This window comes from Luteimicrobium subarcticum (genome assembly GCF_002798015.1).
Lineage (GTDB): Bacteria > Actinomycetota > Actinomycetes > Actinomycetales > Cellulomonadaceae > Luteimicrobium > Luteimicrobium subarcticum.
Window position 1 is genome coordinate 386605 of record NZ_PGTZ01000007.1, and the last position, 57671, is coordinate 444275.

Annotated in this window: 47 protein-coding genes and 1 tRNA gene (1 of these 48 running past the window's edge); 34 read left to right on the forward strand and 14 right to left on the reverse strand. The window is 73.0% G+C overall.

Annotated features, from left to right (window positions below; all coding sequences use genetic code 11):
- Nucleotides 1-151: 151 nt before the first annotated feature.
- Nucleotides 152-1579 (forward strand): glycoside hydrolase family 30 protein, encoded by a 1428-nt coding sequence (locus tag CLV34_RS06825; RefSeq protein ID WP_170044611.1) that lies wholly within the window; start codon nucleotides 152-154, stop codon nucleotides 1577-1579.
- Here CLV34_RS06825 and CLV34_RS06830 read toward each other — a convergent pair.
- Nucleotides 1557-2291 (reverse strand): TetR/AcrR family transcriptional regulator, encoded by a 735-nt coding sequence (locus tag CLV34_RS06830; RefSeq protein ID WP_100349517.1) that lies wholly within the window; start codon nucleotides 2289-2291, stop codon nucleotides 1557-1559. The two genes, CLV34_RS06825 and CLV34_RS06830, sit on opposite strands and share 23 nt — an antisense overlap.
- 263 nt (nucleotides 2292-2554) lie before the next feature.
- Between CLV34_RS06830 and CLV34_RS06835 the strand changes: the two genes are divergently transcribed.
- The 11 genes from CLV34_RS06835 (at nucleotide 2555) to CLV34_RS06885 (ending at nucleotide 18446) form a co-directional block, all read left to right on the forward strand.
- Nucleotides 2555-5155, forward strand: coding sequence for a beta-d-glucosidase (locus tag CLV34_RS06835; protein ID WP_100349518.1), 2601 nt, complete (start codon nucleotides 2555-2557; stop codon nucleotides 5153-5155).
- A 114-nt stretch (nucleotides 5156-5269) separates the two neighbouring features.
- Nucleotides 5270-6946, forward strand: coding sequence for an ABC transporter substrate-binding protein (locus CLV34_RS06840; protein ID WP_245859115.1), 1677 nt, complete (start codon nucleotides 5270-5272; stop codon nucleotides 6944-6946).
- Between the two features lie 173 nt (nucleotides 6947-7119).
- Nucleotides 7120-8250: an ABC transporter ATP-binding protein gene (locus CLV34_RS06845; RefSeq protein ID WP_100349520.1), complete on the forward strand. Its 1131-nt coding sequence runs from the start codon at nucleotides 7120-7122 to the stop codon at nucleotides 8248-8250.
- Nucleotides 8247-9227 (forward strand): ABC transporter permease, encoded by a 981-nt coding sequence (locus CLV34_RS06850; protein ID WP_100349521.1) that lies wholly within the window; start codon nucleotides 8247-8249, stop codon nucleotides 9225-9227. Before CLV34_RS06845 ends, CLV34_RS06850 begins: the two co-directional genes overlap by 4 nt.
- Nucleotides 9228-9229: 2 nt before the next feature.
- Nucleotides 9230-10369, forward strand: a complete 1140-nt coding sequence (locus CLV34_RS06855; protein WP_100349884.1) for an ABC transporter permease — start codon at nucleotides 9230-9232, stop codon at nucleotides 10367-10369.
- Nucleotides 10366-11463: an ABC transporter ATP-binding protein gene (locus CLV34_RS06860; protein ID WP_100349522.1), complete on the forward strand. Its 1098-nt coding sequence runs from the start codon at nucleotides 10366-10368 to the stop codon at nucleotides 11461-11463. Before CLV34_RS06855 ends, CLV34_RS06860 begins: the two co-directional genes overlap by 4 nt.
- A 164-nt stretch (nucleotides 11464-11627) precedes the next feature.
- The gene (locus CLV34_RS06865) at nucleotides 11628-12596 is read left to right on the forward strand and encodes a phosphatase PAP2 family protein (protein ID WP_245859069.1); all 969 of its coding nucleotides are present in this window, start codon (nucleotides 11628-11630) and stop codon (nucleotides 12594-12596) included.
- A gap of 54 nt (nucleotides 12597-12650) precedes the next feature.
- A complete protein-coding gene (gene topA / locus CLV34_RS06870) occupies nucleotides 12651-15443 on the forward strand; it encodes a type I DNA topoisomerase (protein ID WP_100349524.1) in 2793 nt (930 codons plus the stop codon).
- Between the two features lie 59 nt (nucleotides 15444-15502).
- Nucleotides 15503-16561 (forward strand): Gfo/Idh/MocA family protein, encoded by a 1059-nt coding sequence (locus tag CLV34_RS06875; RefSeq protein ID WP_100349525.1) that lies wholly within the window; start codon nucleotides 15503-15505, stop codon nucleotides 16559-16561.
- 38 nt (nucleotides 16562-16599) lie between these two features.
- Nucleotides 16600-17313, forward strand: a complete 714-nt coding sequence (gene tmk / locus CLV34_RS06880) for a dTMP kinase (RefSeq protein ID WP_100349526.1) — start codon at nucleotides 16600-16602, stop codon at nucleotides 17311-17313.
- A complete protein-coding gene (locus CLV34_RS06885; protein ID WP_100349527.1) occupies nucleotides 17310-18446 on the forward strand; it encodes a DNA polymerase III subunit delta' in 1137 nt (378 codons plus the stop codon). Before tmk ends, CLV34_RS06885 begins: the two co-directional genes overlap by 4 nt.
- An 8-nt stretch (nucleotides 18447-18454) precedes the next feature.
- Here CLV34_RS06885 and CLV34_RS06890 read toward each other — a convergent pair whose 3' ends face one another.
- Nucleotides 18455-19582: a YihY/virulence factor BrkB family protein gene (locus CLV34_RS06890; protein ID WP_100349528.1), complete on the reverse strand. Its 1128-nt coding sequence runs from the start codon at nucleotides 19580-19582 to the stop codon at nucleotides 18455-18457.
- A gap of 56 nt (nucleotides 19583-19638) precedes the next feature.
- Here CLV34_RS06890 and CLV34_RS06895 point away from each other — a divergent pair, with 56 nt between their 5' ends.
- The 3 genes from CLV34_RS06895 to CLV34_RS06905 all read left to right on the forward strand — a co-directional run bounded on the left by CLV34_RS06895 (nucleotide 19639) and on the right by CLV34_RS06905 (nucleotide 22852).
- On the forward strand, nucleotides 19639-21204 hold the full coding sequence (locus CLV34_RS06895) for an alpha/beta hydrolase (RefSeq protein ID WP_245859070.1): 1566 nt from the start codon (nucleotides 19639-19641) through the stop codon (nucleotides 21202-21204).
- A 102-nt stretch (nucleotides 21205-21306) separates the two neighbouring features.
- Nucleotides 21307-21379: transfer RNA gene (locus CLV34_RS06900), tRNA-Thr, on the forward strand.
- 225 nt (nucleotides 21380-21604) lie between these two features.
- A complete protein-coding gene (locus CLV34_RS06905) occupies nucleotides 21605-22852 on the forward strand; it encodes an ATP-binding protein (RefSeq protein WP_211289368.1) in 1248 nt (415 codons plus the stop codon).
- Between the two features lie 33 nt (nucleotides 22853-22885).
- Here the strand turns inward: CLV34_RS06905 and CLV34_RS06910 are convergent, their stop codons facing one another.
- Both CLV34_RS06910 and CLV34_RS06915 read right to left on the reverse strand, forming a co-directional pair.
- Nucleotides 22886-23356 carry an ATP-binding protein gene (locus tag CLV34_RS06910; protein WP_100349529.1) on the reverse strand — a complete coding sequence of 157 codons (471 nt, stop codon included), beginning with the start codon at nucleotides 23354-23356 and terminating at the stop codon, nucleotides 22886-22888.
- Between the two features lie 191 nt (nucleotides 23357-23547).
- Nucleotides 23548-24348: a nucleotidyltransferase domain-containing protein gene (locus CLV34_RS06915; RefSeq protein ID WP_100349530.1), complete on the reverse strand. Its 801-nt coding sequence runs from the start codon at nucleotides 24346-24348 to the stop codon at nucleotides 23548-23550.
- A gap of 81 nt (nucleotides 24349-24429) precedes the next feature.
- On the opposite strand from CLV34_RS06915, the gene CLV34_RS16705 reads away from it, so the two are divergent.
- From CLV34_RS16705 to CLV34_RS06930, 3 genes are all read left to right on the forward strand, one after another.
- A complete protein-coding gene (locus CLV34_RS16705; protein WP_211289369.1) occupies nucleotides 24430-25224 on the forward strand; it encodes a class I SAM-dependent methyltransferase in 795 nt (264 codons plus the stop codon).
- Nucleotides 25225-25369: 145 nt separating this feature from the next.
- On the forward strand, nucleotides 25370-26071 hold the full coding sequence (locus tag CLV34_RS06925; protein WP_157803739.1) for a peptidase inhibitor family I36 protein: 702 nt from the start codon (nucleotides 25370-25372) through the stop codon (nucleotides 26069-26071).
- Between the two features lie 384 nt (nucleotides 26072-26455).
- A complete protein-coding gene (locus tag CLV34_RS06930) occupies nucleotides 26456-26896 on the forward strand; it encodes an OsmC family peroxiredoxin (protein WP_100349532.1) in 441 nt (146 codons plus the stop codon).
- Nucleotides 26897-26945: 49 nt separating this feature from the next.
- On the opposite strand, the gene CLV34_RS06935 is transcribed toward CLV34_RS06930, so the two are convergent.
- Both CLV34_RS06935 and CLV34_RS06940 read right to left on the reverse strand, forming a co-directional pair.
- Entirely contained in the window at nucleotides 26946-27986 is a 1041-nt protein-coding gene (locus tag CLV34_RS06935; protein ID WP_100349533.1) for an NAD-dependent epimerase/dehydratase family protein, read from the reverse strand.
- A gap of 48 nt (nucleotides 27987-28034) precedes the next feature.
- Complete coding sequence (locus CLV34_RS06940; RefSeq protein ID WP_100349534.1) at nucleotides 28035-28607, reverse strand: GNAT family N-acetyltransferase; 573 nt, start codon at nucleotides 28605-28607, stop codon at nucleotides 28035-28037.
- 123 nt (nucleotides 28608-28730) lie between these two features.
- On the opposite strand from CLV34_RS06940, the gene CLV34_RS06945 reads away from it, so the two are divergent.
- The 10 genes from CLV34_RS06945 (at nucleotide 28731) to galT (ending at nucleotide 43411) form a co-directional block, all read left to right on the forward strand.
- Nucleotides 28731-31736 (forward strand): FAD-binding and (Fe-S)-binding domain-containing protein, encoded by a 3006-nt coding sequence (locus CLV34_RS06945; protein WP_425436196.1) that lies wholly within the window; start codon nucleotides 28731-28733, stop codon nucleotides 31734-31736.
- Between the two features lie 40 nt (nucleotides 31737-31776).
- The gene (locus tag CLV34_RS06950) at nucleotides 31777-32094 is read left to right on the forward strand and encodes a thiamine-binding protein (RefSeq protein ID WP_100349535.1); all 318 of its coding nucleotides are present in this window, start codon (nucleotides 31777-31779) and stop codon (nucleotides 32092-32094) included.
- Nucleotides 32095-32202: 108 nt separating this feature from the next.
- Entirely contained in the window at nucleotides 32203-33834 is a 1632-nt protein-coding gene (locus tag CLV34_RS06955; RefSeq protein WP_100349536.1) for a restriction system modified-DNA reader domain-containing protein, read from the forward strand.
- Nucleotides 33835-33944: 110 nt separating this feature from the next.
- Nucleotides 33945-36293, forward strand: a complete 2349-nt coding sequence (locus CLV34_RS06960) for a lysylphosphatidylglycerol synthase transmembrane domain-containing protein (RefSeq protein WP_100349537.1) — start codon at nucleotides 33945-33947, stop codon at nucleotides 36291-36293.
- Between the two features lie 117 nt (nucleotides 36294-36410).
- Nucleotides 36411-37205 (forward strand): DeoR/GlpR family DNA-binding transcription regulator, encoded by a 795-nt coding sequence (locus CLV34_RS06965; RefSeq protein WP_100349538.1) that lies wholly within the window; start codon nucleotides 36411-36413, stop codon nucleotides 37203-37205.
- Between the two features lie 272 nt (nucleotides 37206-37477).
- Nucleotides 37478-38566, forward strand: coding sequence for an ABC transporter substrate-binding protein (locus tag CLV34_RS06970; protein WP_211289370.1), 1089 nt, complete (start codon nucleotides 37478-37480; stop codon nucleotides 38564-38566).
- Between the two features lie 127 nt (nucleotides 38567-38693).
- Nucleotides 38694-40334 carry a sugar ABC transporter ATP-binding protein gene (locus CLV34_RS06975; RefSeq protein ID WP_245859071.1) on the forward strand — a complete coding sequence of 547 codons (1641 nt, stop codon included), beginning with the start codon at nucleotides 38694-38696 and terminating at the stop codon, nucleotides 40332-40334.
- Complete coding sequence (locus CLV34_RS06980) at nucleotides 40327-41307, forward strand: ABC transporter permease (RefSeq protein WP_100349540.1); 981 nt, start codon at nucleotides 40327-40329, stop codon at nucleotides 41305-41307. The genes CLV34_RS06975 and CLV34_RS06980 overlap by 8 nt, the downstream gene beginning before the upstream one ends.
- The gene (locus CLV34_RS06985) at nucleotides 41304-42314 is read left to right on the forward strand and encodes an ABC transporter permease (protein WP_100349541.1); all 1011 of its coding nucleotides are present in this window, start codon (nucleotides 41304-41306) and stop codon (nucleotides 42312-42314) included. Before CLV34_RS06980 ends, CLV34_RS06985 begins: the two co-directional genes overlap by 4 nt.
- On the forward strand, nucleotides 42311-43411 hold the full coding sequence (gene galT / locus CLV34_RS06990) for a galactose-1-phosphate uridylyltransferase (protein ID WP_100349542.1): 1101 nt from the start codon (nucleotides 42311-42313) through the stop codon (nucleotides 43409-43411). The genes CLV34_RS06985 and galT overlap by 4 nt, the downstream gene beginning before the upstream one ends.
- A 101-nt stretch (nucleotides 43412-43512) precedes the next feature.
- On the opposite strand, the gene CLV34_RS06995 is transcribed toward galT, so the two are convergent.
- The 7 genes from CLV34_RS06995 to CLV34_RS07025 all read right to left on the reverse strand — a co-directional run bounded on the left by CLV34_RS06995 (nucleotide 43513) and on the right by CLV34_RS07025 (nucleotide 50004).
- A complete protein-coding gene (locus CLV34_RS06995) occupies nucleotides 43513-44472 on the reverse strand; it encodes a zinc-binding dehydrogenase (protein ID WP_100349543.1) in 960 nt (319 codons plus the stop codon).
- A gap of 84 nt (nucleotides 44473-44556) precedes the next feature.
- Nucleotides 44557-44898: a type II toxin-antitoxin system PemK/MazF family toxin gene (locus tag CLV34_RS07000; protein WP_100349544.1), complete on the reverse strand. Its 342-nt coding sequence runs from the start codon at nucleotides 44896-44898 to the stop codon at nucleotides 44557-44559.
- Nucleotides 44895-45116: an antitoxin gene (locus CLV34_RS07005; RefSeq protein WP_100349545.1), complete on the reverse strand. Its 222-nt coding sequence runs from the start codon at nucleotides 45114-45116 to the stop codon at nucleotides 44895-44897. Before CLV34_RS07005 ends, CLV34_RS07000 begins: the two co-directional genes overlap by 4 nt.
- 54 nt (nucleotides 45117-45170) lie before the next feature.
- The gene (locus CLV34_RS07010) at nucleotides 45171-45893 is read right to left on the reverse strand and encodes a maleylpyruvate isomerase N-terminal domain-containing protein (RefSeq protein WP_245859072.1); all 723 of its coding nucleotides are present in this window, start codon (nucleotides 45891-45893) and stop codon (nucleotides 45171-45173) included.
- A gap of 67 nt (nucleotides 45894-45960) precedes the next feature.
- Complete coding sequence (metX, locus tag CLV34_RS07015; protein WP_425436198.1) at nucleotides 45961-47205, reverse strand: homoserine O-acetyltransferase MetX; 1245 nt, start codon at nucleotides 47203-47205, stop codon at nucleotides 45961-45963.
- 61 nt (nucleotides 47206-47266) lie between these two features.
- Nucleotides 47267-48649 (reverse strand): bifunctional o-acetylhomoserine/o-acetylserine sulfhydrylase, encoded by a 1383-nt coding sequence (locus CLV34_RS07020; RefSeq protein WP_100349547.1) that lies wholly within the window; start codon nucleotides 48647-48649, stop codon nucleotides 47267-47269.
- Nucleotides 48650-48942: 293 nt separating this feature from the next.
- A complete protein-coding gene (locus tag CLV34_RS07025) occupies nucleotides 48943-50004 on the reverse strand; it encodes a glutathione S-transferase family protein (RefSeq protein ID WP_100349548.1) in 1062 nt (353 codons plus the stop codon).
- Between the two features lie 135 nt (nucleotides 50005-50139).
- Between CLV34_RS07025 and CLV34_RS07030 the strand changes: the two genes are divergently transcribed.
- Nucleotides 50140-52173 carry a glucose PTS transporter subunit IIA gene (locus tag CLV34_RS07030; RefSeq protein ID WP_100349549.1) on the forward strand — a complete coding sequence of 678 codons (2034 nt, stop codon included), beginning with the start codon at nucleotides 50140-50142 and terminating at the stop codon, nucleotides 52171-52173.
- Between the two features lie 98 nt (nucleotides 52174-52271).
- Here CLV34_RS07030 and CLV34_RS07035 read toward each other — a convergent pair whose 3' ends face one another.
- Complete coding sequence (locus tag CLV34_RS07035) at nucleotides 52272-52793, reverse strand: inorganic diphosphatase (RefSeq protein ID WP_100349550.1); 522 nt, start codon at nucleotides 52791-52793, stop codon at nucleotides 52272-52274.
- A gap of 64 nt (nucleotides 52794-52857) precedes the next feature.
- Between CLV34_RS07035 and dacB the strand changes: the two genes are divergently transcribed.
- The 5 genes from dacB to ftsH form a co-directional block, all read left to right on the forward strand.
- Nucleotides 52858-54264 (forward strand): D-alanyl-D-alanine carboxypeptidase/D-alanyl-D-alanine endopeptidase, encoded by a 1407-nt coding sequence (dacB, locus tag CLV34_RS07040; protein ID WP_100349551.1) that lies wholly within the window; start codon nucleotides 52858-52860, stop codon nucleotides 54262-54264.
- 65 nt (nucleotides 54265-54329) lie between these two features.
- Nucleotides 54330-55397: a zinc-dependent metalloprotease gene (locus CLV34_RS07045; RefSeq protein WP_100349552.1), complete on the forward strand. Its 1068-nt coding sequence runs from the start codon at nucleotides 54330-54332 to the stop codon at nucleotides 55395-55397.
- A 7-nt stretch (nucleotides 55398-55404) separates the two neighbouring features.
- On the forward strand, nucleotides 55405-56487 hold the full coding sequence (gene tilS / locus CLV34_RS07050; RefSeq protein WP_100349553.1) for a tRNA lysidine(34) synthetase TilS: 1083 nt from the start codon (nucleotides 55405-55407) through the stop codon (nucleotides 56485-56487).
- 22 nt (nucleotides 56488-56509) lie between these two features.
- Entirely contained in the window at nucleotides 56510-57064 is a 555-nt protein-coding gene (gene hpt, locus CLV34_RS07055; protein ID WP_100349554.1) for a hypoxanthine phosphoribosyltransferase, read from the forward strand.
- Between the two features lie 108 nt (nucleotides 57065-57172).
- A protein-coding gene (ftsH, locus tag CLV34_RS07060) for an ATP-dependent zinc metalloprotease FtsH (RefSeq protein ID WP_100349555.1) crosses the window boundary here: on the forward strand, nucleotides 57173-57671 show its 5' end (the start). 1574 nt of this gene lie beyond the right edge of the window; only the first 499 of its 2073 coding nucleotides appear in the window; the start codon lies at nucleotides 57173-57175; its stop codon lies beyond the right edge, outside the window.

A 57671-nucleotide genomic window follows, 5' to 3' on the forward strand; every position in this document is an offset into this window, starting at 1 on the left:
GCGGGGGGGGGGGGGGGGGGGGGGGGGGGGGGGGGGGGGGGGGGGGGGGGGGGGGGGGGGGGGCGTCCGGCGCCGTCGCGCGATCGTGGGTCGCGTGGTTTCCTGGAGACAAGGACGTGGCAGGGGAGCTGCGATGCGTGCCAGGAGAACCGTGGCGCGGCGCTCCCGGTCGTTCCTGGCCTGCTGCGTCGTCGCCGCCGTCACACTCGGCGCGGCGGCAGGGTCCGCCGTGCCGACGGGTCCTGTGCGCCTGGAGGTGTGGCGGACCACGGGCGACCGGTCCGAGCTCTTCCACCGGTCCGCGGACGTCGCGTGGCACGCGTCGGCGGCGGCGCCGCAGGGGATGGTCGTCGAGGTCGACCCGACGCGCGTCTACCAGCCCGTCGACGGCTTCGGCGGGGCGATGACGGGCTCGTCCGCGTGGGTGCTGGACCACGACCTGTCGGCGAGCGCTCGCGACGCGCTCCTCACGTCGTTCTACGGCGCGTCGTCGGGGCTGGGCATGACGATGGTGCGCGTCCCGCTGGGCCCGAGCGACTTCAGCCCGGCCGGCCCGGGGACGTACGACGACACCCGGGGCTCGCTGGCGGACTTCTCGTTGGGCACCGACCTGACGACGACGGTGCCGCTGCTGCGCCGTGCGGCGCAGCTCAGCCCGTCGCTGAAGGTGGTGGGCTCGCCGTGGTCGGCACCGGCGTGGATGAAGACGTCGGGGTCGGTCGCCGGGGGCACGCTCGCCGGGTCGTCGTACGCGGTGTATGCGCAGTACCTCGTGAAGGCGGCGCAGGCGTGGGCGGCGCAGGGCCTGCCGCTGTACGCGATGACGGTCCAGAACGAGCCGCTGCTGGACACGCCCGCGTACCCGTCGATGACGCTCACGCCGGGGCAGGAGGCCGCGTTCGTCGGGTACTCGCTCGGGCCGCGGATGGCGGCGGCGGGGCTCGGGACGAAGATCGTGGTCTTCGACCACAACTGGGACACGCCGTCGTACCCGCTGGCGGTCCTGGCGGACCCGGCCGCGCGCCGGTACGCCGCGGGGACGGCGTTCCACTGCTATGGAGGTTCGCCCGCGCGGCAGACCGTGGTGCACGACGCGTACCCGGCCCTGCCGGTGTGGACGACGGAGTGCTCGGGCGGGACGTGGGGGGCGGGGTTCGCGGGCGACCTGGTCTGGGCGTCGGCGAACACGTTCGTCGGTTCGCTGCGGGCATGGTCGCGCGGGGTGCTGTGGTTCAACCTGGCGCTCGACACGTCGGGCGGCCCGACGAGCGGCGGGTGCTCGGGCTGCCGCGGCCTCGTCACGGTCGACCCGGCGACGGGCACGTGGACGAAGAACCCCGAGTACTACGTGATGGCGCACTTCGCGCGGTTCGTGCGTCCGGGCGCGCACCGGGTGGCGTCGTCGACGGCGTCCGGGCAGGTCGACACGGTCGCGTTCGTGAACACGGACGGCTCGACGGTGCTCGAGCTGGTGAACGAGGGCGGCGCCCCCCGGGCCGTGACGGTGCGCTACCGCGGGCGGGACGCGGTCGTCACGCTGCCGGCGCGGTCTCTGGTCACGCTCCGCTGGGCGGGGTGAGGGGACTCCCTGTCGGGTGGGAGCGCGTCGAGCCCGCGAGGGTCGCCGCGAGGATCGCCTCGATCGCGAAGGCGCTCGCGTCGGCGAGGTCCACCGCCTCGGGGTCGAGCAGCCACTGCGTCTGGAGGCCGTCCATGACGCCGATGATCGCGCTGGCCGCACGGGTGAGTGCGGCGTCGCCGAACTCGGGGTCCTGCGGGTCGGTCTCGGGGGCGCTGCCGCCCTCGCCGGTGTCGCGCTCCCGCACGACGGTGCGCAGCGCGTCGGAGATGTCGCCGCGGAGCGTGATGAAGCGTTCGCGGACCCAGTCGCTCGCGGGGTGGCCGTCGGTGACGGCCTCGGCGGTGAGGACGGTGTAGGTCTGGACGATGCCGCGGCGCTCGGAGTTCATCCGGGCGGTCTTGACGAGGTGGCGGAAGAGGTCGAGCCCGCCGGGGATGTGCTGGCCCTCGAGGTGCTCGACGTCGACGAGGTCGCGGTACTCGAGCACGGCCCACAGGAGGCGGTCCTTGGAGCCGAAGTGGTGGAGCACGCCGGCGTGCGTGATGCCGACCTGTTCGGCCACCTCGGCGAGCGACGCGTTGTGGTAGCCCTTCGATCCGAAGGTCCGCATGGCGGCGCGGAGGATCTCCTCGCGGCGTTCGGCGGTGCCGCGGCGGGGGCGTCGGACGCGGTCGGCGGCGGCCTCGGGGAGAGGGGCGCTGACCTGCATGGATGCGCTCCCACCTGCGGTTTCGCGCGAGGGCCTGCGGGTGGAGGCGGCTGCGCTCGACCCGACGTCGCTGTCGGAACTGGTCGTCATGGGCTTAACGATACTGTGACCTTGCGCCACTTACTAACAAGTCAGTAAGTGTGGTTGTATGGCGCTCGCCGGGAGGCCGAGGGAGACCTCGGTCACACCCGGCAGGCGCCCCGCCGTGACGATGCGGTGATCCATCCCGGGCGATGCACAGGACGTACTGACAGGAGCACGGCGTGTCACTGGAGACCACCGCGAGGCACCGCACCACCGCGGAGCTCGAGGCCCTCGCAGCCGAGCTGACGACCGAGGAGAAGGTCGCGCTCGTCGTGGGTGCCGGTCTGTGGACCACCACCGCGATCGACCGCATCGGTCTGCGTCCCGTCGTCATGTCGGACGGCCCCGCCGGGGTCCGTGGTACCGGGGACGTCCCCGGCGAGACGTCCGCGTCGTTCCCGGCCCCCTCCGCCGTCGCCGCCACCTGGGACCGCGCTCTCGTCGCACGGGCCGGCGCGCTCGTCGCCGCCGAGGCCCGCCGCCACGGCGTCGACATGGTCCTCGCCCCCCAGATCAACCTCCAGCGCACGCCCGTCGGCGGCCGCCACTTCGAGTGCTACTCCGAGGACCCGCTGCTCACCGGCGAGATCGCCCACGCCCTCGTCGGCGAGGTCCAGGAGCACGGCGTCGCGATGTGCATCAAGCACTACGTCGCCAACGACTCCGAGACCGAGCGCACCCGCTACCTCGCCCGGGTCGACGAGCGCACGCTCCGCGAGGTCTACCTCGCGCCGTTCGAGCTCCTCGTCGACAAGACCCAGGCCTGGAGCGCGATGGCCGCCTACTCGGGCATCGACGACGGCCGGGTCGCCGCCACCGCGACCGAGCACGCGCCGCTCGTCCAGGACGTCCTCAAGCGCGAGTGGGGCTTCGACGGCGTCGTCGTCAGCGACTGGCTCGCCACCAAGACCGTCGCCGGCGCCGTCCGCGGAGGACTCGACCTCCAGATGCCCGGCCCCGACGGCCCGTGGGGCGACGGCCTGCTCGCCGCGGTCCGCTCCGGCGAGGTCGCCGAGAGCGAGATCGACGACAAGGTCGTCCGGATCCTGCGCCTCGCGGAGCGTGTCGGCGCCCTCGGCGCGGACGGCGTCACGCCGCCCGCCCCCGAGCGGCCCGCCGTGCGGCCCGACGCCTCCGCGCTGCTGCGCGAGCTCGCCGCCCGCTCCGTCGTCATGCTCAAGGACGACGAGCAGCTCGTCCCGCTCGACCTCGAGGCCCTCGCCGCCGAGGCCCGGACGCCGCGCGTCGCGCTCCTCGGACCCGCCGCGGTCGACCCGTTCGTCCAGGGCGGCGGCTCGGGCTTCGTCAACCCCGACCACCTCGTCCTGCCCGTCCCGGCGATCCTCGAAGCCCTCGGCGACGGCGTCCGCGTGGACGTGCACCACGGTGCGCGGGCCCGCGTCAACCCGCCCGAGATCGACGTCGCCGAGCGGTGCACCGACCCCGAGACCGGCGCGCCCGGCGTCCGGGTCGAGCTGCTCGACGCGGGCGGCGCCGTGCTCGCCTCGACCGTCGACGCCGGCTGGTCCGGCTGGTACCCCCTCGTCGAGGACCCGCGCGCCATGGCGCTGCGGCTCGTCGCGGACGTCCGGCTCGACGAGCCCGGCGAGCACGAGCTCGGCGTCGGAACGGTGGGCCGCCACGAGATCCGCGTCGACGGCGCCCTCGTCGCGTCGTCCGACCACGTCGTCGCCGAGGAGATCGTGCTCTCGTCCGGGCACAACCACCCCACCGCGACCACGACCGTCGTGACCGTCGACGAGCCGCGGACCGTGCGCCTCGACGCCCGTCTCCAGGTCGTCCACCCCGTCGGGTACGACTCGTTCGTCCGCGGCGAGGTCGTCCACCGCCTCCCCGGCCCGTCGGCCGAGGCGGACCTCGCGGCCGCCGTCGGGCTCGCCGCCGACGCGGACGTCGCGATCGTCGTCGTCGGCACCACCGAGGAGGTCGAGTCCGAGGGCTACGACCGCCCCGACCTGGACCTGCCGGGCAACCAGGACGAGCTCGTCCGCCGCGTGCTCGCCGCCAACCCGCGCACGATCGTCGTCGTCAACGCCGGCGCGCCCGTGGTGCTGCCGTGGCTCGAGCAGGCCGGCACCGTGCTGTGGTCGTGGCTCGCGGGGCAGGAGTGCGGGGGCGCTCTGTCCGACGTCCTCACCGGCGTCACAGAACCTTCAGGCCGCCTCCCCTGGACGCTCCCGGCCCGTTACCAGGACGTGCCCGTTCCCTCGGCGATCCCCCAGGACGGGGTGGTGTCGTACGACGAAGGCGTCCACGTCGGGTACCGGCAGTGGGAGCGGGACGGGCTCGAGCCCGCCGCCCCCTTCGGCCACGGGCTCGGCTGGACCACCTGGGAGCACCGCTCCGCCGACGTCGCGTCCCGCGGGAACGACGGAGCGGACGGGATCGACCTCGACGTCGAGGTCGCGAACGTCGGCCCCCGGGACGGCCGCGAGGTCGTCCAGGTGTACGTCGAGCCCCCGGCCGGCGGCGGTCACGACCGTCCCGTGCGGTGGCTCGGCGGCTTCGAGGTCGTCGCGGTCGACGCGGGTGAGTCCGCGACCGTCCGCGTCCATGTCCCGCGGCGCGCGTTCGAGGTCTGGGACGTCGCCGCGCACCGCTGGTCCCTGCCCGCGGGCGACTACCGGCTCCGTGTCGGTCGGTCCGTCCGTGACCTACGCCTCGACGTCACCGTCCCGCTCGGCGAGCCGCTCGGCCCGCCGGACGGTCCCGCGGTGGCGCCGGAGTCCCTCACCGCCGGGGCCGCCCCGGCGGGGTGAGCACGCCCACCCTGCCCCGTCTACCTTCCTGATCCACCACTCACCTGTCTGGAACAACCCTCTCCCGTGTCCCGTCATCGGGACCACTCTGTGCAAGGAGGCACATCCGTGAAGATGCGGAAGATCGGCCCCGCCGTCGTCGGTGCGGCAGCCCTGGCCCTCGTCGTCGCCGGTTGCGGCGGCGGCGACGGCGACACGAAGTCCAACGACAAGGGCGGCAGCACCGGTGGCGTCGCCACGCAGCCGCTCGACATCGGTATGCCGAACGGTCCTGTGACCAACAACTCGAACCCGTTCCTCAACACCTCCGCGGGTGCGGCGCTCGGGTACCGGTTCGCCATCTACGAGCCCCTCATGCAGTACAACGACACCGCGCCGGCCGACCCGGCCGTGCCGTGGCTCGCGAAGAGCATCGACTGGAACGCCGACTACACCGAGGCGACGATCACGGCGCGTGACGGCGTGAAGTTCTCGGACGGCACGCCCATGACGGCCGAGGACATCGCCTACTCGATCCAGCTCCGGATCGACAACGCGGCGCTCAACAGCGAGGGCCTGCCCTACAAGAGCCTCACGCAGGACGGTGACAAGGTCGTCGTGACCTTCGAGGGCTCGCAGTTCGTCAACCAGGCCAAGGTCGACAGCCTGTTCGTCGTGCCGAAGCACCTCTGGGAGAAGATCAAGGACCCGACGACGGACCTCGTCCAGACCCCCGTCGGCACCGGCCCCTACGTCTTCAAGAGCTTCTCGGGCCAGACCATCACGCTCGACAAGAACACGAGCTACTGGGGTGGCGACGTCGCGGCCCCGTCGCTGCGGTACACCGCCTACAAGGGGAACGACCCGCAGATCACGGCCCTCCAGACCGGTGAGTCGCAGTGGTCCTGGGTGTTCATCGCGGACTACGAGAACGTGTACGTCAACAAGGACGCCGAGAACAACAAGGTCTACTCGCCGGCCGGCCTGGGCATCGACCAGCTCGTCATGAACAACGAGAAGGGCCCGTTCTCCGACATCGCCCTGCGCAAGGCCACCAACATGGTCCTGGACCGCGAGAAGGCGTCCACGATCGCCGAGTCCGGTCTGTTCCCGGCGCTCAAGAGCATCACGGGCTTCCCGACCCCCGCCGGCGAGTCGTTCATCGCCGACGCGTACAAGGGCCAGGAGTACAAGGTCGACGTCGACGGCGCCAAGAAGGTGCTCACCGACGCGGGCTACACGTACGACGGCGACAAGCTCATGAAGGACGGCAAGCAGGTCGCCGTGACCCTGCAGGACCCGACCGGCTGGAACGACTACATCACGTCGCTGCAGCTCATCGCGACGTCGCTCAAGTCGATCGGTGTCGACGCCAAGGTCGAGACCCCGACGGTCGACGCCTGGACGCAGAACCTCAACGTCGGTGACTTCGACGCGGCGCTGCGCTGGACCGACGGTGGCGCCACGCCGTACCAGATGTACTCGAGCATGTTCGACCCGAAGTACTACCAGCCCCTGGGCAAGACCGCGGCGAACGACCTCGGCCGGTACAACGACCCGGACGCGAAGAAGCAGTTCGAGAACTACATCAACGCGAAGGACGACGCGGGCCGTAAGACCGCCCTCGACGCCCTGCAGAAGCACTGGGTCGAGGACGTCCCCGCGATCGGTGTCGACGCTCGCCCGTCCGCGGCCGAGTACTCCACGAAGTACTACGAGGGCTGGCCGACGGCGGACGACGCCTACGCCGACCCGCAGCCGACCAACATCAACGTGTCGCTGGTGCTCACCAAGCTGAAGCCGGCGTCCTGAGCCGGGTGACGGTCCCGCCGGCCTCGGTGCGTCGGTCGGCGGGGCCGTCACCCTTACCGTCCTCGCGGACGACGGTGCGCCCGGTCCTTCGGGGCCGGGCGCACTCCCGGGCGGGAGCCCGGCCCCCCACGTCTCCCTGTCGGCCCCGGCCGGCATCGTTCCCCAGGTGATCCATGAGTGACGAGAAGAACCCTCCGCCGACGACCGCGCGCGGCGACGTCGTGCTCGAGGCCGTCGGCCTGACCAAGCACTTCCCGGTGCGTGGCCTGCGTTCCGGCGGCGCCGTGGTGCACGCCGTCGACGGCATCGACCTCGAGCTGCGCTCGGGCCAGGTCGTGGCGCTGGTCGGCGAGTCCGGCTCGGGCAAGTCGACGGTCGCACGACTGCTCGCGCGCCTCTACCCGCAGACGAGCGGCGACATCCTGCTGCACGGCAAGCCGGTCACGGCCCGCCGCGGCGGTGACTTCCGTCGGTACGCGCGTCGCGTCCAGATGATCTTCCAGGACCCGTTCGGGTCGCTGAACCCGGTGCACACGGTCCGGTACCACCTGACCCGTGCGCTGCGGATCCACCACAAGGGTCTGCGCGGGCAGGCGCTCGAGACGGCCCTGCGCGAGCTGCTCGAGCGCGTCCACCTGACGCCCGAGCGGTACATCGACAAGTTCCCGCACGAGCTGTCGGGCGGCCAGCGGCAGCGCATCGCGATCGCGCGTGCGCTCGCGGCCGACCCGGAGGTCCTGCTCGCGGACGAGCCGATCTCGATGCTCGACGTGTCGATCCGCGTCGGCATCCTCAACCTCCTGCAGGACCTGCGCGACCGCCTCGGCATCGCGATCCTGTACATCACGCACGACATCGCCTCGGCCCGCTACTTCGCGGACCGCACCCAGGTGATGTACGCCGGTCGTCCCGTCGAGGCGGGCGACAGCGAGTCGGTGACGCAGGAGCCTGCGCACCCCTACACGCAGCTGCTCGTCCGGTCCGCGCCGGACCCCGACGACCTGTCGGGCGCCGACCGCAACGCCGGCCGCGGCGAGCCGCCGAACATGGTGCGCCCGCCCGCCGGGTGCCGGTTCAACCCGCGCTGCCCGTTCGCGACCGACCTGTGCCGCGAGGTCGTCCCGCCGCTCCTGCCGATCTCGCCGCAGCGTTCGGTCGCCTGCTGGGGCTACGCCGCACAGGTCCCGGGAGGGCTCGAGACCGCTCCGGCGGGCGCTGTCCTCCCCGACCTGGGGAGCGACGCCGTCCCGGTCCAGCTCACCGAGACCGTCCACGCCGCACCGACCCAGGGGGTGACCCGGTGAAGTTCCTCTTCCGTCGCCTGTTCTTCTACGCGCTCACGGCGTGGGCCGCCGTGACCATCAACTTCTTCGTGCCGCGTGTCATGAAGGGTGACCCCGTCCAGTCGCTCATCAACCGCTACCAGGGCCAGATCGACCAGGACGCCGTCCACTCGCTGTACGTGCTCTTCGGCCTCGACAAGAAGCAGAGCCTCTGGCAGCAGTACGTCGAGTACTGGGGCCAGATCCTCCACGGGAACCTCGGCATCTCGTTCACGTTCTTCCCGACGCCGGTCTCCGACGTCATCCGGACGTCGCTGCCCTGGACCGTCGGGCTCGTCGGCATGGCGACCGTCATCGCGGTCGTCCTGGGCACGCTGTTCGGCACGTACCTCGGCTGGCGCCGCGGCACCTGGGCCGACTCGTTCCTGCCCGTCATGACGTTCTTCTCGTCGGTGCCGTACTTCTGGCTCGGCCTGCTGTTCATCGCGGTCCTGGCCGTGGCGTTCCCGGTCTTCCCGGCGAGCAACGCGTACACGCCGGGGCTCGAGGCGTCGTTCTCGTGGCCGTTCATCCAGTCGGTCGTGCAGCACGCGTTCCTGCCGGCCCTGACGATCGTGCTGTCGTCCGTCGCCGGCTGGATCCTCGGCATGCGCAACATGATGGTCACCGTCGGGTCCGAGGACTACGTGACGGTCGCGCAGGCCAAGGGCCTGCCGGAGCGGCGCGTCATGTACGGCTACGCGGCCCGCAACGCCGTCCTGCCCCAGGTGTCCAGCTTCGCGCTGTCGCTCGGCTTCGTGGTGTCGGGCTCGCTCGTCATGGAGCTCGTGTTCTCCTACCCGGGCATCGGTACCCAGCTCCTCGCCGCCATCGGCGCCAAGGACTACCCGCTGATGCAGGGCATCTTCCTCGTCATCACGCTGGCGGTGCTGCTCGCGAACATCCTCGCGGACGTCGTCTACGTGTTCCTCGACCCGCGCACCCGTCAGGAGGGGTGAAGATGTCCAATCTCCCCATCGATCCCGCTGCCGCCGCCCCGCTGGGCGACGAGCAGCTCCCCGTCCCCGAGGTCACCGAGGGGTCCCCCTCGGGCAAGGCGCCGCACCGCAAGAAGTTCGTCTTCGTGCGCAACGCCAAGTCGATCACCGGCCTCACGATCCTCGTGGTGTTCCTCGTCCTGGCCGTCATCGGCCCGTGGATCGCGCCGCACGACCCGAACGAGACCACGCTCGACCTGCTCGCCGGGCCGTCCGGGGCGCACTGGCTCGGCACGGACCACCTGGGCCGTGACGTGTTCTCCCAGCTCCTCGTCGGGACGCGCGCCGTCATGATCGTCGGTCTCGTCACCGGCATCGGTGCGACGCTCCTCGCGGTGCTCGTCGGGGTGACCGCGGGCTTCCTCGGCGGGGTCACCGACGAGATCCTGTCGGCCCTCGCGAACATCTTCCTGGTGCTCCCTGCGCTGCCGCTGATCATCATCATCGCCACGCAGATCGAGGGCATCAACAGCCTCGACATCGCGATCGTGCTCGCGCTGACGGGCTGGGCGTGGGGTGCGCGGGTGCTCCGTGCCCAGACCCTGTCGCTGCGCGGCCGCGACTTCATCGAGGCCGCCCGGGCGACCGGCGAGTCCACGGGCCGCATCGTCTGGTTCGAGACCCTCCCGAACCTCACGGCGATCATCGCGTCGAGCTTCGTCTCGACCGTGACGTTCGCGGTGCTGTCGCAGACCACCCTCGCGTTCATCGGCGTCACGCCGCTGGACGACTGGAGCTGGGGCACCGTCCTGTACTGGGCGCAGTCCAACCAGGCGCTGTCCCGTGGCGCGTGGTGGTGGTTCGTCCCCGCCGGCCTGCTCGTCGCGATCCTCGGCATGGCGCTCACGCTCGTGAACTTCGGCATCGACGAGTTCGTGAACCCGCGCCTGCGGCTCGCGGGCATGTCCGCCCGCCAGATGCGCCGCAGCGGCATCCGTCCGCGCATCGGCTTCACCGCGCGGGTCCGTGACCTGCCGCGCACGTACGACCACCCGACGCCCGTCGCCCGCGCGGCGACGACGTCCGGCAGCACCACCGGCTCCGGTGGTCCCAGCACCCCTGGGACGTCCGGCGCCGCCACCGTGAAGGAGACGGTCCGATGAGCCCCGCAGTCGACACGACCCCGGCGTCGTCGCCGCGCCCCGCCACCGCGCGGACCCGGGCGGAGGGGACGGGCGCGCGCCCCATCCTCGAGATCAAGGACCTCGCCGTCGACTACGGCTACGGCGAGAACCGCGTCAAGGCCCTCCGCGGCGTCAACCTCACGCTGCACGAGGGCGAGGTGCTCGGGCTCGCGGGCGAGTCGGGCTGCGGCAAGTCGACCCTCGTGTACGGGGCGACGCGCCTGCTCCCGCCGCCCGGTCTGATCAGCGCCGGCGAGGTCCTCTACCACCCGGCCGACGGCAGCGCCCCGATCGACCTGCTGCGCCAGTCCGACGCGGACCTCCGTGCCGGCCGGTGGCAGGACATCGCGGTCGTCTTCCAGGGCGCGATGAACTCGCTCAACCCGGTGCACCGGATCGGCCGCCAGCTCGAGGACGCCATCAAGGCGCACCGCCCGAAGTCGACCGGGAAGGAGCGCGAGGCACGCTCGCGCGAGCTCCTCGAGATGGTCGGCATCTCGGCCGAGCGCGTCCGCTCGTACCCGCACCAGCTCTCGGGCGGCATGCGGCAGCGCGTCATGATCGCCATGGCGCTCGCCCTCGAGCCGCGCGTCCTGATCATGGACGAGCCGACCACCGCGCTCGACGTCGTCATGCAGCGGCAGATCCTCGAGCAGGTCCAGGACCTGCGGGACCGCCTCGGGTTCGCCGTCATCTTCATCACGCACGACGTGTCGCTGCTGGTGGAGGTCGCGGACCGCATCGCGATCATGTACGCGGGCGAGATCGTGGAGGAGGCGTCGGCGTCCGACGTGTACCGCCGCCCCCGCCACCCGTACTCGTACGGTCTGCTGCACTCGTTCCCCCCGTTGCACGGCCCGCGCCGCGAGCTCCAGGGCATCCCGGGCTCGCCGCCCGACCTGCAGAACCTGCCGTCCGGCTGCCCGTTCCGGGTGCGCTGCAAGCACGTGATGCCGGAGTGCGCCGACGTGCACCCCGAGCTCGGCCGGACCGCGTTCGACGAGCCGCGGCGCGAGGTCGCCTGCCTGCTGCACGACGCGGGCCACCAGGTGCCCGAGGAGCTGTCGGTCTAACCGGCGTGCTGCGAGGCCCGGGCCGGCGGGACGCACCTTCGGGTGCGTCCCGCCGGCCCGGGCCTCGTGCCGTTCGCGTGCGGCTCCGGGACGGAAGCGTGAAGGGTTCGGCGGACCCGGCGGAACGGCGCCCCGCACGCCCGCGAGTGCCCTACGGTGGTCCGGTGAACGCGTCCCCGCCCGTGACGGCGCCCCCGCGCCCGCCCGTGCGGGACCGTCTCGTGCCGGACGGCGTGCGACGCGCCGTCGCGGTCGTGTGCGCCGTCCTCCTCGCCGTGTCCGTCTTCGTGCTGTGGTGGGCGTTCGTCGACACGATCCGCGGGCAGGGCGTGGACGAGCTCGCGCGCCGCGGTGCCACGTACGGCCAGGGCCAGCTCTGGCAGGTCGCGTCGCCCGTGCTCGACGTGGTGTCCGTCTCCTTCGTGGCCGTCGGCATCGCCACCGCGATGGCCGTCGCGCTGCTGCGTCGTCGGTGGGGGCTCGCTGTCCAGGTGGCGGTGCTGGTCGCCGGGGCGAACCTCACGACCGAGGTGCTCAAGCACGTCGTGCTCGACCGTCCGCACCTCCTCGCGGGGTGGACGGGGGAGAACGGGCTGCCGAGCGGTCACACGACGGTCGCCGCGTCCGTGTCCGCCGCGCTCGTCCTCGCGTCGTCGCGGCGCGTCCGCCCGTTCGTGGCGCTCGCCGGCGCCTGCTACACCGCGCTGACCGGCGTCTCCACCCTCGTCGGGCAGTGGCACCGGCCGAGCGACGTCGTCGCCGCGCTGTGCGTCGTCGGTGCCTGGAGCTGCGCCGTGTGCGCGGTGACACCGCGCTCGTCGCTCGACGTCGTCGAGCTGGACGGCACCGGCCGGGTGCCCCGCGCGGTCGGCTCGTACGTGACCGCCGTGGTCCTGCTGGGGGCCGCCGGGCTCGCCGGTGCGGTGGCGCTCGGCGCCCTGCACGACGTCCTCGAAGCGGTCGAGGACATGCTGGGGGCCCTGTGGGCGATCCGTCGCAGCGTCCAGGTGACTGCGTATATTGGTGGCGCGTTCGGCGTCGTCGCGACGACCTGCCTGGTCTTCACCGTCATCCTCGCCGTCCGCCAGCTGACCGCGGTCTCGCGGCGCACGTCGCGTCGCACCACGGGGTAGCGCTCACCGGCGCGGGCCGCACTGGCCCCCGCCGACTCAGGGAAGCAGGAACGCATGTCCAACGGTCGCAAGCTCGTCATCGTCGAGTCCCCGACGAAGGCCAAGAAGATCGCCGGGTATCTCGGCGACGACTTCGAGGTCGAGGCGAGCGTGGGCCACATCCGCGACCTGCCGCAGCCCTCCGAGCTGCCCGCGGACATGAAGAAGGGCCCGTTCGGCAAGTTCGCGGTCGACGTCGACGGCGGCTTCACCCCGTACTACGAGGTGTACCCGGACAAGAAGAAGAAGGTCGCGGAGCTCAAGCGCCTCCTCAAGACGGCCGACGAGCTCTACCTCGCGACCGACGAGGACCGCGAGGGCGAGGCCATCGCGTGGCACCTGCTCGAGGAGCTGCGCCCCAAGGTCCCCGTCAAGCGCATGGTGTTCCACGAGATCACGCCCGAGGCCATCCGCCGTGCGCTCGAGAACACGCGCGACCTGGACGAGAACCTCGTCGACGCGCAGGAGACCCGCCGCATCCTCGACCGCCTCTACGGCTACGAGGTGTCGCCGGTGCTGTGGCGCAAGATCCGCCAGGGCCTCTCGGCGGGCCGCGTGCAGTCCGTCGCGACCCGGCTCGTCGTGGAGCGCGAGCGCGAGCGCATGGCGTTCGTCCCGGCGTCCTACTGGGACGTCACGGGCCGGTTCGCGCCCGTCGAGGGCGCGGTCGACGCGGGTCAGGGCTTCTCGGCGCGGCTCGTGCAGCTCGGCGACTCCCGCGTCGCGACGGGCCGTGACTTCGACGACCGGGGCGGGATGGTCCCCGCTGCCGTGCGCGACGGTGTCGTCCAGCTCGACGAGGCGGCCGCGCAGGCCGTCGTGACCGGGCTCGCGGACGCCGACTTCGCCGTCCGCAGCCTCGACACGAAGCCGTACACGCGTCGGCCGGCCGCGCCGTTCACGACGTCGACGCTCCAGCAGGAGGCCGGGCGCAAGCTCCGCATGTCGTCGCGCCAGGCGATGCGCGTCGCGCAGGGCCTGTACGAGAACGGCTACATCACCTACATGCGGACCGACTCGCCGTCGCTGTCGGCCGAGGCCACGGACGCGGCACGGCGGCAGGCCGCCGAGCTGTACGGCGCGGAGTACGTCCCCGACGCACCCCGGTCGTACGTCTCCAAGGCGAAGGGCGCCCAGGAGGCCCACGAGGCGATCCGCCCTGCGGGCGACGCGTTCCGCACCCCCGCGCAGGTCGCGAAGGAGCTGCGCGGCGACGAGTTCCGCCTGTACGAGCTCATCTGGAAGCGCACGGTCGCGTCGCAGATGGCGGACGCGCGCGGCTCGACCGCGACGGTCCGGCTGGGCGCGCCGCTGCCCGACGGCCGCGACGCGCTGTTCACGGCGTCCGGCACGGTCATCACGTTCCGCGGGTTCCTCGCGGCGTACGAGGAGGGCTCGGACACCGACCGGTACGCCGAGGACGGCTCGCCCGCCGACGGCAGAGCACTCGGCGCGGGCGGCTCGACCGACGGGGACGCGAGCCGTCTGCCGCGGGTCGCCGAGGGCGACGCGCTCGACGGGTCCGACCTCGAGGCCGGCGGCCACTCGACGTCCGCGCCCCCGCGCTTCACGGAGGCCAGCCTCGTCAAGAAGCTCGAGGAGCTCGGCATCGGCCGGCCATCGACGTACGCGTCGACCATCTCGACCGTCCAGGACCGCGGCTACGTGACGACGCGCGGCCAGGCGCTCGTGCCGAGCTGGCTCGCGTTCGCGGTGACGCGACTGCTCGAGGAGCACTTCGACCGGCTCGTGGACTACCGGTTCACCGCCGAGATGGAGGAGGACCTCGACGAGATCGCCGCGGGCGAGCGCGACCGCGTCGAGTGGCTCAGCGAGTTCTACTTCGGGTCCGACGCGGGCACGCAGGCCGCGGACGCGGAGGCGGGCGGCCTGCGGGGGCTCGTCGAGAACCTCGGCGAGATCGACGCGCGCGGCATCAACTCGATCGACGTCGGCGAGGGCATCCAGGTGCGCATCGGGCGCTACGGCCCGTACGTCGAGGACAACGGGGTCGAGCTCGCGGAGGGTCAGACGCCGCCGCGCGCGTCGATCCCCGACGAGATCGCCCCGGACGAGATGACGGTCGCGAAGGCGCGCGAGCTGCTGGCCGCGGGCGCCGACGACGGCCGCGAGCTGGGCGTCGACCCCGAGTCCGGGTACACGATCATCGCGAAGGCGGGTCGCTACGGCCCGTACGTCACCGAGGTGCTGCCCGAGCCGCAGCTCGACGAGGGCCTGTCCGCGGCGGCGAAGAAGAAGGCGCTCGCGGCGCTCCCCAAGCCGCGCACCGGCTCGCTGCTCAAGTCCCAGGACCTCGCCACGGTGAGCCTGACGGAGGCTCTCGCGCTGCTGTCGCTGCCGCGCGTCGTGGGCACCGACCCGGAGTCGGACGCCGTCATCACGGCGCAGAACGGCCGCTACGGCCCGTACCTCAAGAAGGGCACGGACTCGCGGACCCTGCCGTCCGAGGAGTCGATCTTCACGGTCACGCTCGCCGAGGCGCTCGAGATCTACGCGCAGCCGAAGCGGGGTCGTGGCGCGACCACCGCGCCGCCGCTCAAGGAGCTCGGGGACGACCCCGTGTCGGGCAAGCCGATCGTCGTCAAGGACGGCCGGTTCGGCGCGTACGTCACCGACGGCACCACGAACGCGACGCTCCGCAAGGACGACGCGGTCGAGTCGATCACGGCCGAGCGCGCCCAGGAGCTGCTCGCGGAGAAGCGCGCGAAGGGGCCGGCCAAGAAGCCTGCGCGCCGCACGACGACGGCAAGGTCGACCACCAAGAAGGCGCCCGCCGCGAAGAAGTAGCGCGGGTCGCGCGCCGCCCGGCGCGGGTGCACCGGGCGGTGCGCGGATAGCCTGGGGGGATGAGCACCGACGACGTGGTCCTGACCGCCCAGGCGGCCGCCGACGAGGCAGGCATCGCCCCCGACCCGCGGAGCGCACCGCCCGTGCGCTGGGGGATCCTCGGGGCCGGCGGGATCTCGGGCTCGTTCGCGGAGGCGGTGCGCCGGTTCACGAACGGCACCGTGACGGCGGTGGGCTCGCGGCAGCGCACCAAGGCGGAGTCGTTCGCGTCCGCGCACGAGATCGCGCGCGCGCACGGCAGCTACGAGGACCTCGTCGAGGATCCGGACGTCGACGTCGTGTACGTCGGGACGCCGCACTCGCACCACCACGAGCACGCGCTGCTGGCGCTGTCGGCGGGCAAGCCGCTCCTGGTCGAGAAGGCGTTCACGCGCAACCACACCGAGGCGCTCGAGGTGTTCGACGCGGCCCGCTCGGCCGACCTGTTCGTCATGGAGGCCATGTGGACGCGGTTCCTCCCGCACGTGCTCGCGCTGCGGGAGGCGCTGGCCGCGGGTGAGATCGGTGAGGTCAAGACGTTCCTCGGGTCCTACGGCGCCCGGTTCCCGTTCGACCCGTCCCACCGGGCGTACGCGCCCGAGCTGGCCGGGGGAGCGCTGCTCGACATCGGCGTGTACCCGATCTCGTTCGCGCACGACCTGTTCGGCGCCCCGGGGAACGTGTCGGCCAACGGCACGCTCACCGAGACGGGCGTCGACGGGCAGGCCGTCGTGGCGCTCGACTTCGCGGACGGCGTGCACGCGGCCATCTCGACGACGCTGTGGGCGTGGACGCCGGAGAACATCACCGTGGGCGGCACGGACGGCTACGTGACCACCGACCGGTGGACGTACGGCGGAGGCGGCTTCACGGTGCACGCCCCGGACGGCGAGGTCCGCCGCCGCTACGAGGGTTTCCGCGGCGAGGGCAAGCAGTACCAGGCGGCCGAGGTCGCGCGCTGCCTCGACGCCGGGGTCACGCAGAGCGAGCGCATGTCGTGGCAGGACACGCTCGACGTGCTGCGCACCCTCGACGAGATCCGCCGCCAGGTCGGGGTCGTGTACCCGGGCGAGGAGTGACCCCGGGTCCGACGGACCCGGCGGCTAGGGTGTCGGGGGTGACCTCCACCGCGCCTTCCGACACGCCTCTCGACCCACCGCGCGGGGTCTTCGTGTCGTTCGAGGGCGGCGACGGCGTCGGCAAGTCCACCCAGGCCCGCCTGCTGGGTGCCTGGCTGGGCGACGTGCTGGGCCGCGAGGTCGTGCTGACGCGCGAGCCGGGCGGCACCGACCTCGGACGCGTCCTGCGCGATGCGGTCCTGCACGGCGACCACGTCGCGCCGCGCGCCGAGGCGCTCCTGTACGCGGCCGACCGGGCGCACCACGTCGCGACGCTGGTGCGGCCCGCGCTCGAGCGCGGGGCCGTCGTCATCACGGACCGCTACCTCGACTCGTCCGTCGCCTACCAGGGCGCCGGCCGCGAGCTCGCCGCCGACGAGGTCGAGCGGCTGTCCCTGTGGGCCACCAGCGGGCTGCTGCCCGACGTGACGGTGCTGCTCGACCTCGACCCCGCGGTCGCCTCCGAGCGCCTGGGCCGGCGGCCCGGGCAGACGCTCGACCGGCTCGAGTCCGCCGGCGACGCGTTCGCGCAGCGGGCCCGCGAGGCGTTCCTCGCCCGCGCGGCCGCGGAGCCGGAGCGGTGGGTCGTGGTCGACGCGTCCGCGACGGTCGAGGACGTGCAGAGCCAGGTGCGTGTCGACGTGGCGGCACGGCTGGGCCTCGGGGCCCTCGACGCGCACGGTTCCGGGGCGGCGGGCGGTGACGTCCGGTGACCGTGTGGGACGGCCTCGTCGGCCAGGACGCCGCCGTCGAGGTGCTGCGCGCCGCCGCCTCCGACCCGCAGCGCATGACCCACGCCTGGCTCCTCACCGGGCCGCCCGGGTCGGGACGGTCGAACGCTGCCCGGGCATTCGCCGCCGCGCTGCTGTGCCCGTACGGCGGGTGCGGCGAGTGCCACGAGTGCACGACGGCGCTCGCGGGGACGCACGCGGACGTCGAGGTCGTCGCGACGGAGGCCGCGGTCCTGCGTCGGCAGGACGTCGAGCCGCTCGTCCAGCTCGCGCAGCGCTCGCCGTCCGGCGGGCGCTGGCGCGTCATCGTGATCGAGGACGCCGACCGGCTCAACGAGACGTCCGGCAACGCGCTGCTCAAGGCGATCGAGGAGCCGCCGCCGCGCACCGTGTGGGTGCTGTGCGCGCCGAGCCCGCAGGACGTGCTGGTGACCATCCGGTCGCGGTCGCGCTCCGTGGTGCTCCGGGTGCCGCCGGTGGACGCCGTGGCCCGGCTGCTCGTCGAGCGTGACGGGGTCGACCCGGCGCTGGCCGAGGTCGTCGCGCACGCGTCGCAGTCGCACATCGGGCTCGCGCGGCGCCTGGCGCGCGACCCGGAGGCGCGCCGTCGCCGTCGCGAGACGCTCGACCTGGCCCGGCGCATCCGCGGGGTGCCCGACGCGGTGATCGCGGCCGGGCAGCTCGTCGAGGTCGCGCAGACGGAGGCGCGCGCCGCGACCGAGGAGCGTGACGCGAACGAGAAGGCGGCGCTGTACCGGGCGCTGGGCGCGGAGGAGGGCAAGCCGCTGCCGCCCGCGCTGCGCAGCCAGCTCAAGCAGCTCGAGGACGAGCAGAAGCGCCGGGCGACGCGCGCGCAGCGCGACGTGCTCGACCGGGCGATGACGGACCTGCTGTCGCTCTACCGGGACGTTCTCGTCGTGCAGCTCGGTGCGCAGGTCGACCTGGTCAACGTCGAGCTCCGCGAGGCCGTCGAGCGGCTCGCCGAGGACTCCACGCCCGAGCAGAACCTGCGCCGCATGGACGCGATCGGCGTCGCGCGCGAGCGGCTCGCCGCGAACGTCGCGCCTCTCCTCGCCGTCGAGGCGATGGCGGTCGCGCTGCGCCCGCAGGGCTGAGGCGAGCCTCAGCCCTTCCGGTCGTCGTGTCCGGTGACGGCGCCGGGGGCGGTGTCGGGCCCGGCGGGCGGCAGGGTGCCGTCCACGTCGTCCGCGTCGGTCGTCTCGCCGTTGCTCGCCCGCAGCGCACGTGCCTGCTCGATGTCCTTCGCACGCTTCTCGGCGGCCTTGTCGCTCGCCTTCGTGTCGCGCAGGGGGAGCTGCACCTGCTCCTCGGCGGCGACACCCGCCTGCAGCTCGCGGCCGCGTTCGAGCTCGGCGTCGAGCTCGGCACCCAGCAGCAGGACCATGCAGAGCAGGTAGACCCACAGCAGCAGGATGAACAGGCCCGCGAGCGTGCCGTAGGTGGCGTTGTAGCTGGACGCGTTGGCGACGTAGAAGCCGAACAGGAGCGTCGCGATCGCGCCCACGACGAGGGTGAGGACCGCGCCCGCGCTCAGCCACCGGAACTTCGGCTGCTTGATGTTCGGGGTGCCCCAGTAGAGCAGCCCGATCAGCACGATCACGAGGATCACGACGACGGGCCACTTCACGATGTTCCACACGGTGACCGTGGTCGACGACAGCCCGATGAGCTCGCCGACCTGGTGCGCGAGCGACCCCGAGAGGACCATCGCCCCGATGATCAGCACCACGAGCACGAACACGATCGCCGTGATGAGCAGCATCCAGGGGCGCAGCTTCCACACGGGCCGACCCTCGGGCACGCCGTAGATCTTGTTCATCGCGCGGGAGAACGCGCCGACGAACCCGGATGCCGACCACAGCGCCAGCACGAGCCCGATGACGAGCGCCCAGCCCGACCCGGTGCTGCCCGCGATCGGCCGGATGAACGACTCGACCTGGTCGAGGGTCTGCGGCGGCGCGAAGTCCTTGAGGGTGTCGAGGGTGTCGCTGATCGCCTTCTCCGGGTCTCCGACGAAGCCGAGGAGCGACACGAGCGCGACGGTCGCCGGTGCGGCGGCGAGCAGCGCGTTGAAGGTCAGCGCCGCCGCGAGGTCCTGGCAGCCGTCTGCCTGGAACTCGCGCAGCGTGCGCTTGGCCACGTAGATCCACGACTTCGACGTCAGCTCGCGGGTCGACGTCGACCCCTGGGCGTCCTCCGTGCCGTGGCTGTCCGTCGTCGAGGGTGCCATCCGTCCAGTCTGGGACGACTCGCGGACCCTCGCGCGCCGACGGGTACGGTTGCCCGGTGACCCTCGGCCTCGCCCCGTCCACCGTGCTCTCCCGCCGCTCTCCCCGCCTGCTCGCCGTCGTCGGCGCGCTCGTCGTCGCACTGCTCGCCGGCTGCGGCCTCGGAGGGGCGGACGACGACGGCGGGACGTCGTCGTCGACGCTGTCGCCCAGCCAGCTGGCCGCCCCGCAGGGCTTCGAGACGTACTACACGCAGACGGTCACGTGGAAGAAGTGCGGCGACGGGTTCGTGTGCGGCACGTTCCGTGCGCCCGTGTCGTGGCAGGACGCGTCGTCGGGCTCGATCTCGCTCGCCGCCAAGGTGCACCGGGCGACCGGGACGCGCATCGGCTCGCTGCTCATCAACCCGGGCGGCCCGGGCGGGTCGGGGATCGACCTGGTGGACAGTGCGCCGTCGATGCTCGGCAAGAGCGTGCTCGACGCGTACGACGTCGTGGGCTTCGATCCGCGCGGCGTGGGGCAGTCGACCGAGGTGACGTGCCTCGACGACGCCGAGAAGGACCGCCAGCTCTCCACCTGGTACCCCGAGACGGCTGTGGGTCTCGCCGCGATGGAGAAGGACGCGAAGCAGTGGGCGGACGCCTGCGTGAAGAACACCGGTGACCTGCTGGGCCACGTCGACACCCAGTCCGTGGCGCGCGACATGGACATGATGCGCGCCGTGCTCGGCCAGGCGAAGCTCGACTACCTCGGGTACTCGTACGGCACGCAGATCGGGTCGACGTACGCGGCCCTGTTCCCGAGCCACGTCGGACGCATGGTCCTGGACGGGGCGATCGACCCGACGCTGTCGTCCGACGAGACCAGCGTGCAGCAGGCCGTCGGGTTCGAGAACGCGCTGCGCGACTACGTGAAGGACTGCGAGACGGGGTCGTCGTGCCCGCTCAGCGGTGGGGTCGACGCCGGCATGGCGCAGATCAAGCGTCTCTTCGACGAGACGAAGGTGCGCCCGCTGCCGACGTCGGACGCCGACCGCCCGCTCACGGCCACGCTCGCGTTCTACGGGGTGGCCGTGACGCTGTACAGCCAGTCGTCGTGGTCGTACCTCACCGCCGCGCTCTCGCAGGCCATCGACAAGGGCGACGGGACGATCCTGCTGAACCTCGCCGACCAGTACAACGACCGGAACTCCGACGGCTCGTTCTCGACGAACTCGTCCGAGGCGTTCCGTGCCGTCGGTTGCCTCGACGACCCGGGGTCGTCCGACCTCGCGACCATGACGAAGCTCGCCGACCAGGTCGAGTCGGAGGCGCCGACCGTCGGCTCGTTCTTCTCTTACGGCGGCGTCGGGTGCAAGCCCTGGCCGTACCCGCAGGTGAAGCAGGAGGGGGACGTCCACGCGAAGGGCGCGGCGCCCATCGTGATCGTCGGGACGACGAACGACCCCGCCACCCCGTACGCGTGGGCGCAGGGCCTCGCGAAGGCGCTCGACTCGGCCGTGCTGGTCACGTACGAGGGCGAGGGGCACACGGCCTATCGGCGCGACAACACCTGCATCGCCGACCTCGTGGACGACTACCTGGTCGACGGCAAGGTGCCCGCCGAGGGCAGCACGTGCTCCTGACACGGCCTCGCGCGGCCGCGTGACGGGCCGGTTTGGGAACCGGCGCCCGGACCGGCTACAGTAGGGCGCGCTGGCCGGGGCGGAGACGCCACAGCCCAGCACGCCGCCTTAGCTCAGTCGGTAGAGCGTCTCACTCGTAATGAGAAGGTCAACAGTTCGATTCTGTTAGGCGGCTCAGACGATCAGGCCCGGAACCTCAACGGTTCCGGGCCTGATCTGCGTGTGGACGGGGACGGTCTGGCCGTGGCGTTCCGCGTGTGTCCGACCATCGACGTCCCATCAGGTCGACGACGCTACGCGAACGATTACTTAGAGGATCTGGACGGCATTGCCTATAGTATTTGAACGCTTTGGGCTATAGGATCTGGACGACGGGGACGGCGTTCGGAAGGGTGCGGAGATGTATCGAAGGCGCGTCGTCGACGCCGAGCTGTCGTCTCGGATGCGCGCTGCGGGCGCGGTGCTCATCGAGGGCCCCAAGGCGTGCGGCAAGACGGCGACTGCGCAGCAGGTAGCGACGACGACGTTTCGGATGGACCTCGACGACGGGGCACGCAGGCTGGTCGGCACGGCACCCGAGGTTCTCCTGGCGGCGGCGCCACCGGTCCTCTTCGACGAGTGGCAGGAGACGCCGAGACTCTGGAACCTCGTCCGCCGGGAGGTGGACGACGAGCCGGGTGTTCGCGGCCGCTACCTCTTGACGGGGTCGGCCACGCCCGACGACGACACCCGGAGGCACTCAGGAGCCGGGCGCTACTCGTACCTACGGATGCGCCCGATGAGCCTGTTCGAGCGAGGCGTGTCGACGGGAGCCGTGTCCCTCCGAGACCTGTTCGACGGCACGCTCGTCCCGGGGCTCGATCCCGGGGTCGGGGTGCCGCAGCTCGTGGACCAGCTCGTCATCGGCGGGTGGCCCGACCTGCTCGACGCCACAGCGCGCGATGCCCAGCAGTGGCTCGCGGACTACCTCCGCACCGTCGTCGAGGTGGACCTCCCGCGTCTCGGGGTGCGCCGCGACCCCGCGACCCTCCTCCGCCTTCTGGCGTCGCTGGCGCGGGGGGTCGGAACGCAGGTCACGGTCCAGTCGCTCTCCAAAGACGTTGGTGGTGCGGACGGTCCTTTGAGGCGCGGGACGGTTGCCGACTACCTCGAGGCGCTCGAACGGCTGATGCTGACCGAAGACCTTCCCGCATGGGGCGGTCACATGCGATCGACGACGCCGCTGCGGAAGTCTCCGACGCGCTACATGGTGGATCCCTCTCTCGGTGTGGCAGCGCTCGGCCGCGGCCCGGAGCAGCTACTCCACGACATGAACGCCACGGGCTTCCACTTCGAGGCAATGGTCGTCCGCGACCTGCGTATCTACGCACAGCCGCTCGGAGGTCATCTGTCGCACTGGCGTGACAACAACGGCCACGAGGTGGATGTGGTGGTGACGCTTGCCGACGGCCGTTGGGGGGCCCTCGAAGTGAGGATGGGGCCCGACTCCGTCGACTCGGCCGCCGCCTCCTTACTCCGGTTCCAGGAGAAGGTCGACGTCGAACGGCTCGGTGCGCCAGTTTTCCTGGGGGTGGTCACCACGCGCACGGCAGCGTACCGACGCCCCGACGGCGTGTACGTGCTGCCGGTCGCCGCACTCGGACCGTGACTGGCGGACTTTCGGCGATCCCAGGGGGGCGTCTCAAGCGGTGCGGGGGAACGTCGCCCACACCGTCTTCGTCGTCTCGCCGCGGTACCAGCCGACCGTGTCGGACAGCCGTCGCGTGAGGTGCATGCCGATGCCGCCCTCGCCGAGGTCTCGTCCGCCGGCGAAGACCGGGATGTTCCGGAGGGCCTGGTCCGTCACCTCGAGCAGGAAAGCCGGGTCGTCGCGGGACAGCAGCACCACGGTGGGCGGCAGCGCGTGCTCGAGAGCGTTGGTCGCCAGCTCGGACGCGATGAGGACGAGCCGGCTCGCGGTGTCGTCGAGGTTCGGTCCGGCGTCGTGCCCTGCCTGGGCCAGCACGGCGGTGAGCTCGCCGCGCAGCGCGGACAGCTGCTCGATCGACGCGAGCTCCCACGTCCGGACGGGCTCGAACCCGGCCGGCGGGCGGCGCTCCGGGACGCCGTCGTCGTCGTCCGGGATCTCGAGCACTGCGTCGACGTCGCTCACTCAGCGTCCCCTGTCGTGTCGTCCGGATGTGGATATCCCTCACGGTGGCACCCCCCAGCGGTGCACGCCGCGAGAGGGTCGACACGACAGGGTGAAGCCCTCCTGGCGGGCGAGACGCCACGGTCTCGTCTTAGGGTCGCCTCCGGCGCGCGGTGCGGCTGCGGCCCCACCGCACGCCGGAGGACCGTGTCTCAGTGCACCGCGTCCCAGTGGGCGCGGTGCGTGGCGACCAGCCAGGCGTTCACGACCGCCATGTCCGGCGCGTCGGGAAGGGGCGAACCGCCGTCGTCGAGCGCCGCAGCCAGCCGCACGCGGACGTCGTCGACGCGGCGCAACGCCTCGTCGAACGGCACCTCGCCACGCTTCACCTCCATGCAGGTGCGCAACGCGTCGCCGTCGATCGGCAGCGTGAGCCGCCCGGTCGTGACGACCTCGAGGCCCTGCAGGCCGAGCCGCAGTGCGTGCGACGCGTACTTGGTGTCGTAGCCGTGCGCCGCGACGAGCTCGGGGCGGTTCGGCACCCGGCCCTGCCGGCTGATGCCGAGCAGGCGGTCCCGCTGGCCGTCGAGGTAGCCGAGGAACCGTCGGCCGGCGTTGAGCGACAGGATCGACGGGGCGAGCGCGCGCAGGGACGTGCCCGTCGCCGTCTCGACGAGCACCGCGTCCTGCGGCGCGAACAGGACGGTGAGGACGGTCGGGTTGCCCGCGCACGCGAGCCGCAGGTACTTGCGCAGCGAGAAGATCGTGAGATCCGTGTCGCCCGGGCCTGAGCGGACCCCCTCGGGCTGGGTGCGCGACACGTAGTGGTGCGACGACGGTGCGAGGCCGACGACCTGCTCCTCCGTCTCGACGTACACGCCCATCTCGTCGTGGTCGTCGGTGCCCGCGATGGCCATGCCGTGCACGCCCGACCCGCACACCGTGCGCAGGATCTCGTTCGACAGGGCGACGTCGCGGTCGCCCACGGACACGGGCAGGAGGGAAGCAGGCATGCGGGCGATCGTGGCCGACGCGGGCGGCTCGTGGCCAGCGGATTCCATGGACCCCGCACCCAGCGATGCCAGGATCGACGCATGACCGGACCGCGCACCCATCCCGCTCCCGACGACCTGTTCAGCGACCGGCTCGCGGCGTGGCGGGAGTACACGGCGACGCCGTGGGCACGGATCCGGTACGACGTGGTCGGGGAGACGTTGCGCCGGCAGTGCGCGGCGGTGCGGGGTGCGCGCGGGGACGTGCTGCGCGTGCTCGACGTGGGCGGCGGCGACGGCAGGGACGCCCTGCCGCTGGCGCTCGCGGGACACGACGTGACGGTCGTGGACCCGTCCGCGGTGTGGCTCGACGAGGCGCACGGCCGCGCCGCAGCCGCCGGCACGCGTCTCACCACCGTCGAAGGCGGCCTCGACGACCTGCCGCACGGCGAGTGGGACCTGGTGCTGTGCCACTTCGTCCTGCGCTACCGCCCGGCCGGCGCCGACGACGTCGCTGCGCTCGCCGCCCGGGTGCGGCCCGGCGGCCGCCTGTCCGTCGTCGACGTCAACCCCGCCGGCCGCGTGCTGCGGGCGCTGGTGACCGGCGGTCCGGACGCCGCGGCCGCCGAGCTGCGCGCGGAGCGGGCCGCCGTCGCGACGTTCGGGACGGACGCGCGGAAGGTCGACGCGGACGACGTGGTGGCCGCGGCCGGGGCGCACGGGCTGCGGGAGGTGGCGCGCCACGGGATCCGGGTCGCGAACGACCTGCTCACCGACGACGCCGCGAAGTCCGACCCGGCGTACTTCGACGCGCTGCGGGCGCTCGAGCTCGACCTGTGCGACCGGGAGCCGTACCGGCGGGTCGGGTTCGCGTGGCAGGTCGTGCTCGAACGCTGACCCGATGTGGTCGTCCACATGCGTGCGCCGCCGACCTGCTCCTCCGGCGGGGCCACGTTAGGGTGGCGTCACCGGTGCCGGCCGGACATTTTGCCGGCTGTCGGGCGCCGGATCACCGTGTTCGGACGAGTGCAGGGAGGCACTGGTGGGGGGACGACGGAACGGACGGACAGCGGGGCGCATCGCGCTCAGCGCGGGCATGCTCGTGGTGGCGCTGGTCGCCGCGGGCGCCGCGGGAGCGGGTGCCGCGACCGCGGCGACCGGAGGCTCGGACGGGCAGAGCTGCCTCGTGTCGACCTCGGGCGCCAGCACCTGCTTCGACACGCCGGAGGAGGCGTGGGCGGCAGCGCTCGGCGACGAGGCCGATGCGGGAACCATCGAGGACGCCGTCGACGCGGGCGGTCACGCGGCGCTCGACGGCCTCGTGAACAAGCACAACCAGCGGTACGCGGCACGCCTGGCGCAGCGCCAGGCGGCCGTCACGGCCTCGCGTGGGGTGGCGTCAGGGCTCGCGACGTCGTCGCTGGCGGTCGCGGCCTCGTCGGAGGACGGTCCGCTGCTCGGCGCCCTGTGGCAGGACAAGAACTACAAGGGCTACGTGCAGATCCTCTACGGGTCGAACGGCTCCGGGTGCTACGGCGTGACCACCTACGGGTTCCCGAGCATGCGCAAGGTCAACATGAACGACAAGATCACGTCGCTCGCCGGGTACTACGGGTGCGCGACCACGCTCTACAAGGACGACAACTACAAGGGCACCAGCCTCACCATCCAGTCGGACACGCCCTACGTCGGCAACACGATGAACGACGAGACGTCGTCGATCGTGTTCCGACCCCGCACCTGAGACATCCACGCCGAGCGCGCTGCACAGGACGAGCACGCTGAGCGCACCGACCGGGCGCCGTCCCGCACGACACACGCCGTGCGGGGCGGCGCCCGTCGTGCGTGGGCGTGACGCGGCTCACGGGTCCGGAACGTGGACAGCCCGGGGACATCCTCGGTGGGGATGCGCGTGCTCACGGGCCACTCGCCCGACACGAGCTTGTGCCGGAGGTACGAGAGCGTCGCCTGCGCCCGTGGGGACCCTGCGCCGGACGTCCGTCGATCAAAGGGCGGTCGTCCGCCGCGAGAAGGGTGCGCGTGGGCCGCGTCGGCGGGCTAGCGTGGACGAGGTCCCCGCGCAGGGGGGATCGAGCGGGGCCCTGACCGATCGTGACAGGAGACCCCTATGCCTACTCGCACCGCACGCACCGCCTGGAACGGCGGGCTCCAGGACGGCGCCGGGCAGGTCGAGCTGAGCAGCTCGAAGCTCGCGACGTTCGACGTGTCCTTCCCCGCCCGTTCGGCCGACGACGCGGGCGGCGTCACCAGTCCTGAGGAGCTCATCGCGGCGGCGCACTCGTCGTGCTTCGCCATGCAGCTCTCCGCGCTCATCGCGGAGGCCGGCGGCACGCCCCAGTCGCTCGAGGTGACGGCCGAGGTCAGCCTCGGCCCGGACCCCGACGGCGGGTTCAAGATCCCCGGGATCGCGATCACGGTCGTGGGCGAGGTCGACGGCCTCGACGAGGCCGCGTTCGTGAAGACGGCCGAGGCGGCCAAGGCCACGTGCCCGGTGTCGAAGGCGCTCGCGGGCACGGAGATCACTCTCTCGGCCCGTCTCGAGGGCTGATCCCGCCCCCGAGCACGCGCCGGAGCTCGCGCGGTGCCGCGCAGGGTCGTCAGATCTTGCGCGGCACCAGCGGCGGGCTCGGGAACCCGGCGCCGCGGCCGATCCCGCGCGACACCTGGCCGAGCACGTCGGCGGTGGGGTGCCGCGGCTCCCAGCGCAGGGTGGTCGTGGCCCGGCGCACGTCGAGCACGGGCAGCGCGAGGGCGAGGTCCAGCCAGTCGGGCGACAGGTGCGTGGCGTGCGTCCGCCACCCGGCGACGAGCAGCCGCCGCGCCCAGGCCGGCGACACGATCTTCACGCCGGGGGCGTCGACCGCCGCCGCGACGTCGTCCGGCCCGAGGACCTCGCGTCCGGCGACGTTGAACGCGCCCGGGTGGCGGCCCGCGACGATCGCGCGGTAGGCCGCGGCGAGGTCGTCGGCGTGCACGGCCTGGACGCGCAGCCCCGCCGGCCAGAACAGGCGCGGCGGGTGGTCGCGGTGCAGCACCTTGGGCGGCACGAGCGGGCCGAGGAACTCGCGCGCGAGCTCGCTCGCGGCGTCCTCCTGGAGGACGAGCGCGGGCCGCACCCGCGTCACCGTGATGTCGGGGTGCGTGCGCTCGAACGCGTCGAGCAGCCGTTCGACGTGGACCTTCTGGATGCTGTGCAGCGCCCCGGGGACACCGGTGCGCGCCCACTCCTCGTCCCGCGGCACGGCGTCCGGAGCGGGGGCGTAGACCCCCGCGGACGACGCCACGACGACGTGCTGGACCCCGACCGCCGCGGCCGCCTCGAGGACGCGGGACGTGCCGTGCACGTTGACCGCGTCGAGCCGGTCGGCGTCGCGGTGCGGCGTCCGGGCCCACGCGAGGTGCACGACGACGTCCGCGTGGTTGAACGCCTCGCGCAGCGTCTCGGACGCGTCGGGCGACCCGATGTCGCACCGCACCCACTGCGCGCGGTCGTGCGGGTACGCGACCGTGCTCGACCCGTCGTTCCGGGGCACGCGGCTCGCGACGCCGACGAGCGACGTGACGGTGGGCTCGTGGACGAGGGCGCGCAGGAGAGCCGTCCCGCTGTTCCCGCTGGCACCGGTGATGGCAACTCGCACCCCTCTTTGGTACCCCGTGCCCGTGCCCGTGTCGACCGGACGGGTCCGTCAGCGACGCACCCAGCAGGTCGTCGTCTCCTTGATCCCGTCGCGGACGACCGTGGCGGTCTCGCCGCGCGTGAACCCGGCGCGCTCCGCCACGGCCTCGCTGGCGGTGTTCCCCTCGAGCGTGAAGAGGTGCACCTCCGGGTACCCGGCTCGTAGCGCCCAGGACGACAGGGTGCGCGCCGCCCGGGACGCGAGCCCGCGCCCGCGGGCGCGGGGGAGAAGCGCGTAGAACACCTCGGGGACGCCGCGCGGGATCGCGATCCCCGCGGTGCCGGCCGGACCGTCGTCGTCGAGCACGACGAACCGCGCCGACGCGCCCGTGCGGCGGCGGTCGACGGCGAGGGCGGCGCGGGTTCGGGCGTCGTCCGCGGACAGGTCGGCGGGGTAGAACGTCCAGCGCTGCACGGCGGCGTCGCGGGACAGGTCCTGCTCGAGCGTCCAGTCGTCGTGCGTCATGGCACGCAGTGCCCCGCGCACCGCGCTCCCGTGCGTGCCGCCGGCCGCGCGCTGGTCGGCCGTGGGCAGCAGGAACACGCTCGGGACGTCGGACGGCAGGGCGGTCGCGTCGGGCACGCGACCACGCTACCGACGCGCACCGTGCCGGGGTGTGCGCCACGCGCGCCACGTGCCCGTTGCCGGCGCGTCACGTGCCGGACGCTCGCGCGGACGTGCGCGGCCGGGTGTGAGAATCGTCGCGTGAGCCTCGACCTGCACCCGAAGCCGGCCCCCGACGACCTCACGAGCCGCTCGTCGAGCGCCGCGCGCTCCCTCCCGTCCGACAAGGAGCGTGCCGCGCTCGCGGCCGCGCTGCGTCGTGCGCTCACCGCGGGCTCGCTGCCCGGTGACGTGGACGTGACGCGGCTGCGACGCGCCGAGTACTCGACGGACGCGTCGAACTACCGGGTCGTCCCGGACGTCGTGGTCATGCCGCGGACGGTCGACGACGTGCTCGCCGTCCTGGAGGTCGCGCGGGACCGCGGGGTGCCGGTGACGTCGCGCGGCGCGGGGACGTCGTGCGCGGGCAACTCCGTCGGCCCGGGCGTCGTGCTCGACTTCTCGCGGCACCTCAACCAGGTGCTCGACCTCGACCCCGAGGCGCGCACCGCGCGCGTGCAGCCCGGCGTCGTCATGTCGACGCTCCAGAAGCAGGCGGCGCCGCACCGGCTGAGGTTCGGGCCCGACCCGTCGACGCAGAAACGCGCCACCCTCGGCGGCATGATCGGCAACAACGCGTGCGGTCCGCACGCGGTCGCGTACGGGCGCACGGCCGACAACGTCGTCTCGCTCGACGTCGTCGACGGCGCGGGCCGCCGGTTCCTCGCCGGCGCGGGGGACACGTCGTTCGCGGACGTCCCGGGGCTCGCGGACCTCGTCCGGCGCGAGCTCGGCATGATCCGCACCGAGCTCGGACGCTTCGGGCGCCAGGTCTCCGGGTACTCGCTGGAGCACCTGCTGCCCGAGAACGGGTCCGACCTCGCGAAGATGCTCGTCGGCACCGAGGGCACGCTCGTGACGCTCCTCGAGGCCACCGTGAACCTCGTCCCCGTCGCCGGGGCACCCACGCTCGTCGTCCTCGGGTACGACGACATGGCGCTCGCCGCCGATGCCGTGCCTGCCCTGCTCGCCCACCAGCCGCTCGCGATCGAGGGCCTCGACGCCCGGCTCGTCGACGTCGTGCGGCGCGCGAAGGGCGCCTCGAACGTGCCCGCGCTGCCTGCGGGCGGCGGCTGGCTCATGGTGGAGGTCGGGGGAGCGTCGGCCGACGCCGCGATGGCCCGCGCCCGCGAGATCGTGGCGGCGTCCGGCACGTCGGCGACGCGCATCATCCCGGCGGGGTCCGAGGCGTCGGCCATGTGGCAGATCCGCGCCGACGGCGCCGGCCTCGCGGGCCGCACCCCCGACGGCAAGCAGGCGTGGCCGGGCTGGGAGGACTCCGCCGTGCCGCCCGCGCAGCTCGGCGCGTACCTGCGCGAGCTCGAGACCCTCATGGCGTCGTACGGCGTCGACGGCCTGCCGTACGGACACTTCGGCGACGGCTGCGTGCACCTGCGGCTCGACATCCCGCTCGAGACGTCCGGCTCGGTGCTGCGGACCTTCATGACCGACGCCGCACGGCTCGTCGGCAAGTACGGCGGCTCGCTGTCGGGCGAGCACGGTGACGGGCGCGCCCGCTCCGAGCTGCTGCCCGCCATGTACTCGGCCGGGGCGATCTCCGCGTTCGAGGACGTCAAGGGCCTGTTCGACCCGCAGGACCTGCTCAACCCCGGCGTCCTGGTGCGCCCCAACCCGCTCGACGCCGACCTGCGCCGCTCCCGCGCGCAGGCCGTCCTCGCGAAGCCCCCGGCGTTCCGGCAGCAGATCGGCTTCTCGTTCGCGCACGACGACGGCGACTTCACGAAGGCCGTGCACCGGTGCGTCGGCGTCGGCAAGTGCCGGGCTGACTCCACGGCGTCCGGCGGGTTCATGTGCCCGTCGTACCTCGCCACGCAGGACGAGAAGGACGTCACGCGCGGCCGCGCCCGCGTCCTGCAGGAGATGGTCAACGGGTCGCTCGTGACCGGCGGGTGGCGCGCCCCCGAGGTGCGCGACGCGCTCGACCTGTGCCTGTCGTGCAAGGCGTGCTCGTCCGACTGCCCGGCAGGCGTCGACATGGCGCAGTACAAGTCGGAGGTGCTGCACCGCGGGTACAAGAACCGGGTGCGCCCCGTGACGCACTACGTGCTGGGATGGCTGCCGCGCTGGCTGCACCTCGTCAACGCGGCGCCCCGGTTCGCCAACAAGGTCCTCGGGAACCGTCGCGTCGCCCAGGTGGTCCTGTGGTCCGGCGGCATGGACCCGCGCCGCAAGATGATGGAGTTCGCCGAGACGCCGTTCCGCACCTGGTACCGGCGCGGCGGCGCGTCGTCCGGCGTCCCCGGCGTCGGCACGGGTCGTCGGCACGGGCGCCCCGACGCCGCCCGCGACGCCCGGCCCAAGGTCGTCCTGTGGGCCGACTCGTTCAGCGACGGCCTCGCGCCCGACGTCCCGCGCGCCGCCCTGAAGGTCCTCGACGCCGCCGGGTTCGACGTGATCGTCCCCGAGCAGGACGCCTGCTGCGGCCTCACCTGGATCACGACCGGCCAGCTCGACGGCGCGCGCAAGCGCCTCGAGAAGCTGCTCGGCGTGCTCGGTCCGTTCGCCGTCAACGGCATCCCGATCGTCGGGCTCGAGCCGTCGTGCACCGCCGTGCTGCGGTCCGACCTCGTCGACCTGTTTCCCGACGACCCGCGCGCCCGTGCCGTCCAGGGCGCCACCAAGACGCTCGCCGAGCTGCTCACCGACGACGCCACGAAGCCCGACCCGGACGTCTGGACCGTGCCCGACCTGTCCGACGTCACCGCCGTCGTCCAGCCGCACTGCCACCACCACTCCGTCATGGGCTACCAGCCCGACGAGGCGCTCCTGCGGGACGCCGGCGCGCAGCTCACGACGCTCGCCGGGTGCTGCGGCCTCGCCGGGAACTGGGGCATGGAGAAGGGCCACTACGACACGTCCGTCCAGGTCGCCGAGCGGGCGCTCCTGCCCGCCTTGCGGGGGATGGACGTCGGCGACGTGTACCTCGCCGACGGGTTCTCGTGCCGTACCCAGGCGGCCGACCTCCAGGGGGTCGACGGCGTCGCGCTCGCCCAGCTGCTCGCGGCGAGGCTCCCGGACACGTTCTGACGGTGGCGGCGGGCCGCGCGCGGGGTGACAGGATGGCCGCATGATCGTCGCCTTCTCCGTCGCCCCGTCCGGTTCGTCCGTCGCTCCCGACGGCTCGGTGTCCGACGCGGTCGCCGCCGCCGTCCGGGTGGTCCGCCAGTCGGGCCTGCCGAACCGCACGTCCTCGATGTTCACCGAGATCGAGGGGGAGTGGGACGAGGTGATGGACGTCGTGCGTCGTGCGACCGAGGCGGCCGGCGTCGGCGCCTCCCGCGTGTCGCTCGTCCTCAAGGCGGACATCCGGCCGGGCCGCACGGGCGAGATCACGGGCAAGGTCGAACGGGTCGAGGCGGCCCTCGCGCACACCGACGACGCCTGACCACGCGGGACGCTCGGCGCACGCACCCCGCGGCCGGTGGTCGCCGGTGCGCGACGGGCTAGGCTGTCGCCACACGAGTTCCTTCCGACACGTCCAGGAGCCTGAGCCATGCCGTTGTTCGAGGTCGACGCGCGTCGTTCCACCCTCGTGCAACCCCTCGCCCCGGCCGACGCCGGGTTCGTCGAGCAGGCGGGCCCGGTCGTCGACGACCACGTGTCGCGTCTCCTCGGCGAGCAGCTCTTCACGGTCGCGTCCCGCGAGCCCGGCACACGCCCCGAGGACGCCCCGCACCTGCTCGCGCTCGACGCGTCGGGCCAGCCCGTCGTCATCGAGATGGTGTCGCGCCTGGATGCCGGAGCCCTCGCCCTCGCCCTGGCCCACGCCGGGCGCGCGGCCCGTCTGAGCCGTGCCGACGTCGCCGACCGCTTCCCGGACGGCGCCCGCGAGTTCGAGCGGGCGTTCGCGGCGTTCCAGGACGGGACGCCCATCGCCCGCACCCGCGGTCAGCGCGAGGGATCCCGGCTGCTGCTGCTGTGCGCGCAGGTCGACCCGGCGGTCGCGGACGCCCTCGAGTTCCTGCGTCTGACCAGCACGGCCGTGTCGGTCCTGCGTCTCGGTGTCGTCACGGGCCCGGACGGGCGCCGGCTCGTCGAGGTCGAGCCCCTGTACAGCGCGGGTGCGCGCCGCGGACGGACGAACGGCGCGACGTCGGACGCCGCGCCGACGCGCGCCGCGTACCGTGCGCCGACCGCGTCGCCCACGATCGAGAGCCCCGCGGCGACGGCGCCCACGCGTGCGGTCCCGCCACCCCGCGCTGCGCCGACACCGACGCCTGCACCCACGCCGGCCACGGCGGCAGCGCCGGCTCGTGCGGGATCACCGGCCGCGACCGTCGCCGCAGCGAGCGGCGTCGCCGGCACCCCCGTGCCGTCAGGGCCGGTGCCCACGACGAGCGAGCGCCCGGCGTCGCGGGCCGCCCGCACCCGGGCCTCTCGGTCGACGTCGACGACTCCAGCGCCGACGACCCCGGCGCCGCGTGCCTCGGCCGCAGCGGAGACGGGCACGGTCACGCCGGTCGCGGCGGCCGGCTCCGCGCCGGCGTCCCCGCCGAGCGAGGCCGGCACGCCCGCCACGGGCGCGGCTGCGCGCTCGACGTCGGCGGCGCCCTCCCCGACGTTCGTCCCGCGCACGGACGCACAGACCTCGACGCCTCTGCCGATGCGTTCGCGCGCCGCGCGTCGCCGGGACGCCGACGTCGTCTCGAACGTGTTCGCCCGACCCGAGCCCGACGACCATGCGACGTCCGGGCTGGACGCGTCGACGTTCCGCGGGCGCGGCGAGGCGACGCTGCCGGACCCTCTCGCGGACCGCACGCCCGACCTGCACGGGTCGTCGCTGCCGCCGATCGACCTTCCCCCCCTGCCGCCGGTGGACCTCCCGGGCCCCCCGCCGGTCGACCTCCCGGTCGACGGCGACGAGGATCCCGACCTCTCCATGCTCGCCGCGCACCTCGGCCGCTCGACCACCCTGGTGTGGGCGCGACCCCGCCGCGGGCAGTCGTTCCGCGCGCAGCTCCTGCCGACGGGGCAGATCGAGCTCCCGGGCGTCGGGCTGTTCCGCAACCCGGACGCGGCGGCGAGCGCGGCGATCGGGCACGACCGCGAGGACGGTTGGGACGTGTGGCGGGTCGGTGACAACGGCCCGTCCCTGACCGAGGTCTTCCGCGAGCAGTTCGCCTGACGCCGGGAGGGAACGACATCACCGCGCAGGACCCGGAGCCGCCCGCGAGCGATCACACCGCGCCGACCGGAGCACCCGTCGACGCGGTGCACCGCCGTCGGTCGTTGCGCGTGACGGACGGTGACGGCGTCATCACCGGCCCGCTCGACCGGCCGCGCCGCTTCCGGACGCACGACCAGACCCGCGTCGGTGTCGCGCTCCTGTTCGTCGTGGCGGCCGTGGTGGTCCGGATCGTCGGCCGGTCCACGTGGGACCTCTCGCTGCACGATCTCGCGCAGATCCTGGCGCGCATGCCGGACGCGGTGCTCGACGTGGTGCGGGGCGCGTTCGCGGGCGTCGTCGTCGTGGTGGTGCTGTGGGTGCTGGTCGGGCTCGCGGTGCGGCGGCGGATCGCGGGCGCTCTGGGTGCGCTCGTCGCGGCGCTCGTGTCAGCCGTCGTGGCGCAGGCGCTGGTGGTGGCAGGGGTGCTGATCGCCGACCCGGTGCTGCGGGGCACGACCCTGCACCTCGTCCTGGACCCGCGGTCGTTGGCGGCGTTCGCGGGGGCGGTCGCGGTCGCGCGCCCGTGGCTGGGGCGCGGGCCGCGGCTCGCGTGCGTGACGCTGCTGGCCCTGTGTGCTCCGGTGCTGCTCATCGCGGGCGGGACGCAGCTGGCGTCGTTGTTCCTCGCGATCACGCTGGGCAACCTCGTGGGGACGGTGGTGCTGCTCGTGGCGGGGTCGCCGTCGAGCAGGCTCCCGGCGATCCACGTGCTGCACGACCTCGAACGGCGCGGGCTGGACGTCACGGCGCTGCGGGTCGAGCCGGCGCAGCACGGCCCGTTCGTCGCGCACGTGTCCCTGGTGGACGGCACGGCGCTGCGGCTCGAGGTGCTGTCGGACGACGACCGCACCCTCGACGCGTTCTCGAGGCTGCGCCGGACGGTGATGCTGCGCCGCCCGGGGGACGCGCAGCGGTTCCCGCAGCTGCGGCGTGCGGTCGAGCACGAGGCGCTCGTGCAGCTCGCGGCGGGGGCGGCGGGCGTCCCGACGCCGGGGCCGCTGCTCGTGGGCGAGCCGGCGATCGGGTGGATGCACCTCGGCATGCCGGAGCCGGTCGGCGCCGAGCCGGAGGGGACGGACGACCTGCTCGGGCAGTTCTGGGGTGCTCTCGCGCGCCTGCAGGCGGCACGGATCGCGCACCGTGCCATCCGTCCGGCGGCGCTCGCGGTGACGCCTGACGGCACGCTGCTGCTGCAGGACTTCCGGTCGGGGCAGCTCGCGGCGCCCGACACGCAGCTCGACCTGGACATCGCGCAGGGGCTGTTCACGGCCGCGCTGCTGGCGGGACGGGAGCGGGCGGTGCGGTCGGCGGTCGCGCGGCTCGGGCGCGAGCAGGTCGTCCGGGGTGCGACGCGGCTCGGCCCGGTGGTCGTGCCGCGCACGGCGCGCGGGGGCCGCCGACACAGCCGGCAGCTCGTGGAGGACATCCGGGGCGAGGTCGAGGACCAGTGCCGGGTGCAGGCGCTGGAGACGTACCAGGCGACGCGGTTCTCGCGGCGCCAGGCCGTCCAGCTCGTCCTGCTGGTGGCGCTCACGTACGTGGCGCTGCCCCTGGTCGCGCAGCTCCCGCGGACGATCGACGCGGTCCGCACGGCGGACCCGGTGTGGGGGGTCCTCGCGCTCGTCCTCGCGGCGGCGGGCCCGCCCGCGGCGGCGCTGTCCCTGCGGTCGTGCACGACCGCGTCGCTACCGGCGGGCCGGACGATCGCGGTGCAGGTCGCGACGTCGTTCGTGGGGACCTCGACGCCGGCGAGCGTGGGGTCGCTCGCCCTCAACGCCCGCTACCTGACGCAGACGGGCCGGCTCACGGCGGGCGCGGCCGGTGGCGTCATCGCGTTGCAGAGCGTCGTGCAGGTGGTGACGCACGTCGGCCTGCTGGTGCTGCTGGCGTTCGTCGCGGGACGTGCGCTCGACGTGTCCGAGCTCGTGCCGGGGACGTCGGTGGTCCTGCTCGTGGTGGCGCTCGTGCTGACGCTCGTGGGCGTCGTGCTCGCGATCCCGCGGCTGCGCCGCACGGTGGCGTCGCAGGTGCGGCGGCGCACGCGCGAGGTCGTGAGCGAGCTGCGCGAGCTGGCCCGCAACCCGGCACGGCTCCTGCTCGCGGTGCTCGGGTCGTGCGGTGTGATCGTCGCGGGGTCGCTCGCGCTGTGGGCGAGCCTGCTGGCGTTCGGTGCCGGCAACGAGCTGGTCGCGGCGGCGTTCGTGACGATGGTGGGGCAGACGCTCGCGACGGCCGCTCCGACGCCCGGTGGTGTCGGAGCGGTGGAGGCGGCCCTGATCGGTGGGCTGGCGGCATTCGGGGTGCCGGCGTCGGTGGCCGTCCCGGCGGTGTTCTTCTACCGGCTGCTGACGTGCTGGATCCCGGTGCTGGCGGGCTACTTCGTGCTGCGGCGTCTTCAACGCGACGGATCGGTCTGACCGACGGCTCGTCGGTGATCGAATCTCGGTTCGGTTGATCGATAATCGATCACGATCCGCTACGGTGAGGCTGGGACGCCCGGTCGGGCGGCCGGTCGACGGCGACAGGAGGACCCCGTGCACACGATCGAACGACGTCAGGCGATCGTCGAGCAGGTGCGGCGACGCGGTGTCGCGTCGCTGCGGGAGCTCGCGGCGGCCGTCGACGCGTCCGAGGTCACGGTCCGCCGTGACGTGCGCGCCCTCGAGCAGGAGGGGATCGTCGACCGGCGTCGGGGCGGCGCGGCGTGGCCCGGCGGCCTCACGCACGAGCAGACGTACCAGCAGAAGACGCGGGTCGCCGCGGACGAGAAGTCCGCCATCGCGGACGTCGCCGTCGGTCTCGTCGAGGAGGGCGACGCGATCGTCCTCGGCGCCGGGACGACGACGCGCGAGGTGGCGCGCCGGCTCGCGGGCTTCTCGGACCTCACGGTGGTCACGAACTCGATCCTCGTGGCGCAGGACCTGGCCCGGTCGTCCGTGGAGGTGGTCGTGACGGGCGGTTCGCTGCGCGGGTCGACGTTCGCGCTGGTGGGCAGCGCCGCGGAGGCGTCGTTGCAGGGCGTCCGGGTGCGGCTGGCGTTCCTGTCCGGGAACGGGCTGACGGCGGTGCGCGGCCTGTCGACGCCGAACGCGCAGGTCGCGAGCGTGGACCGCGCGATCGTGGCGGCGGCCCAGGAGGTGGTGGTCCTCGCGGACCACACGAAGCTCGGCGTCGAGACGATGATGCAGACCGTCCCGTCGGAGTCGATCGCGCACCTGATCACGGACGACCAGGCCGACGAGGACGAGCTCGAGCAGCTGCGTCGTCTCGGCATCGAGGTGCACGTCGCGCACCTGGACGGCGCGCCCGCCGCCGACGACGAGGAGTAGTCCGGCCCGTCGGCCCTCCTCGGGACCTCTCCCGGAACCACCACCGCACGACTCCGCACGCCCCTGCCGCTCGTCGGCGGGGGCGTTCGACCGTTTGCGCCCGTGATGCTCGCCCGGGGCGACGACGCGGCTGTTCGATCACGTTTCGGTCACGACGGTGACCTTCTTTCGATCAGAACTTGACCAGTTCCGATCTTGGAATGTTCAATGACGGTGTCGCGATGTAGCGATCCCGCTCTTCGCGGACACCATCGATGATCAAAGGAGACATGATGGCTCTCAGCCCTCTGCGACGGAAGGCGTCCGTCGCCGTGGTGGCCGGCGCGGTCGTCGCCCTCAGCCTGGCAGGTTGCTCCAAGAGCGCCGACGACTCGTCGGGCACTCCGAAGGCAGACAGCAGCGGTGCCGCTCAGCAGGTGCAGAGCACCGGCGGCACGGGCGACATGTGCGACTTCACCGCGTACGGTGCCGACAAGCTCGACCTGACCGGTGTCACCGTCGGCTTCTCGCAGTCCGAGTCGACCAGCAACCCGTTCCGTGCCACCGAGACGCAGTCGATCACCGACGAGGCGAAGAAGCTGGGCATCAAGCTCATCCAGCGCAACGCCAACGCGAACGTCTCGCAGCAGAACACCGACATCCAGGACATGATCGCCCAGGGTGCCAAGGTGCTCATCGTGGCCCCTGAGAACTCCGACGGTCTCGCGCCGGCGTTCGCGGCGGCCAAGGCCAAGAAGATCCCGATCCTCACGATCGACCGCACGGTCACGGGCACCGCGTGCTCCGACTTCATCGGCTTCATCGGGTCGGACTTCGAGGGCCAGGCCAAGATCGCGGCGCAGGACATGGCGCAGGCGCTCCCGGACGGCGGCAACATCGCGGTCCTCCAGGGCACGTCCGGCAACAACGTCGCGCAGGCCCGCACGGACGGCTTCGTCAACGAGGTCAAGGCGTCGTCGCCGAACCTCAAGATCGTCGCGTCGCAGACCGCGAACTTCGACCAGGCGACCGGCCAGAAGGTCACCGAGCAGATCCTGCAGTCCAACCCGGACATCAAGGGGATCTACGCCGAGAACGACACCATGGCCCTCGGCGCCATCCAGGCGATCAAGGCCGCCGGCAAGACGCCCGGCAAGGACATCATGGTGATCGGCATCGACGGCACCGAGGACGCGGTCAAGGACGTGGCGTCCGGCGTGATGTTCTCCGACGTCGAGACGAACCCGCGCTTCGGCCCGCTCGCCTTCAAGGCGCTGCAGGACTTCTACGGCAGCGGCACGTCGACGAACGTCATCATCGCCGACAACCACTTCACGAAGGACAACGCGCAGCAGGCGCTCGACAACGGCGACGTCTACTGACATCTGCCGACGTCACCGGTCGACACTCGTCGGCACCCGCAACACCACTCGTCCCGGCGGCGCGCCGACGCGCCGCCGGGACGGACGTGCACGAAGCGGTGCACGATGCCGAGGAAGGCAGCAAGCGATGGTTCACGTATCAGGCGGTCCGGCGCTCGCCGGTCCCGTCACCGACGACGCGGAGGCCGGCATGGGCTCGGATCCTTTCGTCCCCGGGACGCCCCCGGTCCTCGAGGTGAGCGGCCTCGACAAGTCGTTCGCCGGGGTGCACGCGCTCCGCGGCGTCGACTTCTCGGTCCTCCCGGGCGAGGTTCACGCCCTCATCGGCGAGAACGGCGCCGGCAAGTCGACCCTCATCAAGGTCATGACGGGCGTGTACGAGCCGGACGCCGGCGAGGTGCGCTTCCGCGGCGAGCCCGTCGCGTTCGCGACCCCCCTCGCGGCCCAGGAGGCCGGGATCTCCACGATCTACCAGGAGATCAACCTCGTCCCCATGATGAGCGTGGCCCGCAACCTGTTCCTCGGGCGCGAGCCCCAGCGGTTCGGGCTGATCGACTCCGCGCGCATGAAGCGTGAGGCCCGCGAGGTGCTCGCCGAGTACGGGGTGCACGTGAACCCGTCCCGGCCGCTGCGCTCGCTCGGTCTGGGCGCCCAGCAGATGGTCGCGATCGCCCGGGCCGTCCAGCTCGACGCCCGCGTCGTCATCATGGACGAGCCGACGTCGTCGCTCGAGCAGCGCGAGGTCGAGACGCTGTTCGAGGTCATCTCGCGACTCAAGGCGCGCGGCATCGCGATCGTGTACGTGAGCCACCGCCTCGACGAGCTGTACCGGATCTGCGACCGGGTGACCGTCATGCGTGACGGCGAGGTCGTGCGGGTCGACTCCATGGCCGCGGTCGAGCGGCTCACGCTCATCTCGCTGATGCTCGGCCGCGAGATCGGCGACATCAAGGCCCACGGCACCACCGAGCTCGAGCCCCACGACGTCGACGAGTCCGCCGCGCCGGTCATCTCGGCGCGCGACCTGCAGCGTCGCCACCAGCTCGACGGCGTCAGCGTGGACGTCCGACCGGGCGAGGTCGTCGGACTCGGCGGCCTGCTCGGCGCCGGCCGGTCCGAGACCGCGAAGGCGATCATGGGCGCGCTGACGCTCGACGGCGGGGAGGTCGAGATCGCCGGGAAGGCGACGCGGCGCACCGTCGCGTCATCGATCCGCGCGGGCGTCGTGATGCTGCCCGAGGACCGCAAGGCCGAGGGCATCGCCCCCGGCCTGTCCGTCCGGGAGAACATCGTGCTCGCCGCGCTGCCGCGCATCACGCGCGCCGGACTCGTCGACCGGCGCAAGCAGGACGAGATCGTCGACTACTTCATGAAGCGGCTGCGCATCAAGGCGTCCAGCCCCGACCAGAAGGTGTCGGAGCTGTCCGGCGGCAACCAGCAGAAGGTACTGCTGGCACGCTGCCTCTGCCTCGACCCCAAGGCGCTCCTGCTCGACGAGCCGACCCGCGGCATCGACGTCGGCGCGAAGGCCGAGGTGCAGGGCGTCATCGACGAGCTCGCGCAGCAGGGCCTCGGCGTCCTGCTCATCTCGTCCGAGCTCGACGAGCTCATCGAGGGCTCGGACCGCGTCGTCGTCCTCAAGGACGGCCGCGTCGTCGGCGAGCTGACCGGCGACCAGGTCACCCAGGACGCACTCATGACCACGCTCGCCGAGGCGCCCACGGCGCCCGAGCTCGAGCCGCAGGCGCAGGAGGAGAACGATGACTGACGTGGCCGTCGGCCGGGCACGCCCCGGCCTCGACCGGGCAGGACGCGACCGCACCGTCGCGTGGCTGCAGGAGTACGGCGTGTACGTCGCGATCGTCGCGCTGCTGGTCGTCAACGCGATCATCACGCCGTCGTTCCTGACCGCCGCGAACTTCCGGGTGCAGGCGTTCCAGGTGGTGCCGACGCTGATCATCGCGCTCGGCATGGCGCTCGTGATCACGACCGAGGGCATCGACCTCTCGGTCGGCGCGGTCGTGGCCCTGTCGTCCGCGATGATCCCGCTGTACCTCGGGTACGGGGCGTGGACGGCCGTCCTCATGGCGCTCGTCGCGGGCTGCCTGTCGGGCCTGCTCGCCGGGCTCATGGTCGCGGTCGCGAACGTCCAGCCGATCATCGCGACCCTGGCCCTGATGATCGGGTTGCGCGGGCTCGCCGTCATCATGAACGGCGCGACGGCCAAGTCCGTGGACGACTCGACCATCGCCGGGCTCGGCCTCGACAACCTCTTCGGGGTCCCGGAGATGGTGTGGATCGCCGTGGTGATCGTCGTGATCCTCGCGTTCGTCGTGCGGCGCACCGCGTTCGGCCGCCGCCTCACCGCGATCGGTGACAACCGGGCGGCGAGCACGCTCGCCGGCCTCCCGGTCAAGCGCGTCCTCGTCACGGTGTACATCGTGTCGGGCCTGCTGGCGGCGCTCGCGGGCGTGCTGTTCGTCGGGCACGGCGGCTACGCCGACCCGTCGAACTACGGCCTCAACTACGAGCTGTACGCGATCACCGCGGTCGTCGTGGGCGGCACGCCGCTCACCGGCGGGCGGATCAAGGTGCTCGGCACCGTCGCGGGCGCGGTGTTCATGCAGCTCGTCACCGCGACGCTCGTGCAGCACGACATCAAGAACTCGTGGAGCCAGATGATCGAGGCGGTCATCATCATCGTGGCCGTGTACGCGGCGCGTGGACGGAGCGGACGATGACCACCACCACCCTTCCCACGCCCGACGCTGCCGTCGACGCGGACGGCACGCGCGAGACGCGCGTCGAGCGGATCACCGCGCTCGCGCAGCAGCAGGGCGGTCTCGCCGCGCTCGTCGTCGTCGTGGTCCTGTCCTGCATCTTCTCCGACGGCTTCGCGACGACCGGCAACTTCCAGTCGATCCTCGTCGGCAACTCGTACACGGCCCTGCTCGCGCTCGGCATGACGTTCGTCATCATCACGGGCGGCATCGACCTCTCGGTCGGCTCCGTCTTCGCGCTCGGCGGCGTGCTCGCAGCCTGGGGGGCGAACCACGGCGGCATCGTCGTCGCGATGGCCCTGCCGGTCGCGGTCGCGCTGGTGCTCGGCTGGGTGCACGGCATGCTCGTCGCGAAGGCGCGGCTCGCGCCCTTCATCGTGACCCTCGCCGGCATGCTCTTCGCCCGCGGTCTGCTGCAGGCCATCACGAACGAGGGCAGCACGACGTTCCTCGTCCCGCAGGGCTCGCCGTTCCTGTGGCTCGGTGACGGCGTGTGGCGTCCGATCCTCACGGCCGTGATCCTGTTCGTGCTCGGCGGCCTGCTGTTGGTGCGGACACGGTTCGGCCAGTCGCTGTTCGCGCTGGGCGGCTCCGAGAACGCGGCACTGCTCATGGGCCTCCCTGTACGACGGACCAAGGTCCAGGTGTACATGCTCAGCGCGGGCATCGCGGGCGTCGCCGGGATGCTCAACGCCTCGCGGCTCCAGTCCGGCGTCACGAACATCGGGGTGGGCTACGAGCTCACCGCGATCGCGGCCGTCATCATCGGCGGCACGCTGCTCACCGGCGGGGCCGGGTCGGTGCTCGGCACGGCGGCCGGCGTGCTGCTGCTCGCCGTCATCCAGAACCTCATCGGCGTGCACCTGTCCCAGTACGGGTCGTCGGCCTCGGACCTGGCCAACGGCCTGTTCCTCGCCGTCGTCGTCCTCATCCAGACGACGCTGCAGCGGGTCAGGCGGCTGCCGTGAACCGGACCACGACGACGCTCGCCGACGGTCGCGAGCTGCACTACTACGACGGGGCGTCGCGCGTCCGTCGGCCCGCCCCGGACCAGCGGCCGCTCGAGCAGGTCGGGGCGCGTTCGGAGCTCCGGTTCGACCCCGTCCTCGAGGAGTGGGTCATCGTCGCGGGGCACCGGCAGGGGCGCACGCACCGGCCGAGCGCGGGGGACTGCCCGCTGTGCCCCTCGGGTGAGGGGCGGCTCACCGAGGTCCCGGCCGACGACTACGACGTGGTCGTGTTCGAGAACCGGTTCCCGGCGCTGTCCGGGCGTGAGCCCGGGCTCGCCACGGGGCCGACGCCCTCGGGCCCGGTGCCGCCGGTGGTGCTCGACGGGTCGCGGCCCGGGGTGGGCCGGTGCGAGGTCGTGTGCTTCACGCCCGAGCACGACGTCGCGTTCGCCGACCTGTCGCGCAGCCAGGCGGAGCTCGTGGTCGACGCGTGGCGCGACCGCACGGAGGCGCTGTCGGCCGACCCGTCGGTCGAGCAGGTCTTCTGCTTCGAGAACCACGGCGTCGACATCGGGGTGACGCTCGAGCACCCGCACGGGCAGATCTACGGGTACCCGTTCGTCACGCCGCGCACCCGGCAGGCGATGGCGAGCGCCGAGGGCTACCACCAGCGCACCGGCCGGAACCTGTTCGACGACGTCCTCGCGCGGGAGCGGGCGGACGCGTCGCGCGTCGTGCTGGAGTCGGCCGAGTGGACGGCCTTCGTGCCGCACGCGGCGCGCTGGCCGTTCGAGATCCACCTGTACCCGAACCACCGGGTGCGCGACCTCGCGCACCTGTCGGACGCCCAGGCGAAGGACCTCGCGGGCGTGTCGCTCGACGTGATGGGCCGGTTCGAGCGCCTGTTCGACGGCCCGTCGGCGTACGTCGCCGGGTGGCACCAGACGCCCACGCGCGCCGGCGACGACGACATGGCGCTGCACCTCGAGGTGTTCACCGTCCGCCGGGCGGCGGACAAGCTCAAGTACCTCGCGGGCAGCGAGTCGGGCATGGGAGCGTTCACGAACGACGTCGTGCCCGAGGAGGCGGCCCGCCGCCTGCGCGCCGCCGCCTGAGGTCTCACCCCGTCCGCCGGGTCGGCGGGCGGGTGCGTGGCCCCGGGTGCGGACGCCCGGTGCCACGCAGGGGGTGGCACCGGGACGCGGGTGTTCCCGTGTCAGACGGTGACGACGACCTTGCCGACGTGGTCGCCGGACGCCAGCCGGTGGAAGCCCTCGGCGACGCCCGCGAGCGGGACGGTCGAGTCGATCGTCGGGCGGACGCCGGTGCGTGCGACGAACGCCAGCAGCGCGGCAAGGTCGTCGCGCGTGCCCATGGTGACGCCCTGGACGCGCAGCTCCGTGAAGAAGATGCGGGTCAGCTCGGCGGTCTCGGGGTCGCCGGTCGTCGCGCCGGCCGTGACGAGCGTGCCGCCCGGGCGGAGCGAGCGCACGGAGTGCGACCACGTCGCGCGTCCGACGGTCTCGATGACGGCGTCCACACGGTCGGGGAGCCGTGCGCCGCTCTCGAACGCGCCGGCGGCGCCGAGCCGCAGCGCCTGGGCGCGCTTCTCCTCGGTGCGCGAGGTGACCCAGACCTCGAGCCCGGCGGCCGCACCGAGCGCGATCGCGGCCGTCGCGACGCCGCCGCCCGCGCCCTGCACGAGCACCCGGTCGCCGGGGGCGACCTGCGCCGCGCGGAACAGCATCGAGTAGGCGGTGAGCCACGCTGTCGGGAGGCACGCGGCCTCCTCGAAGCTCAGCGCCTCCGGCTTCGGGACGAGGTTGTGGGTCGGAACTGCGACCTGTTCGGCGAGCGTGCCGGGGTAGCGCTCCGAGAGGAGCGAGCGACGTTCCGTGGGCCCGACGCCGTGGCCGTCCGCGCCGATCACGGCGTGCACGACGACCTCCGTGCCGTCGGGCGCGACCCCGGCCGCGTCCGTCCCGAGGATCATCGGGAGCTGCTCGGGCTTGAGGCCCACGCCGCGCAGCGACCACAGGTCGTGCTGGTTCAGCGACGCCGCGCGGACGTCGACGGTCGTCCAGTGCTCGCGGGCGTCCGGGGCGGGTCGGTCACCGACCTCCAGGGCGGACACCGGGTCGTCGGGGGCGAAGCGGGCGGCGGTGGCGGCGAGCATCCGCCGAGACTACGCCGCGCCAGCTCGGCGTCCGGGGTTTCACGGGGCGCGTTCCGGCGGCCGGCGTCGGCGGCCGGGTGGCGCTCAGAGGTCCAGATGGAGTCGCAGCGCTTCGTCCACCTGTTCGATGAGGTCGCGCGGCACGTGACCGACTCGGTGGGTGAGGCGTGTCGCGGACACGGAGCGCACCTGCTCGCACTGCGCCTTCGACTCCCTGTCGAGTCCTGTGCGTGCGGCAGGGAGGAGCACCTGGAACGGGAAGACTCTCTGGGTGCTCGATGTCACGGGAACCACCGTCACGACGCCATGGCCGGCGAACGCGCGCTCTGCGGCGACTGCTCGGCTCACGATGATCGCCGGACGGATCGTGTTCGCCTCGTGGCCCTGGACCGGGTCGAGATCCACGAGCCAGATCTCACCTCTCATGCGAGTCCGTCCGAGGCGGTGACGTCCCAGACGTCGTCGCTGCCGGCGGCGGACCACTCCGCGTACGCGGCGTCGTACTGCGTGGCGAGCTCGCGCTCACGGAGCAGGTCGATGGCTTCCCGGAGAGCCGCAGAGCGATTCAAGCCGGGATGGCGCGCGACGTACGTGTCGAGAACTGCGACATCTCGATCCTCCAGGCTGATGCTCAACTTGGTCATACTGCTGATGCTACCGATAGTGGCAAAGCCTGCTGCACGACCGCAGGCCGCCCCTCACAGCAGCGGCAGTGCGCGGCCCAGGTCGGGGACGGCGTCCGCGGACGACGGCGTCGCGAGCGCCTCGGCCAGCAGGTCGACGTGGTACGGCACGCGACCGGTGGCGAGCCGCGTCCACAGCAGCGGGTCGTCGACGAGGAGCGAGTACCCGCCACGCACGACGACGACGTGGAGGAGCTCGTCCGCGACGAGACGCAACGCCTCGGGGTCCACGGGCGGCCCGGAGACGGCGACCGCGCCGGGCAGCGAGCGGGCCAGGTCGTCGGCGTGCACCACCAGCTCGACGAGGCGCGACAGGACCATGTCGTGCAGGCGGATCGGTCCTCGCCGGGCCTGCACGACGATGTCCCCGGGGCCCAGGTCGTCGAGGTTCGCGAGCGCGTGGCGGGCGAGGCGGGCGACCCCGGCGACGCGGTCGGGAACGAGCTCCGCGTCGAGCTCGCGGGTCACGCGCGTGATCTCGTCGCCCCGGTCCGGGTACGTCCCGAGGTACTCGGCCAGCGTGAGGGGGTGGGTGCCGTCGGGCGCCGCCACGCAGACACCGAGCGCGTCCATGGCGCGACCCAGGTGGGACACGAGCTCGCCGGTGCTCCAGCCCGGTAGCGCGCTCGGCACGTCGACGTCCAGGACGCCCGACTCCTCGCTGTCCTCGAGCCAGGTCTGCAGGCGGTCCCACTGTGCGTGCATCGCGTGGCGCAGCACGTCGAGGTCGGCGATCACCCGGGCAGACTAGCGCCGCTCCGACGTCCACGCGTGCCGCACCGGAGGGCGCGCGGCGGTCTGCGCCTCAGTCGCGCACGCGCTCCCCGGCGGCGAGGAAGTCCGCGACCACCGGGCCGAGCTGGGCGAACTCGATGAGGAACCCGTCGTGCCCGTGGTCGGAGTGCAGCACGTGCAGCGGCTCGGCGCCGGGGACGCCGCGCTGGATGCGGGCGGACTCTGCCGGCAGGAACAGGCGGTCCGAGTCGACGGCGACGACGAGGGTGCGCGCGGTGATCTGGCCGAGCGCGGTCTCGACCCCGCCGCGGTCGCGGCCGAGGTCGTGCGTCAGCATCGACTCGGTGAGCCGCACGTACGTGCCGGCGTCGAACCGGCGCGCGAGCTTGTCGCCGTGGTGGTCGAGGTACGACTGCACGGCGTACCGGCCGCCGTGCAGCGGGTCCTCGCCGCCCTGCGGCATGCGGCCGAACCGTTCGTCGAGCTCGAACGCGCTCCGGTAGGTGGTGTGCGCGATCGAGCGCGCGATCGACAGGCCCACGTGCGGGCCGTCGCCGTCCGCCGCGTCGTAGTAGTCGCCGCCGCGGAACCGGGGGTCGGCGTGGATCGCGGAGAGCTGAGCGTGCGCCCACGCGATCTGGTCGCCCGACGTCTGCGCGGTCGACGCGATGACGGTGATCGCGTCGACGTCGACGCCGTGCTCGGGGCCGAGCAGCGCCCACTCGAGCACCCGCAGGCCGCCCATCGACGCGCCCACGACGAGCGCCCACGACCCGATCCCGAGCTCGTGCGCGAGGTCGACCTCGGCGAGCACCTGGTCGCGGACCGTCACGACGGGGAACCGGCTGCCCCAGGCCACGCCGTCCGGCGCGCTGGACGACGGCCCGGTCGAGCCCTGGCAGCCGCCGAGCACGTTGGGCGCGACGACGAACCAGCGGTCGGTGTCGATGGGACGACCGGGGCCGACCATCTCCTGCCACCACCCCGCGGTGGGGTGCCCGTCGCCGGCCTCGCCGGTCACGTGCGAGTCACCGGTCAGGGCGTGCAGCACGAGGACGGCGTTGTCGCGCGCCTCGTTGAGCTCGCCCCACGTCTCGTAGGCGAGCGTGACGGGCAGGCGCCCGCCCCCCTCCAGGTCGAGCGTCCGCAGGTCGGCGAACTGCCGGCGTCCGACGGGGTCGCCGACCTGCCAGGCGCTCGACGCCGGCACCGGCGTCGGGTAGCGCAGCCGTCCCGCGGAGGACCGTCCCCGGGGCACACGGCCCCCGCCCGACGACGAGGTCGGGCCGAGCGGGGAGAGGTCGGGGGAGTTCACTGGGGTCCAGCCTACGAGTCGGTCGGTGGTGAGGGGGCGGGCGTCCATCGGGCGGTCGGCCTCAGCCCTGCTCGGCGTCGCCGTCGGCCGCGCCGGCCGCGTTGCCGCCGAGCGCGCCCTTGGCGGCGGTGAAGCCCAGCTCGAGGTCCGCGAGGATGTCGTCGAGGTGCTCGATGCCGACGGCGAGCCGCACGAGGCCCGGGGTCACGCCCGAGAATGCCTGCTCCTCCGGGGTGAGCTGGCTGTGCGTCGTCGACGCCGGGTGGATGACGAGCGAGCGGACGTCCCCGATGTTCGCGACGTTCGAGTGCAGCCGCAGCGCGGACACGAACGCCTGACCCGCGTCGGCGCCGCCGTCGAGCTCGAACGCGAGGACGGCGCCCGGCCCCTTCGGCGCGTACTTGCGGGCGTTCGCGTGCCACGGGCTGGACTCCAGCCCGGCGTAGTGGACGTGCCGGACGTCGTCGCGCGCCTCGAGCCACTGCGCCACGGCCTGCGCGTTCGCGACGTGCTTGTCGAGGCGCAGCGAGAGCGTCTCGATGCCCTGCTCGATGAGGAACGCGTTGAACGGCGAGATCGCGGTGCCGAGGTCGCGCAGGAGCTGGACGCGCGCCTTGAGGACGAACGACAGGTTCACCCCGAACACGCCGTCCGCACCGAGGTCCCGGGCGTAGACGAGGCCGTGGTAGCTGGGGTCCGGCTGGTTGTAGTTGGGGAAGCGCTCGGGTTCGCGGCCGAAGTCGAACGTCCCGGCGTCGACGATCACGCCGCCGACCGCCGTGCCGTGCCCGCCGAGGTACTTGGTGGCGGAGTGCACGACGACGTCCGCGCCCCACTCGAACGGACGGACCAGGTAGGGGGTCGCGACGGTGTTGTCGACGATCAGGGGCACGCCGGCGGCGTGCGCCACGCCCGCCACCCCTTCGATGTCCAGGACGTCCGTCCGGGGGTTGGGGATCGTCTCGCCGAAGAACAGCTTCGTGTTCGGGCGGACGGCGTCGCGCCACTGCTGCAGGTCGTGCGGGTCGTCGACGAACGTCGTCTCGATGCCGAGCTTCGCGAGCGTGTGGTGCAGCAGGTTGTACGTGCCGCCGTACAGGCTGGACGACGCGACGACGTGGTCGCCCGCCTCGGCGACGTTGAGGATCGCGAGGGTCTCGGCGGCCTGGCCGGACGAGACGAGCAGCGCGCCGACGCCGCCCTCGAGGTCCGCGATGCGGTTCTCGACGACCTCGGTGGTCGGGTTGCCGATGCGCGTGTAGATGGGGCCGAGCTCCTGGAGCGCGAACCGCGCGGCGGCCGTGCGGGCGTCGGGGAACACGTAGGACGTGGTCTGGAAGATCGGGAGGGCGCGGGCTCCCGTGCCCGGCTCGGGCTGCTGGCCGGCGTGGATCTGACGGGTCTCGAAGGACCAGGCGGGGGCGGACTCAGGGGTGTTCGACATGGCGTGCTCCAGGGGCGCGGCGGGACGGTGGTGACGGCTGCGGGGACCGGGTGGGCGATCCGCAGCGGCCGGTCCGTCCGGGCCGGGGCGCGGGAGGCGCCGGGGAGCGGGCGAACGTGCCTGAGAACGGATCACCGGTGCGTGCCCGGAGGCACGGGACGGTGAGCTCTCAGCGGCACATTCGACGGGTCATGTCGTCGACAGTAGGCAGGGTGGTGCCCGCGAGCCAAGCCCGTCTCACGAAATGAGACCACGATGTGAGACGCAGGAGGACGGCTTGGGGGAGCCGCTGCTCAGCGCAGCGGCGTGTGCTCCGGGTCGACCCGCTCGCCCGCGCGCACCGGCCCCGGGGGCGTCCCGTCGCCGAACGGACGCCCGCCCAGCGCCTCCCGGCCGTGCGGCGTCGCCCACCCCGACAGGTCCGGCCCGTCCGGCACGATGCCCGACGGGTTGATGTCCGTGTGCACGCGGTAGTAGTGCTGCTTGATCTGCCAGAAGTCCACGGTGTCGCCGAACCCCGGCGTCTGGAACAGGTCGCGCGCGTACGCCCACAGGGCGGGGAGCTCGGTGAGCTTCTGCCGGTTGCACTTGAAGTGCCCGTGGTAGACGGCGTCGAACCGCACGAGGGTGGTGAACAGGCGCACGTCCGCCTCGGTGATCGTGTCCCCGACGAGATAGCGCCGGTCCGTGAGCCGCGCCTCGAGCCCGTCGAGCGCCGTCCACAGACGGTCGTAGGCGGCGTCGTACGCCTCCTGCGACCCCGCGAAGCCGCACCGGTACACGCCGTTGTTGACCTCCGTGTAGACGTGCCGCATCACCGCGTCGAGCTCCTCGCGGTGCGCCGGCGGCAGCAGGTCCGGGGCGCCCTCCCGGTGGAACGCGCGCCACTGGGTCGACAGGTCGAGCGTGATCTGCGCGAAGTCGTTCGTCACCACCGCGCCCGTGCGCTCGTCCACGATCGCCGGCACGGTGATCCCGCGCGGGTACTCCGGGTCACGGCGGAAGTACGCCTCCTGGATCCGCTCGATGCCGAGCACCGGGTCGCGCCCGCCCGGGTCGAGGTCGAACGTCCACGACCGGGCGTCGTGCACCGGCCCGCACAGGCCCAACGACAGGACGTCCTCGAGACCCAGCAGGCGTCGCACGATGATGGTCCGGTTCGCCCACGGGCAGGCGCGCGCCGCGACGAGCCGGAACCGGCCCGGCTCGACCGCCACGTCGTCGCTGCCCGGCGCGGGGTCGGCCACGATCCGGGTGGTGATGTAGCGCGTGTCCCGCGCGTACTCCTGCCCCGGCACCGAGTAGGTGCCACCGGTGCCGTGCTCCGGCCGTTCGTCCTGCGTCGTCTCCGTCACCCCGCCAGCGTAGGCAGGACCGGCCGCCCGGTGCGCCCGGATGCTCCGGTCGCGGACGCCGCCACCGTGCCGTACCTATGAGGGACAGGTCGACGCCGCCCTGCGCGCGACCACGGGGGAACCAGGGAGAGCGCCATGGCGAGCAGCAGTCCCGCGGCAGACATCGTCCGCAGCGTCGGCGGAGCCGGGAACATCGAGAGCCTCACGCACTGCGCGACCCGGCTCCGCTTCCAGCTCCGCGACGCGACCGGCGTCGACAAGGACACCGTCGAGGCCATCCCGGGCGTCCTCGGGGCGGTCCCGCAGGCCGGCGACCGGTACCAGGTCGTCATCGGGGGAGGCGTCCAGACCGTCTACAACGACATCCAGGCGCTGCCCGAGATGACCGGCGCCGGCGGCGGTGGCGGGGACGACGACGCCGCCGCGATCAAGGCCCGCGAACGCGCCAAGGGCCCCCGCGGGAAGCTCGCCTGGATGGACTCGCTCTTCGAGTTCCTGTCCGACTCGTTCCGGCCGATCCTCGGCGCCCTGCTCGGCGCGTCGCTCTTCATCACGTTCATGTCGCTCATGTCGACGCTGCACGTCATCGGGAACTGGGCCGACCCCCGCACCGAACTCCCGGTCTCGTGGCAGTTCGTCAACCTCATGTGGCAGTGCGTGTTCGTGTTCCTGCCGCTCATGGTCGCGTACAACGCGAGCAAGAAGGTGGGGGCAGACCCCTGGGTCGGCTTCGCGATCATGGCCGTCCTCATGCTGCCGGGGTTCACCGGGCTCGCCGACGGCGTCGAGCCGCGCGAGGTCTTCGGGACGTCGGTGAGCGTCGTCGACATCTTCGGCGTCCCGCTCACGGTGTTCGACTACAGCTCGCAGGTGTTCCCGCCGCTGCTCATGGCGGCCGTCCTCGGCGTCGTCTACAAGTACCTCAAGAAGCTGATCCCCGAGAACGTCCAGCTCATCTTCGTGCCGTTCCTCAGCATGCTGATCATGATCCCGCTCACCGCGTTCCTCATCGGCCCCATCGGCGTGTACGCGGGAGCCGGGCTCTCCGACGTCCTCAAGTCGGTCAACGACTTCTCGCCCTTCATCTTCGCGATCGTCGTCCCGCTGGCGTACCCGTTCATGGTGCCCCTCGGGCTCCACTGGCCGATCAACGCGATCATGCTGCTCAACATCCAGACCCTCGGCTACGACTACATCCAGGGCCCGATGGGCGCCTGGAACTTCGCGTGCTTCGGCGCGACCGCGGGCGTGCTCGTCCTCGCGTGGCGCGAGCGCGACGCGACCATGCGGCAGACCGCCACCGGGGCGCTCGCGGCCGGCCTGCTCGGCGGCATCTCCGAACCGTCCCTCTACGGCATCCACCTGCGCTTCAAGCGGATCTACCCGCGCATGCTCGTCGGCTGCTTCGTCGGGGGTCTCATCATCGGCATCGGCGGAGGCGTCACGACGAACGCGTTCGTGTTCACGTCCCTGCTGACCATCCCCGCGTTCAACCAGATCGGCCTCTACGCGCTGGCCGTCACCGCGGCGTTCGTGACGTCCATGGTGCTGGTGATCATCTACGGCTACAAGGCGCCCGAGCCCGCTGCCGACGCTTCTGACGGTGCCGAGGCGGCCGGCTCCGGGACGACCGCCGGTGCGCCGGCCGAGGGGGTCGCGGCGCCCGCCGCGGACGCCGGGGTCGGCCCCGTGCACGAGCTCGCCGCCCCCGTCGCCGGCACCGCCATCCCGCTGTCCGAGGTGCCGGACCCCGTGTTCGCCGGCGGCACGATGGGTCCCGGCGTCGCCATCGAACCGACCGGCGACACCGTCACCGCGCCCGCGTCCGGGGTCGTCGCCGCGGCCCAGGACACCGGGCACGCGTTCGCGCTCGCCCTGGACAGCGGCATCGAGCTGCTCATCCACGTCGGTATCGACACGGTGAACCTCAAGGGGGAGGGGTTCGAGGTCCTCGTGAAGGCCGGCCAGCACGTCGACACCGGGACGCCCCTGGTCCGGTTCGACCGGGACGTCATCGAACGAGCCGGTTACTCGCTCGTGACACCGGTGATCGTGCTCAACGCCAAGAAGTTCGACGCCGTCGACCCCGTCGGGCTCGGCCCGGTCGAGGCGGGGGCGCCGCTGCTCGCCGTCCAGGCCAAGGCGGCTCCCGCCCAGGTCGCCCGGTGAACCTCGCGCCGACCTCTCGCTGAGCGTCCCGACGACGACGGCGCCGCACCCTCATGGGGTGCGGCGCCGTCGTCGTCGTCGGTGCGGGGTGCCGGGGCTCAGTGGCCGGGCAGGCCCTGCGTCGGGGCGAAGTGGTGACCCGCGTCCTTCGCGCGCTGGATCGAGCGCACGATCTCGGCCTCCGCCTCGGTGCGGTCGGTCCAGTGGGCGCCCTCGACGGACTTGCCGGGCTCGAGGTCCTTGTAGACCTCGAAGAAGTGCTGGATCTCGAGCCGGTGGTAGTCCGACACGTCGTCGATGTCCTGGCGCCACGCGGCACGCTGGTCGCCGGTCGGCACGCACAGGACCTTGTCGTCGCCGCCGGCCTCGTCGCGCATGCGGAACATGCCGAGCGCGCGACACCGGATCAGACAGCCGGGGAACGTCGGTTCCTCGAGCAGGACGAGCGCGTCGAGCGGGTCTCCGTCCTCGCCGAGGGTGCCCTCGATGAAGCCGTAGTCGTCGGGGTAGCGGGTCGAGGTGAAGAGCATCCGATCGAGCCGGATCCGGCCGGTCTCGTGGTCCACCTCGTACTTGTTCCGCTGACCCTTCGGGATCTCGATGGTGACGTCGAACTCCACTGTTCTCCTCCAAGCGGGATTGCGGCCTCTAGTGTGGCACGCGCACACCAGGTCGGGAGGTCGGATGTTCCGTGCACGGACAGTGACGGCGGTCACTCTTGCGGCGGTCCTCGTCGCGGCGGGCGGGTACGCCGTCGCCGACGCGCGCGACGTCGTGCCCGGCCCGCTCACGACGCAGCCCTCCCCGACCCCTCAGCCGCCCTTCCCGACGGCCCCGGGCGCCGCGTCGCTGTCCTCGTCCGGTCAGGTCGTCGCCGCGCCTGCCGCGGACGACCCCGCCCCGTCGGCGGCGGCCGTCGCGCGCGACGTCGCCCGGCTCGTGCGCGACGACCGGCTGGGCTCCCGCGTGGGCGTCCAGGTGGTCGACGTGCTCAGCGGCGACGTCCTCAGCGCGTCCGGCGCGACGTCCCGGTACACGCCGGCGTCCACGCAGAAGCTCCTCACCGCCGTCGCGGCGCTCACCGCGCTCGACCCCGACGCGACGCTCCCCACGACCGTGGTGCAGGCGGGCCCCGGCGGGATCGCGCTCGTCGGCGGAGGCGACCAGCTGCTCGCGGAGGGGAAGGGGTCGGCGAGCGCGGTGGACGGCCGGGCCGGCGTCGCCGACCTCGCCGCGCAGGTCGCCACGAAGCTGCGGCTCGCCGGCCGGTCCTCCGTCACGCTCACGGTCGACGACACGTTCTTCAGCGGGCCGGCCCTCAGCCCCACGTGGGACCCGTCGTACCTGGCGAACGGGTTCGTCGCGCCCGTCTCCGCGCTGTCGATCGACGTGGCGCGGAAGTCGGGCACCGAGTACGCGCAGCGGTGGACCGACCCGGCGACGCACACCGCCGACGTGTTCGCCGCGGCCCTGAAGAAGCGTGGGGTCACCGTCACGTCGGTCGCCCGCGGGTCGGCGCCCGAGAAGGCGACACGGCTCGGGATCGTCCGGTCGGCGACCGTGCGCGAGATCGTCGGCTACGCGCTCCAGCACTCCGACAACACCGTCACGGAAGGGCTCGGGCGGCTCGTCGCCGCGTCCCGCGACCTGCCCGCGTCGTTCGACGGGGCGACGAAGGCCGTCGTCGCCGTCGTGCACGGCCTCGGCGTCGACACGTCGGGCGCCCGCCTCGTCGACTGCTCCGGTCTCGGCAAGGGGTCGCTCCTCACGCCCCGCCAGCTCGCGCAGGTGCTCGCGCTCTCGACCGGCGGCGACCACCCCGACCTCACCGGGGTCGTCGCCCTGCTGCCGATCTCCGGGCTCCGCGGCACCCTGGACGACCGCTACCTCTTCACGGACGCGCGCGGTCGCGTCCGCGCCAAGACCGGGTCGCTCACCGGCGTCGCGTCGCTCGCCGGGACCGTCATGACCGACGACGGACGCGAGCTCGTGTTCGTCGTCATGGCCGACCGGACGAAGGACGGCCCCTGGGAGGCGCGGGCCGCGATCGACGACTTCGTCACCCGGCTCGCCGACTGCGGATGCTCCTGACCGGCCCGTCCCGGCGGCGACGTCCCGTCCGGCGTCGGGGGACCGCCCGTCGTTAGGGTGGGCAGATGACCGCCACCACGGACGTCGAGATCGTCGACTGGTCGGCCGCCGCGTCGCTCGCGGGACGCGTCGCACCGCCCGGTCCGGTCGCCCCCCGCGCCGAGCTCGAGGCGCTGGTGGGCTCGCTGCGCAGCGCGGCCCGGCGCGCCGTCGCACCCGTCCAGGACGTCACGGGCCTCGTCCCGGCCACCCCGGGCGACGCGTCCGTCCTGGTGGTCGACCGGGCCCGCTGGGCGCGCGCCAACACCGAGATCATGGCGACCGTCGCGCAGGGCGCGCTCGAGGCGGTGCTCGGCGACCGCCCGGCGCCGCCCGGGCCGACCGCCCTGGTCGGTGCGGCGCAGGTCGGAAGCGTCCTCGCGCTCCTGTCGAGCCGCGTCCTCGGCCAGTTCGACCCGTACACCGACCCGGGTGGCGCCGGCCGGCTGCTGCTCGTCGCCCCGAACCTCCTGGCCGCCGAGCAGCGGCTCGGCGTCGACCCCGAGGACTTCCGCCTCTGGGTGTGCCTGCACGAGCAGACCCACGCCCTGCAGTTCGCCGCCGCGCCCTGGCTCGGCGAGCACCTCGCGTCCGTCACGCGCGACCTGCTGGCCGACCTCGCGCACGACACGCGCGAGCTCGGCGAGTCCCGGTTCCGCGACAAGCTGCGCGCGCTCGTGTCGGCCCTCTCCGCCGCGGTCCGCGGGGACGGGCAGGCGCTGCTCGCGGGCATCGTGAGCGACGAGGACCGTGCGCGTCTCGCCGACGTCACCGCTGTCATGGCCCTGCTCGAGGGGCACGCCGACGTCGCCATGGACGACGTCGGGCCGGCCCTCGTCCCGAGCGTGCGCGACATCCGGGCCCGGTTCGAGGCGCGCCGCGACGGCGCCGGCCGGGCCGACGTCGTCGTCCGGCGGCTGCTCGGCGTCGAGGCCAAGATCGCCCAGTACCGCGACGGTGCCGCGTTCGTGCGCGCCGTCACCGACCGCGTCGGGCAGGACGGCCTCAACGCCGCGTTCAGCGGGCCGACCGCGCTCCCCACCGCCGCCGAGATCGCCGACCCGCGCGCCTGGGTCCGGCGCGTGCACGGCTGACTCCCGCATGCCCGGACCGGACGCGGCCGAGGCGGCGACACGCGTCGCCGTGCGCCGCGCCGTCGCGGACCTCGACGCGGGCGCGCTCGTCCTCGTCGGGTGCTCGGGCGGCGCCGACTCGGTGGCCCTCGCCGCAGCCGTCGCGTTCGTCGCCCCCCGGTCCGGCCTGCGTGCGGGGGCCGTCGTCGTCGACCACGGGCTCCAGGACGGCTCGGCGCAGGTCGCCGCCGACGCCGCCGCCACGTGTCGCGCGCTCGGCCTGGCGCCCGTCGACGTCCGACGCGTCGAGGTGGGCGCCCGGGGCGGACCCGAGGCCGCCGCGCGCGCGGCCCGGACCACCGCCCTCGAACGCGCGGCTCGCGAGCACGGCGCCGTCGCCGTCCTGCTCGCGCACACCCTCGACGACCAGGCCGAACAGGTGCTCCTCGCGCTCGCGCGCGGCTCGGGCGCTCGCTCGCTCGCCGGCATCCCGGCCGCGCGCGGCGTCTACCGGAGGCCCTTCCTCGGTCTGCGGCGGTCCGTGACCGAGGCGGCGTGCCGCGCCCGCGGGCTGACGTGGTGGGACGACCCGACCAACGGCCGCCCGGCGGCGGGCGCCGCCGCTTCTGCCGCCGTGACGTCCGCCACGGTCCTGCCTCTGCGCTCGCGCGTGCGCGCCGACGTCCTGCCGGTGCTGGAGGACGTCCTCGGCCCCGGCGTCCCCGAGGCGCTCGCCCGCTCCGCCGCCCAGCTCGCGGACGACGCCGACCTGCTGGACGGGCTCACCGCCGAGGTGCTGGAGCGCGCGTCCCGGGCGGCCACCGGTGCGGCGCCCGCCGACGGTGCGCGGCCCGTCGTGCTCGACGTGGAGGTGCTGGCCGCGGCCCACCGGGCGCTGCGCACCCGGGCGCTGCGCCGGGCCGCCGTCGCCGCGGGTGCGCCGCGGGGTGCGCTCGCCGCCGCGCACGTGGACTCCGTCGACGCGCTCGTCACCCGCTGGCGGGGCCAGGGACCGGCGCACCTGCCGGGACCGGTCCTCGCGTCCCGGGAGTGTGGCACGCTTGTTCTGCGGGCGGGTCCGACCCCGACCCACACCCCCGACCCCCTGTGAATGCGTCAAGAGGAGTGCTCTCGTGGACCGATCCGACGTCTCGGCCGACCTGGCGGACATCCTGCTCACGGAGCAGCAGCTCGGCGAGCGGCTGGACCAGATGGCCGCCGAGATCGACGCGGACTACCGCGACCAGGACCTCCTGCTCGTGGGCGTCCTCAAGGGTGCCGTCATGGTCATGGCGGACCTCGCGCGCCGCCTGCACCACACCGTCGAGATGGACTGGATGGCGGTGTCGTCGTACGGCTCCGGGACCAAGTCGTCGGGCGTCGTGCGCATCCTCAAGGACCTCGACACCGACCTCACGGGCCGCAACGTGCTCATCGTCGAGGACATCATCGACTCGGGCCTGACGCTGTCGTGGCTGGTCTCCAACCTGCGCAGCCGCGGCCCGCGCTCGGTCGAGATCGCGACGATGCTGCGCAAGCCCGCCGCCGCGAAGGTCGAGGTCGACGTGCGCTACGTCGGGTTCGACATCCCGTCCGAGTTCGTCGTCGGGTACGGCCTGGACTACGCGGAGAAGTACCGGAACCTGCCGTTCGTCGGGACGCTCGCGCCGCACGTCTACGGCGGCTGACCCCTTTTCCTGCCCTGGGCGAACACGCGGTCTCGCGCACAGCGTGAGCGTGTAGGTTCGCAGCAGTCGAGTCGCGAGCGGAAGGATGCGGGGTCGACCCCGCCACCGATGAACATGAAGCGAATCCTCACGGGCCCGGTCATCTGGGTGGTCGTGGCCCTCCTGGTGTTCCTGGCCGCGCTGAACGTCCTGTCACGCTCCAAGGTCGAGCGGATCGACACGTCCGTGGGCATCGAGCTCCTCGACCAGGGCAAGGCCGAGAAGGCGCTCATCGTCGACGGCGACCAGCGCGTCCAGCTCGATCTCAAGGACGACTACGAGCAGGACGGCAAGAACCTCGGCAAGTCCGTGCAGTTCTACTACGTCCAGCCGCAGGGCGAGCAGGTCGTGCAGGCGGTCGAGGGCGCGAACCTCGCCAAGGGCTACGACTCGCAGATCGCGCAGGCGTCGATCTGGTCGTCGCTGCTGTCGCTCATCATCCCGTTCCTGATCATCGGCGTGATCTTCTGGTTCCTCCTGTCGCGCATGCAGGGCGGCGGGTCGCGGGTCATGGGCTTCGGCAAGTCCCGCGCGAAGCTCATCACGAAGGACATGCCGCAGGTCACGT

What these genes read in the sequence shown, in the direction of transcription:
- CLV34_RS06830 (WP_100349517.1), bottom strand. Translation starts at nt 2,291, where the DNA reads ATGCAGGTCAGCGCCCCTCTCCCCGAGGCCGCCGCCGACCGCGTCCGA.
- CLV34_RS06840 (WP_245859115.1), top strand. Translation starts at nt 5,270, where the DNA reads ATGCGGAAGATCGGCCCCGCCGTCGTCGGTGCGGCAGCCCTGGCCCTC.
- CLV34_RS06845 (WP_100349520.1), top strand. Translation starts at nt 7,120, where the DNA reads ATGAGTGACGAGAAGAACCCTCCGCCGACGACCGCGCGCGGCGACGTC.
- CLV34_RS06855 (WP_100349884.1), top strand. Translation starts at nt 9,230, where the DNA reads ATGTCCAATCTCCCCATCGATCCCGCTGCCGCCGCCCCGCTGGGCGAC.
- CLV34_RS06860 (WP_100349522.1), top strand. Translation starts at nt 10,366, where the DNA reads ATGAGCCCCGCAGTCGACACGACCCCGGCGTCGTCGCCGCGCCCCGCC.
- topA (WP_100349524.1), top strand. Translation starts at nt 12,651, where the DNA reads ATGTCCAACGGTCGCAAGCTCGTCATCGTCGAGTCCCCGACGAAGGCC.
- CLV34_RS06875 (WP_100349525.1), top strand. Translation starts at nt 15,503, where the DNA reads ATGAGCACCGACGACGTGGTCCTGACCGCCCAGGCGGCCGCCGACGAG.
- CLV34_RS06890 (WP_100349528.1), bottom strand. Translation starts at nt 19,582, where the DNA reads ATGGCACCCTCGACGACGGACAGCCACGGCACGGAGGACGCCCAGGGG.
- CLV34_RS06905 (WP_211289368.1), top strand. Translation starts at nt 21,605, where the DNA reads ATGTATCGAAGGCGCGTCGTCGACGCCGAGCTGTCGTCTCGGATGCGC.
- CLV34_RS06915 (WP_100349530.1), bottom strand. Translation starts at nt 24,348, where the DNA reads ATGCCTGCTTCCCTCCTGCCCGTGTCCGTGGGCGACCGCGACGTCGCC.
- CLV34_RS16705 (WP_211289369.1), top strand. Translation starts at nt 24,430, where the DNA reads ATGACCGGACCGCGCACCCATCCCGCTCCCGACGACCTGTTCAGCGAC.
- CLV34_RS06930 (WP_100349532.1), top strand. Translation starts at nt 26,456, where the DNA reads ATGCCTACTCGCACCGCACGCACCGCCTGGAACGGCGGGCTCCAGGAC.
- CLV34_RS06950 (WP_100349535.1), top strand. Translation starts at nt 31,777, where the DNA reads ATGATCGTCGCCTTCTCCGTCGCCCCGTCCGGTTCGTCCGTCGCTCCC.
- CLV34_RS06955 (WP_100349536.1), top strand. Translation starts at nt 32,203, where the DNA reads ATGCCGTTGTTCGAGGTCGACGCGCGTCGTTCCACCCTCGTGCAACCC.
- CLV34_RS06970 (WP_211289370.1), top strand. Translation starts at nt 37,478, where the DNA reads ATGGCTCTCAGCCCTCTGCGACGGAAGGCGTCCGTCGCCGTGGTGGCC.
- CLV34_RS06975 (WP_245859071.1), top strand. Translation starts at nt 38,694, where the DNA reads ATGGTTCACGTATCAGGCGGTCCGGCGCTCGCCGGTCCCGTCACCGAC.
- CLV34_RS06980 (WP_100349540.1), top strand. Translation starts at nt 40,327, where the DNA reads ATGACTGACGTGGCCGTCGGCCGGGCACGCCCCGGCCTCGACCGGGCA.
- CLV34_RS06985 (WP_100349541.1), top strand. Translation starts at nt 41,304, where the DNA reads ATGACCACCACCACCCTTCCCACGCCCGACGCTGCCGTCGACGCGGAC.
- CLV34_RS06995 (WP_100349543.1), bottom strand. Translation starts at nt 44,472, where the DNA reads ATGCTCGCCGCCACCGCCGCCCGCTTCGCCCCCGACGACCCGGTGTCC.
- CLV34_RS07000 (WP_100349544.1), bottom strand. Translation starts at nt 44,898, where the DNA reads ATGAGAGGTGAGATCTGGCTCGTGGATCTCGACCCGGTCCAGGGCCAC.
- CLV34_RS07005 (WP_100349545.1), bottom strand. Translation starts at nt 45,116, where the DNA reads ATGACCAAGTTGAGCATCAGCCTGGAGGATCGAGATGTCGCAGTTCTC.
- CLV34_RS07020 (WP_100349547.1), bottom strand. Translation starts at nt 48,649, where the DNA reads ATGTCGAACACCCCTGAGTCCGCCCCCGCCTGGTCCTTCGAGACCCGT.
- CLV34_RS07030 (WP_100349549.1), top strand. Translation starts at nt 50,140, where the DNA reads ATGGCGAGCAGCAGTCCCGCGGCAGACATCGTCCGCAGCGTCGGCGGA.
- dacB (WP_100349551.1), top strand. Translation starts at nt 52,858, where the DNA reads ATGTTCCGTGCACGGACAGTGACGGCGGTCACTCTTGCGGCGGTCCTC.
- CLV34_RS07045 (WP_100349552.1), top strand. Translation starts at nt 54,330, where the DNA reads ATGACCGCCACCACGGACGTCGAGATCGTCGACTGGTCGGCCGCCGCG.
- tilS (WP_100349553.1), top strand. Translation starts at nt 55,405, where the DNA reads ATGCCCGGACCGGACGCGGCCGAGGCGGCGACACGCGTCGCCGTGCGC.